Raw genomic sequence first — 57,671 nt, forward strand, 5'->3', positions numbered from 1 at the left:
TCAATCCTTATCTGGCAAGAGATTTAATTGATTAGTTCGCTCCAGATCGCAAACAATTGACAAAAATTGCGGCAATGTCTGTCTCTATAAAGGTTTCATTCCTTATAACCCCGTCCATTGCATAAGACAAACCGAAGAACCTTACTTTCTGGCTTATTTTTCTGATTTGGTCGGCAGAGAAAATCCAAAGATAAAAAGTCTGCAGCTAGTTTAAACATGAATTGAACCCTCCTTAGGAAATGGTTGTGAGAAAGGCTGAAATTAATTTACAGAAAAGAAACGGCCAACCTATGACTAACTTTTGTTACCGCTCAACTAAACTTACTCAAACTTACTTAAAAGCCTGAAAGCTTAGTCATTCGTAGTGGGTCAAGCACTACAGGATTAAACGGCAAACCCTTTATTCCCTGGTCAATGACATCAGGAATTACTTTTCTAATGATGTTAAATGCCCCATTGACATCGGCATTTAACAACTGATTTGTTTCCATTTTATAAAGTCCCCTAGCTAACCTTTTTCCCTTAAATAATGGTTTTTCTTCACCATATTTAGGTAACTCATCCCTATCTAAAGCAATGGATTGTGAGGTATAGGATTCTTCAGTTATTATAACTTTTATTCCTTTTAATTGAGCTTTGTAGGTTAACATTTCTATTAATCTATTATGGGGAATATTGACAAATTGTTGATTATTCCTTTTTCCTAGATTAAGAGATTGTTTCATCCACTCATTATGCCCAATTATTAACGTCCCTATTTGATGAATAGTACACCAATCTATTACTCTTTTACTGGCTGTGTGTAGATAATTTTCTACTCGACAGTTTCGTTTATGGGTCAGGAATAGCAATCTCTTAGATGAGGGTTGATTATTTTGGGTTTTCAGTTGAGATTGTAAGCGGGAACGTTGTTTGTTGTAGAAGGTGTTAATTGCTTTTAACGGTCTGCCATTTACCAAAAGAGGTGCTACACCTGTTTGATTTGTAGTTACAGCCATTAAGTTATTAACTCCTAAATCTATCCCAGCTATCTCTTGTTTATCTGTGGTTTCCGACCGTCTTTCATAGACTATTTCAATGACATAACAGCTACTTTTGGGGACAATTCTCACCTCAATTATTTCTCTTCGGGAAGTGGTAATTTTTAAGTCGCTCATAGACAAGTGACAAATTCCTTCTTTTAGAGGTTTTTTATAAATTGATTCCTGAGAATATATCAGCAGGTTTCTTCCTTTGGTTTTGTCCTTATACTTAATAATTTTGGGTTTTCCTAAAAATTTTTCAGGGTGTTTTTTCCAAGCTCTAAAAGCGGCAAAATAACTAACCCAAGCTTGCTCCAATCTTCTGATTATCTGCTTGCTCACTTTCGTGGGTAAAGCTAAATAATCTGAGGTTTTAGATACCAGATAATAGAGTTGATTGAAACTCAGTTTTTGGGAGTTTTCAAAGAAATATTGGCGATAATGGTAGTTAGCTAGATTGAACAAATTTTTTGACAAAAAGGCATAATGGTCGATTTCTGACCAGAAGGGATGGTTTTGACTGATAATATGACGTTCAACTAGCTTCATATCTTGATTATACCTGATAAGTAGTCGTGCAAAATAAATTTCCTAGTGAAAACAGGCAAGAGGCAATAGGCAAGAGGCAAAAGCTTTATCGAAATGTGTAATTAATTTTGCTTAGGTACTTAACGTTCTTAAAATCTATCGGTGGCAAAAGTTACTTATTTTAGTTATATAGCTACAGGAATGAGTAACTTTAAAAAGCTTTAGTTAGGTTTTTGGTTTCTGTGGTTAACCCCTAATAGGCCAGGGTGAGAGCATCTCAAACGCTATTGACAATTGACTTGTGATCCGCGTCGGCATTTCAAGTGATACCAGTCAATCATCATAGTTACGAACTCGACCCATTTGGTTGATTTTTGCTTAACAATTGAGATGGCAAATTCTACTTAAATATGCCTGAACCGGCCTCTGGGTAAGCAACTCACATAAAGTTTATTTGATCAAGGATTGTTAAGATTGGCTTACCCTCCTAATGGGCCGATTTAATTTACTAAAGCTTAATCTAATTAACAAGATATTGATTTAGTTAATACAGGTTTAATCTCGATTAAGGCAATGACATTATACCATACATTTAAAAAAATACAAGCGTAAATTGGTTTTTTTAAAATCTTTTTATAGACGAGCTTAACTTATCTTAAAATGTAGTGTACGGCTTACCTGCCATCCTTATTTGACTGACGGCTAACTGCTATATTTTCTGATGATGATATAAATAGCAACAACTATAGACGAATAGCTATGAGCTTTGGTGAAGAATTTCAATTACTGCTGCGGGCGCGCTATCCTCTCATCTATATTACCACCCTAGAAGAAGAACGTCTCGAAAAAGCGATCGCCGATATTGCCAAACAGAGCAATAACCGTGCTGTCTATGTCTGGGATTTCGTGGATGGTTATCAAGATAATCCCAATAATGAGAACTTTGCTCGGCGTAATCCCCTGCAAGCTCTTGAATTCGTCGAAAAGCTGCCGACTAACATCGCCGCCATCATGATTTTACGCGATTTCCAGCGCTTTCTCGAAGATATTTCCATCGCCAGAAAATTGCGTAATCTTGCCCGTTCCCTGAAATCTCAGCCTAAAAACCTAATTATCGTCGCTCCCGAACTGTCTATCCCCTCGGATCTCACCGAAGTAATCACCGTCGTCGATTTTCCCCTCCCCAGTGGCGAAGAAATTAAACAGGAAATTCAGCGATTAATCGCTGCCACCGGACAACCCGTCAAAGAACCACTCCTCGATGAATTAGTGCTTTCTGCCCAAGGATTATCCCTAGAGAGAATTCGTCGGGTTTTAGCTAAATGTTTAGCCAGTCACGGCAAAATTGAGCCAGAGGACGTGGAATTAATTTTGGCAGAAAAACGCCAATCGATTCGTCAAACCCAGATATTGGACTTTTATCCCGCCACAGAGCAGATTTCTGACATCGGCGGCCTAGATAATCTCAAAGATTGGCTGATTCGTCGCGGTGGTGCTTTTAGTGAACGCGCCCGCGCCTACGGTTTACCCAATCCCCGGGGTTTACTATTGGTGGGAATTCAAGGAACGGGTAAATCCCTGACAGCGAAAGCTATTTCCCATCATTGGCACTTACCCCTACTACGTCTAGACGTGGGGCGTTTATTTGGCGGATTGGTGGGAGAATCGGAATCGCGCACCCGTCAGATGATTAATCTCGCCGAAGCTTTAGCTCCCTGTGTGCTGTGGATAGACGAAATCGATAAAGCTTTTGCCGGAGCGGAGGGAAAAGGCGACGGAGGAACCACCGGACGGGTTTTCGGGACTTTTATCACTTGGTTAGCGGAGAAACAATCGCCAGTTTTTGTCGTCGCTACGGCTAATAACATCCAATCTTTGCCCCCGGAAATGTTGCGAAAAGGACGCTTCGATGAGATATTTTTTGTCGGACTACCTAGCCAAAAGTCCCGCGAGGAGATTTTTAGCGTTCATCTGGGGAAAGTCCGGCCCCATAATCTAAAAAGTTATGATATAAAGCGACTAGCCTACGAAACTCCCGATTTTTCGGGGGCAGAAATCGAACAAACCATCGTGGAAGCGATGCACATCGGGTTTAGTCAAAATCGCGACTTTAGCACCGATGATGTGCTTGAGGCCGCTAGTCAGATTATACCCCTAGCCCGCACTGCTCAAGAACAGATCCAGTTTCTACAGGATTGGGCCAAGTCCGGTAAAGCTCGTTTAGCCTCTCGCGATGATCGTTTTAATGTTAATCCTAACAGTTAATTTAGCACCAATATGAAGCGTTTATCTGGTTTATTACAATTTATGGTTGGTTTTGTCCTGGGAGTGGTCATTTTAGTCGGTGGGGCCACTGCTGTCGCCTATATACTTCTCTCTGGTATGAATTCTAATCCTCCTAAACCCGTCTTTACCGAGGAGAAAAAAGAGGAAACTAAGGAGGAAAAAGCCGCTAAACCCATCCCCACTACTCCCGTCCAAGAACAACCCCAAGCTGAGGTGAAAGAGTCTCCCACAGCTGCCCCAGCACCAAAAGCTGCCCCGAAACCCAGTCCCGAAGAAACAAAAAAAGAAACCACATCCGAGGGTTATCAAGCGCGGGTGACATGGCAAAGCGGTTTAAGTCTGCGCTCGGAACCTACCAGTGAATCCACTCGTCTCGGCGGTCTGGATTATAATACTAAAGTCAGTGTGGTGGGAACCAGCAGCGATGGGCAATGGCATCGCGTGCGTCTGTCCGATGGTCGCGAAGGTTGGATTAAAGCGGGTAATATTTCTAGAGTCCAGTAAATAGGGTTTGCGGCAAAAAGTTTTTCCTGGGGGTGGGGTGTAGGGTGTAGGGTGTGGGGTGTAGGGTTTTACCCATTTTCAGGGGGTCAATTACCTAATTTTCAGGGAAAAAGTCCCTGAATTTTCCCCCCGATTACTCCAATGGCCGGCACTTTTTAAGGGGAAAAAAGTCTAAAAGTATTATCGAACAATGTTTTTAGATTTATTCAGCAAACCCTAAATATTTAGGGTTTGCTGAATAATGGTAAAACCCTTTTAAAATAAGGCTTTTGACCTGTTAAAATCCGATGTTCATGCTGCGAAAATCGGATTGGGACTCTCAAAAACCTTGCATTATCCTTCTTTTAGTACATAAATTGGTACAAAAAGAGAGGGCAACAAGGCCTGAAACTCCCGACTCCTGACTCCTGACTCCTTAACCCCACCAACAAACTTTTTCAGCACACCCTATTTAGAAGGGATAGATTTAGAAAATCTATCCCTTTCCCTTAATTCAAGAGCGATTATCGCGATTAACTTTTCTGATTAACCAATAACTTGCCGCTAAAGCTAAGGTTCCCACGGTGAGCGCAATTAAATCATCTTTACTGTATTTGTTGGGATCGAAAATAATAATTTTTCGAGAGATGGCAATTAAAGCCGTAACTACGACTAATTCAACCTGTACGATGTGTTTTCTTAGGTAAGCAGTGATGTTTTCTAATAACTCTAATGCAATTAAAATATTGAGAAATAAACCGAAAATTTCAATTAAAGTTTTGCCAAAAAAACCGATGGGTTCCGTAGTAAATAAATCTCGGATTAGGATAACTACTAGATCATAAAGAGAAACAATAATAACAATAATTAAGGCTACGGATAAAACCTTAGAAACTAAGTTTTCAATGAGATGAATCGACCTCATGAAATCTTCATTGCGCCATTGTTGACCGAAATTGATAAGTAGTTTCCGTATCTGTTTGAGCATGATCGATTAAGTAAAAAGTAAAAATTATTATTGTATTTTATTGCTAATTGTTCTATTTAGCTAACAAGTAAGCTGATCCCCCCTTAATCCCCCCTTTATAAGGGGGGTGCTGATCCCCCCTTAATCCCCCCTTAATAAGGGGGGCGTTGATCCCCCCTTGATCCCCCCTTAATAAGGGGGCGTTGATCCCCCCTGCCCCCTTATTAAGGGGGGTATCTGACAATTTTTAAAATCTACCTACTTAGAAATAATTTTACTTGAAGAAGGCTTCCTTAGAAAAAAAATCTAGGTGCGATCGCTATTAAGTCAACCGCACCCCAAACTAATACAAATGCTCGCATCTAGCTGACATCATCGTGAGCGAAACGATTATAGAGGAAGTCGAGGGCATAGTTACGCAGACGATAATATTCCGGATCCTCCATAATTCTCTCCCGATCGCGGGGACGGGGGAAATGAATATTCATCACTTCGCCGATTTTCGCTTCCGGTCCATTGGTCATCATTACCAGCTTATCAGCGAGGAAAAGAGCCTCATCGATATCGTGGGTAATCATCAAGACCGTACAGCGTTTATCTTGCCAGATTTTCAGCAATTCTTCCTGTAATTCCTCTTTGGTAATCGCATCCAAAGCGCCGAAAGGTTCATCAAGAATCAACACTTCCGGACGGATAGAAAGGGCCCGGGCGATCGAAACCCGTTGTTTCATCCCCCCGGAGATTTGGGGAGGGGTTTTGTCCATAGCTTCGGTTAAACCCACCATAGCTAAATGGTCGCGCACGATCGAGCGTTTTTGTGCCTCTGGAGCATTGGGAGACACCGCATCTACCGCGAGATAGACATTTTCAAAAACGCTTAACCAAGGCAATAAAGCATAGTTTTGAAACACTACCATGCGATCGGGCCCGGGTTTAGTAATTGTCTTACCGTTAACTTTAACGATGCCATCGGTGGGAGAAGAAAAACCCGACACCATATTTAATAGGGTCGATTTACCGCAACCAGAGTGACCGATCACGCAGATAAATTCACCTTCATTGATGCTGAGATTAACATCCTTGAGGACGGTGTAGGGGCCTCTGGGAGTGGGATAAACCTTAGAAACTCCTTCAATGGTAACAAAAGCTTCTTTAGTGGGGGTCTGGGTTACTCGGTTAACGGTGTCGGTGGTGGTGTACATGATTAGTCTTTGGGGGAAATTAGATAATAGGAGCAATGGCTAGGGATAATTGGTTAGGAATTATCCCCTTAGTCGATTTTTAGGCAATTTTGCGGGATTCACTGGCACTAGGACGAGCATCAATAGCCACTTCGGCCATAGTGACGTTTTGTTTGATCTCTAAACTATTGAGATAACCGATCGGATCCTCGGCATCAAACTCGATACCATCGAATAAAAGGATCGGTGTGCGACGATATTTAATATCCCCTAGACCCAATTCCCGGGCCGCGGTACTGAAGACACCCACCCGACAGACGCGTTCGAGAATTTCTACCCAGTTACGCGGGAAAGGAATGTGGCCCCAGCGTGCCATTTGGGTCATCATCCAGAGGTGTTCGGTACGACTGGGACGATTTACCCCATCTCCATAGAACAGATGGTGTGCATATTCTTTCATCGGTCGATCGAGACTGCACGCATAGGAGTTGGGATCACCCAGTTGGATATAATCGATATTGGTACTAAGGTACTGACGACTGGCGAGGATTCGACGAATTTCTTCCTGATTCCCTTCCTCGGCACAGTAGCGACAACCTTCCAGCAGTGCTTTAACTAAAGCGACGTGGGTATTAGGGTATTTATTGGCCCAATCTTCCCGGACTCCCAGGGCCTTACCCGGGTGGCCCTGCCAGATTTCTAAGTCGGTAGCGACAGTGTAACCGATATCTTCCATAGCGGCCCGTAGGTTCCAGGGTTCACCGACACAGTAACCGTCAATACTACCGGTTTTCAGGTCGGCTACCATTTGGGCCGGGGGAATAGTTTCGAGGTGAACGTCTTGATCGGGGTCAATACCAGAGGCCGCTAACCAGTAACGCAGGAGCAAATTGTGCATCGAGGAGGGGTGAACCATGCCAAAAATATGGCGCTGATCCCTCGATTCCAATAGCATCTGTCTTAAGGCGTTACCGTCAATCACCCCCTCGTCATAGAAGCGTTTAGCGAGGGTGACACCGTTACCGTTACGAGTCATAGTCAGGGCGCTGACAATCGGCAAAGGTTGCTCCTGATAACCACCGACGGTTAACCAGGTGGGCATTCCTGAAGGCATTTGCGCCCCGTCGAGGAATCCCCCCGCGATCCCGTCCACAACGCCTCGCCAACTGGTTTCCCGGACCAAATTTACCTCATCTAGACCATGTTTAGTAAAGAATCCCTTTTCTTTGGCCACTGCTAGGGGCGCGCAAGCGGTGAGGGGAACAAAACCGATCTCTAGATTGACTTTTTCTAAACCGTGACGGGCAATCACTTCGACTTTGCGAGCGCGTAGTTTTTTGATCCGTTTTTGTTGGTTGAGGAAATAGATAATTTCGCTCCGGAGACTGTAGTAACTGGGGTGTTCCACCACTTCCATGCGTTTGCGGGGACGGGGGATATCTACTTCCAAAATACCGCCAATTTTTGAGCCAGGACCGTTGGTGAGCATGACGATGCGATCGGATAATAGCACCGCTTCATCCACATCGTGCGTCACCATTACCGAGGTCATTTGGTATTCTTCGCACAGCTGCATTAACTGTTCCTGTAGATTACCTCTAGTCAGGGCATCTAACGCCCCAAAGGGTTCATCTAAAAGGAGGACTTTCGGACGGATGGCTAGGGCGCGAGCGATCGCTACCCGTTGTTTCATCCCCCCCGATAATTCGTTGGGACGTTTATCCACTGCATGACGAAGATTGACCAGATCGATATATTTTTCGACTTCAGCTTTTCTTTCGTCTTCTGATAGTTGGGCGAGAACTTGATCGACGGCTAGAGTGATATTTTCTTTGACGGTTAACCAGGGCAAAAGGGAATAGTTTTGGAAGACTACCATGCGATCAGGCCCCGGTTTTTTAATGCTTTGACCTTGCAAAGTCACCACTCCTTCCGTGGGCAAATCTAAACCAGCAATCATGTTTAAGAGGGTGGATTTTCCGCAACCGGAGTGACCGATGAGGGAGATAAATTCCCCTTTTTTGATCTGTAAATTGATCCCTTTTAAGGCCACATATTCACCGCCACCACTGAGGGGGAATACTTTATCGATGTTATCGACAGCGACAAACAAACTCATAGTTTTTTTCTCCTTAAATTTGCTCAATTTTCAGTTATTTAGAAATGGGGAAATTTTCCCCATCGATTCCCTATTGACGAACGATTTGAGTTTGCAACCAAGCCATAAAGCGATCGAGTAATAAACCCACACCACCGATATAAAACAGCGCGAGAATAATATCGCTGATGTAGTTATTTTGGTAGGCATCCCAGATAAAGAAACCGATACCGACGATACCCGACATAACAATTTCCGCCGCAATAATCGCTAACCAAGCTAAACCGATCGCAATTCTCAAACCAGTGAATATGTAGGGAAGTGCCGAGGGAATTAATATCTTGAAAAAGAATTTTTTGCTGGACAATTGCAAGACTTGTTTAACGTTGATATAGTCTTGGGGAATTTGTTGGACACCGACGGTGGTATTAATCAAAATCGGCCAAACTGCGGTAATAAAGATAACGAATAAAGCAGCAGGTTGGTTTTGTTGTAAAGCGGCCAAAGATAGGGGAACCCAAGCAAGAGGAGGAACTGTTCTCAGGAATTGGAAAAGGGGATCGAGTGCCTTATTTAAGAAAGAATTTAAACCGACCATAATCCCAACGCCAATACCCACCACTGCGGCTAAAGAATAACCGATTAATACCCGTTGCAGACTGGCTAAAGTTTGCCAGAATAGTCCTTTATCAATGCCCCCACGATCAAAGAAAGGATACATTAAATAAGTACGAGTCCGTTCATTGGTGATTAGGTCGGATGGGGGGGGTAATTTGATTAATCCCAGCATCGAGACTAATTGCCAAACAATCAGAAAAGCCAAGGTACCGATAATAGGGGGAAGAATGTCTTGGGAATGCTTTTTCCAGAATTTACTGAAGTTGAAACCACCTTTACCTGTTCTGCTGACGCTACTTGCCATTTTGCCGTTTTCCTTTGTTGAAGATAAAGTTACTTGATTGGGGAGAGAAGAAAACATTTTTGGGATTAATAGACTAGATATTTTATGCCCCTAGGCTATCGAGAAAAGCTCGCTATTTTTTGATCTCCAAACTATCGAGATAAGCTTGGGGATTGGCAGGATCAAAAGTTTTGCCATCAAAGAATTTTTCGACACCCCGGGAGGTACTGGTGGGAATATCGGCCGCAGGAACTCCTAATTCTGTGGCTGCCGCTTTCCAAAGATCCTCGCGGTTAACTTTGTCGATTAATGCTGAGGCAGTGGTTAAAGTTTCTTTCGGCAAGAAACCCCAACGAACACTTTCGGTTAAAAACCAGAGATCATGACTCTTGTAGGGATAGGAAACGCTACCGGCGGGATCTTTCCAGTAGAAAACCCCTTTATTTTTGTCGGTGATTTCCGGTTTACCGTCACCCATTTTCTGCATTCCTTTGAGGGGACCGGCGATAATTTCTTCTTTGAGGTTGAAATAAGCCGGTTTAGCGAGAATTGCCGCCGCTTCTGCCCGATTTGCCTCTTGATCGAGCCATTGCTGCGCTTCCATAATTCCTTTTAACACCGCTTTGGTGGCTTTCGGGTTTTTATCCACCCAATCGGCGCGGATAGCGAGGTATTCTTCTGGGTGATAGGGCCAGATTTCTGCGGTTAAAGCTGACATAAAACCGATCTGATCAGCCACAATTCTCGCCGGCCAAGGATCACCGGTACTAAACGCATCCATGGTTCCCGTTTTCATGTTGGCCACGGTTTGGGCTGCGGGTACGGCAATTAGGTTAATATCCGTATCGGGGTTAATACCACCGGCGGCTAACCAGTAACGAATCCAGAAGTCCTGATTAGCTTTCGGGAAGGTATAGGCAGCTTTGAAGGGAGTTCCCGTCGTTTTCATGCCGAGGATGTAATCTTTGGCGGGTTTTAGGTCTAAACCGATATTTTTGCCCTCGTGTTTACCCGCAATCGCAATTCCGTTACCCTGGGTGTTTAACTGCGCTAACACATACATGGGGACTTTAACGTTATTTTTAGTGATTAGTCCCTCAGAAATTAGGTAAGGCATGGGCATTTGCCACTGTCCCCCGTCAATTCCGCCCGCATCTGCCCCAATTTCGACGTTATCTCTAGCGGATCCCCAGTTTGCTTGTTTGGAGACTTCCACATCGGGCATCCCGTATTTAGCAAAAAAGCCTTTTTCCTTGGCAATAATTAAAGGTGCTGATTCAACAATCGGGATATAACCTAATTTAATTTTGGTGGTTTCGGGGGCCTCTCCGGGGGCCACCGCTACGGGAGAGGCTGCCGGGGAAGCGGGCGCGGTGGTGGTGGTTCCACCCGTACTGTCGGGGGGATTACCCACACAACCTTTGAGGACAACAGCCCCTGCGGCTGAAACTGCCGCCGTGGTTAAAAATTTCCGTCTCGAAAAATTTGACATAGAATCCTCCTACCTGCTGCTAAAGCAAATATGTGTGCTGAATTATGGGTAAAGGAATCCCTCGCTAAACTTCCCTTCTAGCCCGTGCTATAGAAATTTAGCTATGGAATATTGAATCTCGATTGAACTTACTAAATAAGTCTAGCGGAATTTGGAAAAAATAATTAATCCGAGCGAGAATTTTATTTACAAAAATTTAATTCGATTGATAAGAATTAATTAAGACCATTGATATATCTAGCTTCTAGCCACTTAAAAAGGTTTCCGTAGGGCGCTGGAGCAGGGGTGATGGGGTGATGGAAGTGGGGAGAAACAACAAAATGAGCCAAGGGTGAGTTTTAGGAATGCGGTTCCTTGCGGCTTGGTAGAATGGACAATATGCTTTCACCCCAAAGTAATGACCAGATCCAAACAGCCGAAATCACCGAACTCCTCTGATTCGCCCACCTCTCCTTCCTTGGCTCTGTCTTCCCTACATTTTCGTCTCCAAGCTTTAGAGGAGGAGCATCAGTGGCTCCTCAAGCAGATTGGCAGAAAACGCAACGAACTGAAGAAATTCCTCGACCAGATGCGTTCCTTAGCGACGGAGATTTTCCAGAGAGGGCAACCCCTCTATCAAAAACTTACCGACCTCGACCGCGAAATACACGCCCTTTTTGACGAAATCCTCACTGCTAGAAAAATGGGGCAGCAGACAAAAAAAAGGATTCTCGGAATTTACGAGACACTTCAGTTAACGGGGGTGATTAGCCCAAAATTTGACGATGGAGATGAAGAACTAGACGAACTTTTCGGAGACGAAGAGTCGGAAGGATCATCGGAGCAATCCGCGCAGGATTTCTTCTCTGGGGGAGACTCCTACGGCCGTCACGATGATGGAACAGAGATATCACCTGAAAGCTCGCCTAAATCTCCTGAATCTAGACAAATACGCCGCACTTTCCTGAGAATGGCTGAGATTTTTCACCCCGACAAGGTTACAGACCCCGAAACTCGGATGCGTCACAACGAGATTATGAAGGAAGTCAACCGTGCCTATAAAGAGGGAGATATTGCCAGACTGCTGGAAATCGAACGACAGCATCAAATGGGGGACTCTTTCGCGGTTGAAGGCTCATCGGAAAGCGACCTCCAACGACAGTGCGAGAGGGTTGAAACCAATAACGAACTACTTAAAAAGCAATACGAGAACCTGAAAAGAGAACTGCGCTCGGTGCGAAATACCCCGGAAGGCGAGATGGTGAGGGCCAGTCGCGCTTGTGAGAAGGATGGCATCGACCCGATTGAGCAAATGCTAGAGGAGATGAAATTACAAGTTCAATCCACCGAAAAAGTCTATAATTTTGTCCGTGACTTCCGCGATAAAAAAATAACGGTTAAAGAGTTTCTGCGCGGACCGGTCAGGATGGGCAGAAGCCCGGAAGAGATGGAAGACATTCTTGATCAACTTCTGGAGCAACTTCGCGGAATCAGCCGTTGAAGAGAGAAAGCCAATATTTAGGGTATGCGGCAAAAAGTTTTTCCTGGGGGCCGAGTGTGGGGTTTTACCTAATTTTCAGGGAAAAAGTCCCTGAATTTTCCCCCCAATCACTCCAATGGTCGGCACTTTTTGAGGGAAAAAAAGTCTAAAAACCTTATCCAACAAGGTTTTTAGATTTATTCAGCAAACCCTATATATTCTCGAATTAGTTAGGCGATTAGCTTTAACGCCAATTCTCCCACGATAATCCTTGAATACGAGCAAATTCTTGGGGATTGGCCGTAATTAATTTAAGATTATGAGTAATCGCCGTTGCACCGATTAACAGATCGTAAGCACCAATGGGAGTGCCGGATTGTTTGAGAGCTGCTCTAATTTGAGCGGCGCAAATCGCTTCTTGATTGCCAAAGGCAAGAATTGAGATAGAAGCAAGAAATTTGTCAAGAATGGGTCTTATTTTCTTTGCCTTCGCTGGATTAAGAAGTAGTCCATATTCGATTTCCATTAAAGTTATCGCAGAAACGGCAATTTCCCTAGGAGAGTGATTTTTGATCTGCACTAGAGTGTTGCTATCACCTTTGACAAAATCACTAATCGTACAAGTATCGAGCAAAACCAGCACTAAATCACCTCATCTTCTCTAGGTGGGGAAAGTTCCTCTCTATAAGCTTCAAAAACAATAGCATCACTTATACCTTGAAAATTAAGGATAGTTGACGACCATTGCGACTGTTCTTTTGTGGTAATTAAAAGCTGTATTGCTTCTCGAATCAAAGCATTCTGGGATTTGCCTGTAGAGTGAGATAAAGCCTGTAGTTGCTGACTTAATTCATCTTCCAGATAAAGATTGAGGTTCATAACTTAAATTAAGCAAATAAGTAGCTGGTTATAATTAAATGAAAAATGGACTTTAGGTTCGATCCCCCCTGCCCCCCTTGATAAGGGGGGTGCCGGTAGGCGGGGGGATCCCCCTTGATAAGGGGGCATCTGATAATTTTTAACGCCTACCTACTTATCAATTAACTTTATTATAACAGGATAACTTCTTTCTTTTCTGGGCTGAGATATTGATCAGCGTTTACTATTCTAATAGCAACCTGACCAGCTTTTTGAGCAACTTTACTAACCATAATATAACACCACCTTCCCAACTGATAACCGATAACTCTTGAGTAACGCACAGAAAACGGGTTTCTCGGAGAAACCCGTTTCTGCTCATGCAAACGACAAAAAGGCGAATAAATAATCAGGATTAAGCTTTTGTTACTCCCGATCAACCTTTTTTAAACCACGCCTTAAGTCTCACTAATTTCCTGTCGTGGGTCATCCTTGGGTGGATGGAGTTGGCCGGCTATCCATTGCCGTCGGGCATTCTGGATAAAGGGTTGAATATGGTCAATCGAAAGAGGGGCGGAACTGAGGAGTTCGGGATAGTGACAGTATTCACACCGGAACCTAGCGCGTTGTCGAACAATATGGTAGAGCGATTTAGGAATGACCATTTACTCTGGCGGCAATGACAGCGTTGATGTAGCTGAAAATTTGGTCGAGTTCGCCAATCGCTTCTAGCTCAAGGACTTCCTCCGGGGTGAGATCATCAGCTTTTTTTTTGTCAAGAAGCGTCTGCATCCGATCGCCCAGTTCATCTGTAAATTTGAATAGGGTGAGATTATTAATCTGTTGCACCCGCAATCCTTTGGGAATCAGGCTAGAGGGTTTGACAAGAGCGCTCATGGTTGTAGCTGGCTTTTTGAGCAACTTTACTGCCCATAATATAACACCACCTTCCCAACTGATAACCGATAATTCTTTCATTGCCTTAATAAAATTTAACATTAACGCCATTTTCTCAAAAAAATCGACCCGCCTAAGGGCGGGAAAGAAAAGAAAAAAGAAAAAATAGGGAATGAGGGTAAAAAGGGAAAAAAGAGAAAAAGGGTTAGAGAGTTCTCCCGAATACGCACACCACCCGAAAACCGCAGAGGTCGAAGTCGCCGCGGCGGTAGCTGAATCTTGGTTAATTGTCCAACGGTCTTTTTTAATGGCATTTCCCACAAGATTATGGCAGTAATCCGCCAGCTGCCATGGCTACAATTCCCCCCTAAATGCCTTTTGTAAAAGGGAATTAAAGAGATTGTCATGATATTGCAGATTTAGATCCATTTTTTGTCGTTGAGACTGTAAGTTCAGTACAATATTTTGGAAGTATATTTGTTTTTCCAGAGGTGGCATGGGGATCAAAAAATTTTTGACCATGCTAAGATTAAGATTCGGCTGATTTCCTCCACGTCCAAGTTCTCTAAGTCTTTCGTATGAAAGCCTTAACAATGTCCATAAATAAAATGGCGCATATTTTTCGCTTGGCATAATTGCTGCACAAGCTTGATTAGTCGCACAAGGTAATCCCAAGAGTGCTGTTCTTCCTCTAGTTGCGCCCTGCCCATACATAGCTATCAAAATAGTATTTTTGGGGAAAATGGATACTTGTGATGCTCCTTTTTTGGTTAAAAACTCCTCAGTTTCTTTAATTATCAATTCTCTTACTTCAGTCGTTTTTACCCATCTAATATCTCCGCCATAGTTTTCTTCATCTTCACGACTTGGAGTCTTGCCAGTTTTTACATCTGTTATCTTTCCAATTTCACATATCTCCCACCCTTTCGGATTAGTAACAGGATCACCGAACATCTCTAGGAAAGTTGATCGCAATAACTCCTCAGTCAACCGAATCGCTTCTTTGCGCTTGCGTCGCACCCCATCCGCTTTATCTAAAATTGCCGCAATTCTTCGCTGTTCTTCGAGGGGTGGGAGGGGGAAAAAAGTTCTTTTCAGAAAGCGGAAATGTCTGCTATAGCCGACATCAGGGAGATTCAGCGTATTCAGAAAATAATACGCAAATTTAGGGTCAATATTATTAGCCTCGCTCAATACCTTGACACCATCAGCCCCTAAAGCGAATGGTTTGGTGATAAATTTGAATATTTTTGTATGGTCGCCAAACAGCACACATGGAAGTCTTATATCGCATACAGCTTGGTATTCGTTAGTATAACCACCAATCAAGTCTTGCCCCTGATCTATTATGGGAATATCTCCCCTTTCTAAATAATCTCCTTTTGGAATTTTGGTTTGTCCCCCTGTCATATCTTTAAAAGCTTTAGTAAATGGAATTACATCCCAGTGTTTTGGAAAGCGCTTGTACTCTCCAGATAATAAATCTCTATTCATCCCAACATCTCCTTATAACGCGCGTAAAACCAGATCAATCTTATTTTCAAACATAAATCAAATATCCTTTCGGTTGACTAAAACGGTGGGTTACGACGGATTGTTAGATTGACTTTAACGCCTAGATTGTTGCCGTCTAACCCACCCTACTATGAACTCTTCTTCCCCCTTTTTAAGGGGGGTTGGGGGGGATCGAACCTAAAATCTATTTTTAATTTAATTATAACCAGCTACTTAGGGTCGCAGATACTAGAAAAAAATCAAGCCACTACAGTGGCACCCCTGAGATAATCTTCTAGTTGGCGACCATTATCGTGACTGAGATTGCCTAGAGGTAAAGTTTCGACGCTAAAAGCTCTCACCTCGCTAACTTCTAATGTATCTTTGATCTGAAAATTCCCCGCAGCTGTAACTTCAATTAACACTGAAATGGAGTGAATGCGCGGATCACGCTCAAAAGAGGAATAAACCCCGACTAAACGCCCTAAACTGACTAAATTTAATCCTGTTTCCTCTTTTAATTCCCTTTGAGCAGTATTAAAAATATCTTCCCCCCAATCGATCATTCCCCCCGGTAGGGCCCATTTACCGGTGTCTCTGCGTCGGATTAAAACAATTGTACCATCAGCAAGCAGCGGAATTATTGTCACCCCAGTTACAGGATGACGAAAGATAATTCCCATCACACTTTTAATAAAATGCCAAACACGACCCATATATAAGCTGTTCGTAATTTAAATTGCTTGTTGAGACGAGGCAAAAGGCAAAAGGCAAAAGGCAACAGTAAAAGGATTGGGGGAGGTTCGGCTAATTGTCAGAAGAAAGAGGTTTCCTTCCCTACACCCCACACCCCACACCCTACACCCTCTTTCAAGTCAGGACTTTTGCCTAACACCTATCCCCCAACCCCTAACAATATCAATCATGATCGAGAATGGCTTTAGCTTGAATTAAAGCCGATCGCACTTGTTCAAAACCTGTGCCACCATAGCTATTACGGGCCGCTACCACCTGACGAGGAGCGATCGCGTCGTAGATATCGGCCTCAAAAGCCGGATGTAATTCTTGCCATTCCGTCAGGGTTAAATCTTTTAATAACTTACCCGCTGCCAAACTGCTTTTAACCACTTTCCCGACTAAATTATAAGCTTCTCGGAAGGGAATCCCCTTACTGGCTAAATAATCCGCCACATCCGTCGCATTAGAAAAATCTTCCGCCACCGCGTTAGCTAATCGGTCAGTTTTAAATTGAATTCCGGTGGCTAAAAGTACCGTCATCGCTTGCAAACAAATCCGCACGGTTTTAACGCCATCAAATAACGCCTCCTTGTCCTCCTGCAAGTCTTTGTTATAGGCTAGGGGTAAACCCTTCATTAAGGTCAATAACGCCTGTAAATGCCCAAAAACCCGCCCTGTTTTGCCGCGCACCAATTCGGGAACGTCGGGATTTTTTTTCTGGGGCATAATGCTAGATCCCGTGGCACAACTATCGGTGAGAGTGATAAAACTAAATTCTTGGGAAGACCAGAGAATCATTTCTTCGCTCAAACGGCTCAGGTGGACCATAATCAGACTAGCGGCTGTCATAAATTCAATGGCAAAATCTCGATCGCTGACTCCATCGAGACTATTGTTATACACCTGCTCAAAATCGAGTAAATTGGCGCTGTAATGACGATCAATCGGAAAAGTCGTCCCTGCTAAAGCGCCACATCCTAGGGGCGAAATATTAGTCCTGGCGCGAATTTGCCCTAATCTTTGGTGATCCCGTTCGGCCATTTGAAAATAAGCGAGGAGATGATGGGCTAAACTAATCGGTTGAGCGCGCTGTAGGTGGGTGTAACCGGGGATCAGGGTTTCGAGATGGTTTTCAGCGTGATTGACTAAAGCTTGCTGAAAATTGCGAATTTCTTGCCTAATATCATCGATTTGTTGTCTAAGATACAGACGTATATCCGTTCCTACCTGATCATTCCGCGAACGGGCCGTGTGCAGTTTTTTGCCCACATCTCCCACGATCTCGGTTAAACGACGTTCTACGGCAAAATGCACGTCCTCTTGATCGATGCCGGGGTTAAAGTTGCCGGTGCGGTATTCTTGACGAATTTGTTCCAATCCAGAGACGAGACTATCAGCTTCTTCGGGGCTGATAATACCCGTATAGGCGAGCATTTTAGCGTGAGCGATTGATCCGGTGAGATCATACTCGATTAATTCGATATCAAAGCCAATACTGGCGTTAAATTCCACGATCGTAGGATGGAGACTACCTTCAAAGCGATCGCTCCAAGTTTTCTTTGCTGTCACTGTTTTCGTTCGATGATTGTGGATAAAGTTAACCAAAATATGCTGGACAATTTTGGGGAATAATCCGGCGCTGATAGCATTACCGCTTCAGGTTAGAAAAATCTCCAACCCTACAAACATAAGAATAGCAAGAATTGCTCGCTCTGGCTGAATGCCCATAGGCGAAAAGCTAATAAGAAGTAAAACCTCGAAACATATAACCGGCAATGAAACCGATTAATAGGGCCCATGCTTGCCCAGTTTTGACGAAATTTGAGAAGGCTTTCTGGACATTGCCGATGATATCCACGTCTTGATCGGAAATAGTCATCAAGACATTGGTAAGAGGCGAAAAGTCGATCGAGACAGATAGATGATGGAAGATGTTGATCACGATGGCATTCCTTAAAAACGAAAATCTACAGAATAAGTTAACATGAAAACGACTAAATCAAAACCACTTTTGTCTCCCCGGCGGTGAGTTGGAAAGGAGGTCACTTTCAAGATGATTGAGATTGCTGGTAGTAGGATAATAATAAGTTGCCCGCTTTTGCTAAATCTTGCCCAAAGGCGATAATTCCTTCTTCATGACCACTCATCACTAAAATTTGTTGCTCTTCTAGACGCTCTTCTTGACATAAACGGATAATTTCTGCGGCCATTTCTGGGGTTCCATAGGCGATATTTTCTTGAGTGGTCGGCACTCGATACATTAAATTTTGCCACAGGGGGCGATGATGAATATGAATCACCCCATTGATCTGGGGATTCGCTTCATAAATTGCTCCATGGGTGAGAGTTTCCGAAGAAGCGGCAATTGTTCCCCGACAAGTGACCCGATTTTCTCGCCAATCGTAGTCTATAACTGTGGTGTAATGGGATTCATTTAATACTGGAATCCCCCCGGTGTTAGTACCAGAAATAATGATTTCTTTGTCTATTTTTCCTCGTTGACTCACATTCCCAAAACCTATTCCGTTATCGTATTGACCGATTAATCCCAGTCGATAGAGGCGATTGCGCCAATAATTTAATTCTGCAATCTCTGAGCTTATTAAGGGACGGTCAGGAATCCAAGTACAATTGTATTTAACGTAACCTTCATCAATCATAGATTTTTCTGAAAATATTCGGGATAATTTTGACAAACTTTCTGCACAAAGTCCTGGAGAGGATAGGAAATATTGGCGATATAATTATCTTTAATTGCTTGAGAAAATAGGGGTAAAACTTCCGTATCTAAGGCGGGGTTAAATAAGTTGATAGGTAGAATTAAATCGGAGCATTCCCGCACATCAATGGCCTCAAAATTATCGGCTATAATTAACCAAAGAGGACGCACCCAAAGAGCCGAACGACTTTCGATAACCTGAATTACTTCTCCGTATAAAGTTCGATTTTTGCAGAATAAACTAACAATTTGATGGGGAGTAAATGTGTTCATAGACAGTTCTAGTTGTCCTTGATAAGCTAAGACGCATTTTAACCGCTTATTCTTAGATTAGCCGAATCTCCCCCCAATCTCTTTACTCTTGCAAGAGCCAACAGTAAAGAGTATCTCATCTCCACAAGCAATTTAAATGCGCGGGCAGCTTATCTTTCACTGGTCACTGATTACTGTTTACTGGACGGCTACGCCGTGCCTTTGGCAACACTGAAAAAAGCTTGTCACTTGCCGCTCCCTTGCCAGATCGGGAAAAAACTCCGTTAGAATACGGGAAGCCGTTTACAAAACGATACAAAATCATGACCGTTGCTTACCCTCGTAAATTCAAGAAGACGATGAGCGCTCGCGACATCATGAAGCGTGTCATTAGCGATCGCGAAATTCATCTTGTCACCCTCAACCGTTACCGCTACAACGAACAACGTAGCTGTAAAGACCTGACCGAACTGATCGAAACCCTAGACGGACAACCAAAAGAACTGATCCAGGAGCTTTCCCACCACGTCGCCGATGAAGCCCGCCATGCTTACTGGTTAACCGATTTATTAATCGAATTGGGGGCCGATGTGGGGAAACCGCCGGGGTTGTCCTATATCGATGAATTTGAACGTCTTCTCGATCAAGATCAATTCCAAGGCGAAGAACAAAGGGAAGATGGACTGATTGCGGCCCTAGCGGCAATTAACGTCACGGAAAAACGGGGATGCGAATACTTTGCCGCCCATATTTATGCCCTCAAAGCAGGGGAACAAACCCCGGAAAATCTGAAAATTCAGGAAACGATCGCCAAAATCTTTCCCGAAGAAGCGGGCCATGTGCGTTGGGGCAATCGTTGGTTAGCCAAAATTGCCCAAAAAAGCCCCGAACATCGGCAAAAAGTCGAAAAAGCTAAGGCCAAATACTCAGCGATCGAACAGGCCGCCTATGAATCGGGTATGGATATCACCCTGGGGGCAGAATTGCGCCGCTTCGGTCATTTAATGGACATCGCCGCCACTATGCCACTCTGGGAACGTCCTCAATATCTGATGGAACGTTTACCCCAAACCCTTCTCGACCCGAAATTGCAATTATTCCGGGTAGAAGCGGCTCAAAAAGCCTGGAATCGTGATCCACAAATGTTTATGGAACGCTTTTTACCGATGTTTTTTAATGCGGACGGCAATATCGGCAAAAAAGAGAAAGTCAACTAATTTAACCTTGATTTTCAGGGGTAATCATTCAGCGATCGCTGAAGAAATGTTCAGCGAGGATCGAGAAAATCAGCTATTGTTTTAAATAGGGGTGAGTTCTCGGCTTTGGAGCCAGAGAAACACCACTTTTTTACTGTTTATTTTGACTTTTCTTTTTTAGATTATGCGTCTTTTAGCTGCCTTCGATCGCTATCCCGATAGTGTATCGTTAACCCTAGAACCAGTAGCCACCGACTCGCAAAAATTTGATTTATATTTAACTTTACACCTACAAGCTCAAATTCAATCTCTCCTCGGCGGGGAAATCAAATGGGGGCTAAAAGGAGGAAAATTAGATTTTGTTTTAGTTAATTGTCACCTAACACCAAATCCTCTTTCTAGTCAAGAGTTATACATAAATCGTATTAATAATCATCAATGGCGGTTATCTTTCAAAAGTCCTCAGTCAATATTTACAGGAGCGATCGAAAGGATTAACCTAGGAACCGTCAGTGTGGAGGAAGAACCTTATCATCTGACGGTGCAATTTTCGCTGACAGCTGCCGATATTTGTATCACGGAAACATCGGGATTATGGAAACACGATCTAAGTCCCAATAAACATAGTATTTTAGAGCGAAAGTTAGCATTTTTCCTAATGGAAAATCAATTTGATGCTTTTTTAAGTCGTATTTCTTTGGGTTCATCGCAGGTGGAATTAGATAATGTTCTAGTTGAACCGCAACCGGCAGCATCAGAAAATTTAGAGAAATTGCAGACACAAATCGAGGGAATTTATGCTGCTGTTAGTGATGATTTTCTGAAATTAGCCCAATTAGCTGAACTGGATCCCCTAACGGATTTTACCGGGGCAAATCTCCTGGCAGCGGAATTAAGTGGCATATCTTTAGGCATGGCTAATCTCTATCAAGCGAATCTGCGGGGGGCCAATTTAACCGATGCTGATTTAAGTGAAATTAACGGCAGTCATGCTAGTTTTAAGGGAGCGGATTTAAGCGGAGCCTTATTAGCTAATGCCGATTTAAGTTATGCTGATTTTTACCGTTCTAGTTTGGCTTTAGCTAATTTAATTGGCTCCAATTTAGAAGGAGCTAATTTGGTTGAAGTCAACATCACTCAAGCGAATTTTAGCGGGGCAAAAGTGAAGGGGGCAAAGTTTGCCGATAACGTGGGTATGACCGAGGAATTGCGGGAAAATTTACGCTTGCGCGGAGCTTTCTGCGATTAGTCAACTATGATACTAAATCCGTTGAGTATAGGCTACATATCAAGACAGGCAAAAGGCAAGAGGCAAAAGGCAAAGGGGAGAATAAATAATCAGTTTTTAATAACCGGATTTAGTATGGGGCCTCTAGATGACACCAAATCCCCTCACCGCTGACGGAAAACAGTGTCATCTAATCAAAAAAGAAGATTAGAGATTTTCCTCGGCATCTATGCCCAATTCCCGCAGTTTAGCCGCTAATTTCGCCGCTTTTTGCTTTTCTTGCTCGACTTGGTTTTCTGCCTCTAAAACCCGGTTTTCTGCCTCCACAGCCCGATTTTCCGCCTGTTGTGCCGCTTCTGCGGGAGTGGGTACTAATTCCCCTTCGGGGGTAAAATAGCGCAATTTATTGGCAGATAAACCCAAATATAAGCTTAATTGTTGACTCCAGAGCCGTCCCTGAGCATTGGGGGTAATCGGTTGATATTGACCGCTAATTAGGGTAAATCCCTGAAATTCTAAGCTTTCTGGGTCAAACCAAAAATAATCGGGAGTGCGAAATATATCCTGATAAATTTGTTTTTTCTCCTCTCGGTCAACTTTGGCGGTACTATCGGAGAGAATTTCGATAATTAAATTGGGATATTTGCCCTCTTCTCGCCAAATTACCCAACTTCTGCGGTTGGGGTTGGGATTTGTCCCCAAAACGACGAAAAAATCTGGACCACGGAAGAATTCTGACTTTTTCTGGTTGGGACTGTAATAAATGGTTAAATTGCCGGCGGCAAAATAATCTTCTCGCTCGCGCCACCACCATTCTAAACACTGAATTAATAAAATAATTTGTTGTAGATGTAGGTTACTTTCCAAGGGTGGTTCATCACTCCAAAATTCGCCTTCTGGGAAGATTATCTCAGGGTTTACATGGGACTCCACTAGGGGTAAGCTTTCAGCGATAGTCATGGTTAGTCCAACAGAGATAGGTCAACAACTTATTATAAATCATTGAAGGGATTTTTTGAGCAATTGTAGCAGTAGCAATTGAGGTAGAATATTCCTGTGGGTAAATCGTCATTTTTCCCTTAAACAATACCAGATCGCAGGGCAATTACGGCCGCTTGTACTCGGTCGTCCACGGCCAATTTATTCATAATTCCCCGCACATGGGTTTTAATCGTATTGGTGCTTAAATAAAGTTGTTCGGCGATTTCAGCGTTACTTTTGCCCTCAACAATTAACTTTAAAACCTCCATTTCTCGCTCCGATAAAAGTGCTAGATTGGGATTAGGTTGCACTGCCGGCGGTTTGAGATTATCCATGACTAAACGGGCAATTTGAGGGTCTAAATAGGTGGCCCCGTCCTTAGCTGCTTCAATGGCGGCCAAAAGGCGATCGAGACTCGCTCCCTTGATACAATAGGCATCAGCGCCACTGGCCAGAGCTGCGATCACTTCCTGTTGGAGAGTGTGGGAAGTGAGCATGACCACATGAACATTAGCTAAACCTTCCTTAATCTGTTTAGTTGCCGCAATGCCATCGAGACGGGGTAAACCGATGTCCATGACCACTAAATCTGGCCGTAGGGATAGGGCTAATTGTACCCCTGCTAGACCATCACTAGCTTGACCGACGATCTCAAAATCTGGCTGTTCACCGAGCGCTTGTTCTAAACCTAACTGCATTAAAGGATCGTCTTCAACAATTAAAATCCGCATGATCTTTGATTCCTAACGGGAAAATGTACGGTTTTCACCCATCTGCATGAAGCAGAACTACTCCTAGTTTAGGCAATCTGGAGAGAGATTAACAGTGATTCAGTGATTCAGTGATTCAGTGACCAGTGACCAGTAACCAGTGACCAGTGACCAGTGACCGGTGAAAGATACTAAATTTATTGAAAATTGAAAACTTAAACCTAATAACTGAAAACTTAAACCTAATAACTTAAAACTTAAACCTGATAACTGATAACTGATAACTGATAACTGATAACTGATAACTGATAACTGAAAATGCTGCGGATTTCATCAGATCGGTCTAAAATTGTGCTTGTTGCCCTAGCTTATCTGGGTGTTGGTTGGCTAGGCTATCTCTGCTTAAATTTAGGGTCGCGACCTGCCCCAATTTGGATGAGTGCTGGTATTGGCTTAACTGCTGTTTTTTTAGGGGGAAAAAGGCTAGTTTTAGGCGTTTTTATCGGAGATTTGCTTCTAACCTTCTTTTTAGGGGGCAGTTGGCCCATAGCTCTATTTTCGGCGCTCGGTAGCAGTGTATCGGCTCTGTTAGGGGCGCAATTCCTACATTATCTGAGATTTTCCGCCACTTTACAGCGTATTCGCGATATTCTCTTACTGGTATTTTTAGCGGCCTTATTGGCCTCGGCAGTTAATGCCACTATCGATACTTTTGCCCGTAGTTGGCTAAATACTTGGGATTGGCGGCAATTTGGACAGTCTTGGGGCATGATCTGGCTCGGAGATAGTACAGGGATCTTAATGACCACGCCGCTGCTGTTGCGTTTTTGCTTCAATCGTCACTCCCTGCGGGAACCCCGGCAACCCCAACGCCTTGGCGAGGCATTACTTTGTATGAGTTTGCTAACGGTGGTGACTTTCGTGGTTTTTGGTGGTCAACAGGATTTTCTTAACCCCGATTGGAGTATGGTGCAGTACCTCGAATATCTGCCTTTTCCTTTTGTGGTTTGGGCTGCTATGCGTTTTCAGACTTGGGGAGCGGTAATAGCCAATTTTTTAGTATCTATTTTAGCTTTGATGGGATTAGCTGGGGGAATCAGCCCTTTTATCCTACAGGCTCCCGATTATACCAGAGGTGTCCTGATCTTACAAATCTTTTTGGTCATTGTCATGTCAACTTCTCTGTTTTTATCGGCGGCGATTACCGAAAGACAACAGATCGATCGAGCTTTAAATGAAACTTTAGAACGGGAACATTTAGTCACACAAGTTGCTTTAAAAGTCCATCAATCTTTAGATATAGATCAAGTTTTAAATACCATTGTTGGGGAAATCAGAAATTTTCTCGATGCCGATCAAGTCTATATCGGTCACTGTCAAGAGCGGGGTTGGTCTAAGGTAATCGCTGAGTCCCGTCGTCCCGAGATTCCCTCGCTGATGGGTTGGTTTCCCGAACCAGAATTACTGGAAGAATTGGGACAATTATTTTCTTTAGATAAGTTAATTATTGCTGATAATACCGCTAAGGTGCAAACGCTGCCCACTCTCAAGGGTTATTACGAATACCTGCAAGTTAAATCCTCTTTAGTTTTACCTCTAACGGTTAATAATCAACATTTAGGTGCTTTAGTTGTCCATCAATATTCCCATCCCCGTCATTGGCAAAAAAGCGAGGTCAAATTATTAGAACAGTTAGCCACCCAAGTTTGTATCGCTATCGGCCAAGCGCAACTATATCAGAGGGTGCAAAGCTTGAATAATAATTTAGAACAGGAAGTGGCAGCTAGAACCCTAGAACTGCGAGAAAAAGTCCGGGAAATTCAGCGTTTATACGAAATGAAAACGGTTTTTTTACAGGCAGTATCCCACGATCTACGCACTTCGATTATGGGATTAGTGATGTTATTAAAAAATTTCCAGTGTCGGCAAACAGAAAAAGTAACTATCTCGCGAGCAATGCTCGATCAGGTGGTGCGTAGTTGCGATCGACAATTAACTTTAATTAATGCTTTATCAGAAAATCATTTTGCTGAAGAACGGCCTTTAATCTTGCATCGTCAACCTCTATTTTTAAAAGAACAGGTGGAAATTTGGCTGAAAGATTGGCAAAAAGATTTTGATTTATACCAAGCTACTTTTATTAATCTTCTCCCCGATAACTTACCCGCTATTGATGCCGATCCTTATCAGCTAAGAAGTGTTTTTGAACAATTATTAAATAATGCCTTGAAACATAATCCTTCACCAATTCAATTAGCTTTAGATGCTCGTATTGACCAAGATATGCTCTACTGCACTTTAAGCGATAATGGCATTGGCATGGATGAGGAACAATGTCAACATCTTTTCCATTTATATGTAAGAAATCTTCATAATCAACACCTAACGGGGATTGGTTTAGGTTCCTACCAATGTCGGCAAATTATCGAGGCTCACTCTGGGAGAATTGGAGTAAAAAGTACCCCGCGGGTTGGTTCACAGTTTTGGTTTACTTTACCCCTTGCTCATCAAAATTCTAGAGTAATTAAGCAGGAGTTAGTCAACAGTAATCAGTGATTTGTAACGGGATCGAGATGATTCTGCTTATCGCTCTTCTGGGACTCTGGGGTATATAGAATCGCCAATTCAGACTTGAATTAGCCATTTTATGTGGGTTGCCTACCGACAATTAAGGCATATTTGAGGAGAATTTGCCATCTCAATTGTTAAGCAACAATCGACCAAATAGGTCGAGTTTGTAACTATTCTGATTGCTAGTATCCCTTGAAATTCTCACAAGGATCACAAAATTGGCCAATTGTCAATAGCGTTTGAGATGCGCTCACCCCCGGTGGTGAGGATGTCAAACAATCATCAAAAATAGCAGCGGTTGCCCCCTAGTTCTATAATCAGATCACGGCTAATTTGATTGGCTATCGACCCTATTCATGTCTATCTCCCCACCCCGTCCGGGTTACACTTTACCAGTTTTTGCCTGTGCCAGTGCGATCGCATCTCTCCAGCATCTCCACGGCGAAAATGAGCTAAATTCCGTTACTTTTAATCTTTTAGAACCGCCAGAAGCCGTTACAATTGCCATCGAACAAGTTGCCCGACTTAACCCCGATGCTGCCCTAGCCATCACCCGCAGCGATCCGGGGGACAATTTAGATTTAACTAGAAATACCCCTATATGGGCGTTAGTAGAAAGAAAAACAGGTAATCAAGAGATAGAGATTCAAGGCGGTCAAGGAATTGGCCTACAGGTTGATAATGGCGGAAAATCAGCTATCTATAGTTATGCCCAGCGTCTGCTGCAAGAAAACCTCAGACCCCTGTTACTGCCCCAAGAAAGCATCAAAGTGACGATTATCCTGCCGGAAGGCAAAAAACTGGCCACAAGGACTTCTAACGCCGCTTTTGGGGTGGTAGAGGGATTATCTTTGTTGGGTACCACTGGCATTTCCCAGCCCCTCAGCGCCCCCGGACAGTTAGAAATCTTTCGCGAGCAATTAAAAATTTTATCCCGTCGTTTCGATCGCTTGGTGTTTTGTATCGGGGAAAATGGCTTAGATTTAGCCCCTCAAATAGGTATTAATCCTGATATTTTGGTAAAAACAGCCAATTGGATCGGGCCGATGTTATTAGAGGCACAATTACAGGGAATCTCTGAAATTCTTTTGTTTGGTTATCACGGTAAATTAATTAAACTTGCCGGGGGAATCTTTCAGACTCACCATCATCTCGCCGATGGTCGTCGGGAAATTCTTACCGCCTACGCCGCTAAAATGGGTTTAGCTACCCCCCATCTCCAGCAAATTTTTGACAGTAGCACCAGCGAAAACGGTCTGGAATATCTGCGTCAATTAGACCGGCAAACGGGAGATAATTGGGTGGAACGCATCTATGGAGAAATGGCTAATACTATTGATCGCCGTTGCCAAGAATACGTTTATAACCACAGTAACGGTCATCTTGGGGTCGGTTGTATTTTATTCGATCGCTCTCGTTCTTTGATCAGCAAAAGCGAAAATGGCATTAAATTTTTGCAAAATCTACAAGTTACCCCCCAGTGACCGTGCTATGATCGTGGGAATATTTAGTCTTAAAAAATGAAACTAATAAGGCCACACCATTATAGCTTATTTTCAGAACAATAGCCGATTTAGTTTACAAATCTTTAACCTTTTCCTGCCAGTTTCTTTTCTTGATCGTAGTGACAACTCAAACCCCCCTTCCCACCCCCCAAGAGACTTTGCCCTCAGAGTCCTTCACTAATAGCCTTAATCGTCAAATAATCATCATTCTTGACTTTGGCTCCCAGTATTCTGAATTAATCGCCCGCAGAATCCGGGAAACGAACGTTTACTCCGAAGTTCTCTCCTATCGTACCAGCGCCGAACAATTGGCCCAAATCAACCCGAAAGGAATAATTCTTTCGGGCGGTCCCAATTCCGTCTATGATCCTGGAGCGCCCCACTGTGATCCCGAAATTTGGAATTTAGGTGTACCCATCCTCGGAGTTTGCTACGGGATGCAATTGATGGTACAGCAGTTAGGGGGCAGGGTAGAACGGGCAAAACGGGCCGAATACGGCAAAGCATCCCTATTTATCAACGATCCTACCGATTTATTAACCAATGTCGAGGACGGTTCCACCGCTTGGATGAGTCACGGGGATTCCTGCGTGGAATTGCCTGCGGGTTTTGAAATTCTCGCTCATACCGATAATACCGATTGTGCGGCCATTGCCGATCACGAGAAAAAACTCTTTGGAGTGCAGTTTCACCCGGAAGTTGTCCATTCTGTGGGAGGAATCGCCTTAATTCGCAATTTCGTCTATCATATCTGCAAATGCGAACCCACTTGGACCACGGAAGCTTTTGTCGAGGAATCGATCCGAGAAATTAGGGCAAAAGTGGGCGATAAGCGAGTTTTATTGGCTTTATCCGGCGGTGTGGACTCCTCTACCTTAGCATTCCTGTTACATCGAGCGATCGGTGATCAACTAACCTGTATGTTTATCGATCAGGGATTCATGCGTAAGGGTGAACCAGAACGATTAATGCAGATATTTAACGAGCAATTCCATATCGGAGTCCAGTATGTCAACGCTAGAAAGCGATTTTTAGCGCAAGTGGCCGGTGTCACCGATCCCGAAGAAAAGCGCCGTCGTATCGGCCATGAATTTATTCAGGTGTTTGAAGAAGAATCGAATCGTTTGGGACCCTTTGATTATCTGGCCCAAGGAACTTTATATCCCGATGTGATTGAATCGGCCGATAGTAATGTGGATCCCAAAACCGGGGAAAGAGTAGCGGTTAAAATTAAAAGTCATCATAACGTTGGTGGACTGCCGAAAAATCTCCGGTTTAAATTAGTCGAACCCCTGCGAAAATTATTTAAGGATGAGGTGAGAAAATTAGGTCGATCAATCGGTCTTCCAGAAGAAATTGTTCGTCGTCAACCTTTCCCCGGCCCTGGTTTAGCGATTCGCATTTTAGGGGAAGTCACCGCAGATAAATTAAATATTTTGCGCGATGCAGATTGGGTGGTGCGCGACGAGATTAATAAGCAGGGAATGTATCACGATTTCTGGCAAGCTTTCGCAGTTTTATTGCCTGTCCGCAGTGTGGGAGTGATGGGAGATCAACGTACCTACGCTTATCCTATTGTCCTACGTTTAGTCAGCAGTGAAGACGGAATGACTGCCGATTGGTCCCGGGTTCCCTATGATTTATTGGAGACAATTTCTAATCGTATTGTCAATGAAGTTAAGGGAGTTAACCGCGTGGTTTATGATATTACTTCTAAGCCTCCCGGAACTATAGAATGGGAGTAGTATTGAATTATTGATTGATTATTAGTCCCGTCCAAATATTGGGGCGGGATTTTTGCAGAATAGACAATTGAGGAGATTAATTACTACCATGGCACAGTTAGAGATGTGGGAAGAAATAGAAGCGGTGGATTTTGCCGAAGAAGAAGAAGATATTGCAGGAGAATCAGCAAACCAAAAAAAGCTACAACTCAAAGAAATCTCCGAGACTGTTGTTGCTGGAAGTGATTGGACTACCGCAACGATCCGCGATCAATTAATTCGAGAAAATATTCAACTCAATCCGCGCTTTCAAAGACGAGATGCTTGGAATATTACTCGTAAAAGTCGATTTATTGAATCCCTAATTCTAGGGTTTCCAGTCCCACTGATTGTCTTAGCTGCTAATAATAAGGAAAAAGGTAAATTTATCGTTCTTGATGGCAAACAACGCCTACTAACAATTTTACAGTTTTATGGTGACAGTGCCACACCTAATAATAGTTTTACTTTAAAAGATTTAGAATTTCTAGATAATCTCAATGGCTGCCAATATCAAGATCTAAAAAATGACTTCAATTTAAATGATTTCTTAGACCAACTGGATAATCAAACTATCCGCACGATTGTTATCCGTAATTGGAAAACGGAGAGTTTCCTCCATAAAATTTTTCTGCGTCTCAATGTGGAAAATACCCCTTTGTCTTCTCAAGAATTAAGACAAGCATTACACCCAGGAGGTTTTATTAATTTTTTAGATGATCGAGCGATCGAAAGTCAAGCATTAAAGAAAATATTTAAATCTTCCTATCCCGATTTCCGGATGCGCGACACTGATATATTATTGCGTTATGTAGCTTTTCATTATTATTTATCCGATTATCGCGGTGATGTTAAGATACTTCTAGATAAAACCTGTCAAAATTTCAATCAAGAATGGGAAAAACGCTCAGATGAAATTATCAATGTTGTTGATCAATTTGAAAAAGCTGTCCAAACAACAATTAATATTTTTGGAGAGAAAAACTTTTCTCGTCTCTGGTTATATAAAGAAGGAAAGTATCGAAGTCAGTTCAATCGAGCAATTTTAGATGTGATGGTTTTTTACTTTTGCGATGATCTAATTAGAGCAGCTGCCGAGAAAAACAAAGAACAGATAGAAAATGCTTTTAAAGAATTATTATCTAACCCTGACAATGAATTTAGGAACTCAGTAGAAAAAACTACTAAAAGTATTAGAGCAACTTACAATCGTTTTAATTTATGGGGTCAAGCTTTATCAAAAGTATTAGATATTAACTTCAATATTCCTCAGATGGAAGACAATCGTATTATTTTTAAGGGGTTAAGATAGTTGTTTTTTTACTATGCCGAAATCTCTAAGATTTAGACAACTAACCAAAGAATTAAATCGACTCAGAAAACAATTCCTACCTCGTAAATTTAGCGAGATAAATGAATATTCTGAAAGACAATTAGCTTTAACTTTTGCCTATCGAGTTTTTGCTCATGCTGAGATTGAATCTTATCTTGAAGATCGAGTTTGGGATACCGTACTGACAGCAAAAAATATCTGGGATAATCAAGGTAAAGCTAGTGGAGTTTTGTTATGTGTAATCGCTTTTTCTGGTCAAGAAATGGAAAATCCTCCCGATACCATTACTCCTCTTAAAGGTAACAAAAATGTCTCCCTAGACAAACTGAAAATAACTAAAAAAATTGACATAGTGATTAGATGTTTTAAATCAGTTATCGATCAAAATCATGGGATTAAGGAAACTAACCTATTAAAATTACTCTTACCAATCGGCATCGATAGTGATGACTTAGATAAAGTTTGGTTAGCCAATATGGATACTTTTGGAGAAGAACGCGGTGAAATTGCTCATTCTTCGGCAATAAAAACGAAAAAAACGCCTAACCCTGCCGACGAATTAGAGAGAGTTAAACAAATTATTCAAGAATTAGAGAAAGTCGATCAATTGATTACTAACTTGCTCAAGTAATTCCACTCTTAATAAAACTTAAATTGTTAATTATATCAGAAATACAGTATAATAAAAGGCAGACAATAGAGAGCTAATCATCAAAGTGAAACATAGACCAATTGCGATCGATTTATTTGCCGGCTGCGGTGGGATGTCCGTTGGTCTAGAAGCGGCGGGATTTGATATTGCTGTAGCGGTGGAGTTTGATGCAGTCCATTCCTTGGTTCATCATTTTAACTTTCCCTATTGTCAAACTATCTGCCGGGATATAGCCAAAGTAACAAGTAGAGAAATATGGGAATTATTAAAACTAAAAGGCTATGCCACCGATGTTAGTTTAATTGCCGGCGGTCCCCCCTGCCAAGGTTTTTCACTGATTGGTAAACGACAAATAGATGATCCTAGAAATTCTCTTGTATTTGAATATCTGCGGATTGTAGCAGAAATTAAACCCAAGTATTTTATCTTTGAAAATGTCCCCGGCATGGCTACGGGTAAACACAAACAATTTTTAGAGGAGTTAATTTCTGAATTTGAAGCTATTGGCTATACAATTAATCAGCCAATTAAAATCCTTGATGCCAGTGAATATGGCGCACCACAAAAGCGCAGAAGATTAATCTTAATTGGTAGTCGAAAAGACGTGCCGATGGCTAAATATCCTTTGACAAAGACCGTCGATTTAAACTCAGCCAAAAAATCAGCTTTTACCAGCGTCTATGATGCGATTTCAGATTTAGAATTAATACCTGCCTTTATCGATACTGATTTAGGCATACCTGCATCAAAATTAGATTATAGTGGTAAGAGGAAAAAATATTCAGTGCAGCCAGGGGATATTTTTAAACTTTGCCATCAAAGAATAGTAGATACAAAAATCTATGGACATATAGGCTCAGTTCATACCCAAAGATCAATTGATAGATTTATCGTAACCGAACCGGGTACAGTGGAACCAAAAAGTCGCTTTTTCAAGCTTTCTCCTACTGGTTTATGTAACACTCTCCGGGCCGGAACTAATAGTGACAAAGGGGCCTATACTGCTCCTAGACCCATTCACTATTCTATTCCTCGTTGTATTACTGTACGAGAAGCCGCCAGATTACATACATTCCCCGATTGGTTTCAGTTTCACCGCACAATATGGCATGGTTTTCGCGAGATTGGTAATGCAGTTATTCCGCTATTATCGAAAGAACTTGGCTCTTCTGTGATGGGAGCAATGAATATTAATCCAGCCAATTTCGACCAGCTTATTTTGGAAAAAATGCCCGAAGACTTATTGCTATATAATATGTCTCAGGCATCAAACTATTGGGGAATCTCTGACGATGTTATCGCGAAAAGAAAACGAGGTGTATCTTAGAGATAGTACTATTAACTGCCAATCGAACTTGACAAACTCGCTCCCATCTTCTCACTCTCCTATACTTTTTAAACAGAATTTACTATCATTTTTATTATTCGGGAACCGTCCACCAAGCGAGAGCAAAAGCTTGTTCTTTCTCGTTAACTTGTTGACGATATTGAACCCGAATTTTATAGTTTCCAGAGATGGGGACAGGACAAAAAATATGCTCTAAACTATCACTATCACTCAGGGAAGCACAGGTGTATTTAGCATTATTATCCTCCTGAGCAGGTAAAAGATAAACATCTAAATTATTCAGGCCGCGATCCTGGAAACTTTCATCGATATCATAGAGATTATTACGATTAGTATCGATTAGTTCTACCAAACGATCCCAAGCTAAAGTTATCGAAACAAAACTATTAGCTTTTAAGGGATTCTCTAGGGCATAATCTTGATAACCATTAGCGGTAACTGTAGTGTAATCCCAACCAATAGCAGGAATAGATTCTGCGGCCGACCATTGACCATTACTAAACTGTTGGTAGGCGCGAAAAGTGTTAAGATGTCCCGTCCCCATCTGCATATCTAAAGGAATTTTCGGGTCTTTATAAGCATCGGACTCTAACCAAGTTTTTTGGTCTTTAGTTAAGACCGTCCGTCTCATACCTAATCGTAACCCATCGCCCTTATCTTTAATTTTATCGGCAGCATTAAGCATTACTGCTTTCATCACTTGATGATGACGAGAATCGAGACTCCAATGGGGATTTTTTTGATTAATTTGTTGATCGCCGTATTCTTGTAAAAGTGCCACCGATGCCGTAATATGAGGAGCGGCGAAACTGGTGCCACTAACAGTATTTAATTTACCTTTGAGATCATAAAGCTCTATTTTATTGCCGGGGGCAACTAAATTAATTGACCGCCGCGAACCATCATTAATTTCCCGTTTAATTAAACTGCGACCAATACCCACTGGCAAAGCACTAATATTAGCAAAATCAACTTTAGTAAATTTTCCCTCTCTTTTCGCTGTATAAGCGGTAGTAATGCCGTTAAAATGATCGGTGGGAATGGGAATTCCTCCCTTACCTTGATTACCAGCAATTACATAAAGAACATCCTCAACTCGCGATGACCAATCAACACATTGAGTTAATAAAGCTTGACCATCTAATTTTGGTTCCTGTCGCTGATCTCTTTGCAAAGATTCCCCAAAACTAAAGTTAATTGCTCGCACATCACCGCTATTTTGTCGGGCAATATTTTGACTGGTAAGACATTCTTCCGGTTGTCCGCCGCGTCGCAAAGAACCCACCGCCCCCGAATATAATCTCGCTTTTGGGGCCACTCCGGGGATTTTTTTATCATCACTGACCATCACCGTTGCCACCATAGCGGCGTGATTATCTAGATAGGTGTTGGGTTTGGCAATTTGATCGCGAAAAAAAACACCAGCTAATTTATAGGGAGGCTGCCAAGCTGCCACTTTATCATAACCGAACTGAGCCGGTCGGCCGATTTCCACTTGACCGATGGCAATTTTTCGCCCTAATAAATTATAGGGTTCCGCCCGCAGGCGATCAGCATAAATTCCCTGTTCACCGATGGAATTAGAAAGAACTAGGGAAGGAAGGAGAATTATCGTTACTACTAACCCGACGACAAACCAAAATCCTCTTTTCATCATCAGCAATCCTGCGGCAGTAAGGTGATACCGATCCATTCTAAGACAGAAATCTCAGAAAATACCCAAATCTCTTTTTTGGCTAGGTGGGATGGTAATAAAAAGCCACGGCCAAGATTAAATAGGTGGCTAGTAATAGGGTTCCATCTAACCAATTGGAACGACCGGTAAAGCTGATTAAATTAGTGACAACCACCGCTACAATTAAAGCCACCACGTTAAAGGGATTAAAATTTAAATCCATCGGCTGCTGCCAAAATTGACCGATAAAAACTAATAAAGGTGCCACGAATAAAGCCACCAATAAACTATCACCCATAGCCACAGAAACCGTTAAATCCATCTGATTTTTTAGGGCTAATTGAGTGACGGTAACTATTCCAGAAACATCGCTAATTAAAGGAATAAAAATCACCCCGATAAAGAGAGGAGTGAGATTAAATCCTTCCATCACCGATTCCACTACATCAACAAATAAATCCGACTCATAGGCTACAGCTACGGTGGAAGTAAGCAGCACAAGTAACCAAATCCAGACTTGAGCTTTTTCTTCCTCACTAACCTGATTGTCGGGGGTATTTTCGTTACTTAATCCCACTTCGTAGAGATAGCTATGGGTTTTCAGGGAAAATAATAAAGTTAACCCGTAAACTATTAATAAAACCGTGGCGGTGACTAGGGAAAGACTGAGAATATCGGCAACTTCCACCACGTTAGAAGTATATATTACCAAAGTTGGTAAAGCGATCGCTATTACTGCTAAAGTCATGGAAGAACCATTTACCCGCGCTAAAATCGGTTTAAATTCCTGCTCTTTGTAGCGAATTCCTCCCGTGAGCATTCCCATGCCCATAAATAATAATAAATCGCTGAGAATACTGCCAGTAATACTGGCTTGTACGATGTCCACCAAGCCTTTTTTTAGGGCAATTAAGGCAATAACTAAAGTGGTAGTATTGCCAAAGATAGCATTAACTAATCCTCCCAAAGTTGGCCCGGTTACTACGGCAACTCTTTCCACAGACGTACTTAACCAAATTGACAGGGGAATGATCGATAAAGCGGCAGTAATAAAAATAGCTTGATCTCCCCAATTAAGACGACTAGCGACCACCGATAGGGGAATAAATAATAGGAAAGCAAAGGAGACAATTTTTCTTAAATTCATGGGTTATTAATGGCAATTTCTCCCACCATTCCCGCTTCGGCATGACCCGGAATAGTACAGATTAATTTATACTTACCAGTTTTGAGAGGAACTATCACCCATTCCGCCTGTGCATTAGGTTTTAATTCTAGTTCGTGAATTGCCCCTTTAATCTCCACTTTTCCCGCTTCAACTTTCTGAGTCCAACTAGCATCAGCGAAGTCTTTAGCGGTAAAATAATGTTTAGTAGGACTGGGATTATCGAGGATTAATTTGTATTTTTGTCCGGCAATAAAGTCTAATTGACTAGGAAAGAATTTTAATTCTCCTTGCCCGGAGCCTAGACTAATTTTAACTTCTAGAGGGGCGGATGCAGCGAAGGCGGGAAAAGTCACTAACCAACAACTAATTAAAACTATTACTACTGCCACAAATTTTTGATAGATATCCTGGACAGGGAAGTAGGGATTAGAATTCATTTTGCTCCTGCAGCTTATAGAGAAAATCTGGCGGCTTTGACGATAATTTTAGAACAAGTGGCGATTCTTAGCGGCTCTCTTCCCTTCCATTCCCTCAAAGTCCCTTGGCCACTGTTCAAACCTCGGGACTTCTAGCCACTGTCAGTTAAATCGACAAAATTAATCTAAGCTATCGGGAGAATGGGGATAAAGTTGTTCTGCTTCTGGACAATCTTCCGAGACATTAATATCAGGATTCGTCCGCGACACGGAGGCCAGTTTTCTGCTCACCGCACCGATACTTTCTAAACGCACCATTTCTTCCCAAGAACTAATCTCGTCTTCTTCTTCTGTTTCGTAGCGAATGGTGACGAGATCGCTTTCTAGATCGATAATACGAGCATTATCGATCCATCTTTGCTGATCGCGCAAGAAAATGCAGACTTCCTGACCATCCATACAGAATTGATAAATCTTGCGGTGTAACATAAATTGCTCCTAAACAGCTTCTTTTGTTGGATTTAACTAACGGGAAGTGACAAAATGCCAATCTCAGCAATAGCTCAAGAATTCCCGTGGGTAACACAAAAAGGAGAAAAATTCCGCTAGTAGTGGCAAGAATGGGAAAGGAAAGTCAGGTTTCCAGTTTGGGACTACGTTCTTCAAAGACATCGATTCGATTAATAGACGGCCTCGGCGATCGGTAAAAAATCGCCCTTATAGAGTCATTGTTACATAAATTTTCACTTCATAACAGTATCTGTGGATGGAATCGGGAAATGGGGAGATAGGGAAATTTCCACTAAAACCTCAACACTTAAACCCCCTAACCCCGATGCTGATTTAAAATAGCCATCATCTTTTCGGCCACCGCTGCTGTTTGTTCGAGCATGGCAAAGTGACCACAATCGGATAACTCAATCACGTTGCCGCCAGTTTCAAACAAGGGATGAAAACTGGCCAGATGGTTAACGTACTTAACTTCCATAATCGTATCCTCTTTCCCCGCCAGAAAATAGACCGGCTGCGGGAGACGGGAGACAATCTGGGGTAAAAGATGAACTTCGCTGATAGTGGTGGTTTCCAAAAGTGACCCCAGGGCCGCTTGGTAATCGGCCCGGACAAAATCAATCACTCGCTGTTTGCCCCATTTTTTACTTAGGGTTTGCTTGACCATCATCCGCGAGAATAAAACATCAATCAAGGGAACACGGGGCAACCAAGGCGGTCTTCTCTCTAAAATCTGTCTTCCGGCTTCCCGAAATCGCTCAAATTCCTCCTTTAGATAGATGCCGCCGCCGGCATTCATACAGATTACCCCTTTAATGCGTTCAGGACAGCTATCCGCGGCCCACAAAGCAACACTACCACCGAGGGAATGACCGACTAACCAAGCAGCATCGAGATTTAAGCGGTTAAGAAGGGTAATAACGTCTTGGGAGTAGGATTCAAGGTTATAACTGCTAGGAGGACTGTTAGAGGTGATTTTTTGGGAGTCGCCAAAGCCCCGGAGATCATAAACTAGACAGGGATAGTCTGGGGAGAGAATATCTACCAAAGGCTGCCAGTAGTGACGACTCAGCAGCCAACCGTGTATAAAGACTAAAACCGGTTTATCCGCTTGGGGCGAAAATAACTCGTAACTGTGGGATACTCCCGATATGTCGATGGTAGGCATATAATCAATCTCAACCTAAGTTAAACCGTTGATAGGGGTTACTAGGGAAACTTCTAGAGAAAAATCGGTGTATTTAGCCTTGTTTATAGAGCAAAATCAGGGAAGCTTAGGATTTTCCCTGATAGCTGATCAATCAATGCTATAGACAATTTCAAAAGCTTCTACTTTAAGTATAAAACACTGGGGATACCTCCCTAAAATAGGATGACAACCCTAGACCAGGATTTATCTATGAAATGCGATCGCTTTTTAACTCTTTCCCTCGTCTTCAGTCTGGGATTAGTTTTTCCCCCCTCTTTACCCGCTCAAAATCCCCCCGCTACCACCTTTCAACCGGGTCCTTGGCAGCCTGTCGCTAGGGTGAATATGAGTCGTCCTGTGGAGATTAAAATTATCAATCAAACCGATATTGACCTCAATTATGACCTATCGGCCAATATTGATTCCTCTCCCCAATTATTATCTCCTGGTACGGAGACAACCCTAAAAGGTTTCGTAATTCCAGCATATATTCTGATTAATCGGGCTAATGCCGCCTCGGATCCCGATTCTTCTAGTTTAATCTATGCCGTAGAAGTCAATAAAGATAATTTAGTCACGATTACTGTCACCAAAGTTCCGGGGAGTACCCCCGGTTATACCACCTTTAACCTCAATCAACAGGGTGCTATTTATATTTACTAGCTCTAGCTGAGGGCGATCAGACCACAATTATATTATCGCGATCGAGATTTATTTGAGATCGATCGACAATTGTAACGTTTTAGTCAATTAACGGTAATTTCCGCCCCAGGAAAGTTAAATTAATAGGGATATAACTCCCAAATTAAGTAGCTGGTTATAATTAAATTAAAAATGGATTTTAGGTTCGATCCCCCCTTAGTCCCCCCTTAATAAGGGGGGCATCTGATAATTTTTCAAGCCTACCTACTTAGCCTACAAAAGGTTAAAAAATCTCCTACAAACAAACCTAGCGAGGACAAACATGAATACAATCACTAATTTTTTAGCTAGTGCTATTGTCGGTGGTTGGATTATGACCATGGCAGTTTTTGCTATCCAAAATATCCAACCAGTTTCTTTAAAGTTTCTACAATTTGAGTCAATTAAAGTACCCATCGGCATTTTATTGGCTTTTTCTTTGGGAATGGGATTTTTTATGGCCGCAGTTATTCCCGCTTTTTTGAGAAAGTCGAAAAAATCTCCTCGCAGTCGCTTTTCTCCCCCAGAATCGGGGTTAGACGAGTTTGATTTTTAAATAGGGTCTGCTGAAAAAGTTTTTCCTGGGGGTAGGGTGTGGGGTGTGGGGTGTAGGGTTTTACCGATTTTCAGGGGGTCAATTACCTAATTTTCAGGGAAAAAGTGCCTAAATTTCCCCCCCGATCACCCCAAGGTCTGGCACTTTTTGATGGGAAAAAAGTCTAAAATTCTTATCCAACAAGGTTTTTAGATTTATTCAGCACACCCTAAATAGTCTTTTGACTGGCTAATTTATCGGTTCTCTTAGGGTTTGGTGGGTAAAATGTGTTCTAAGATACAGTCTTGCCAGCGAGCGACTGGAACGAACCACAAAGACACAAAGGACACAAAGATCGATCGGTCTTATATAAGTTAAACTGGTCGCAACGCGCTCGCTACGCGAGATCACACCAAGAACAAGAGAGCCATTTATCGGCAGCATCCCGGGTGTATATTGTAGGAGCTAATTGCATTTTGTACTTTAAACAACATTATAATTTTTGATAGCTGTTCTGACTCTCTCATGAATAGAAGCAAATAAACTTCCTTGCCATAAATAATTAAATTTATTTTCTGTGATTAGATTGAGACAATTTAAAATTCGCTTTTCCCAGTCTTTTTGATTGTAAGTATCTTTTCCCCAAGCTTGATATAATTCCTTCTCACTAATACCTCCTAATTTGTGAGATAATCGATTTCTATGATTACGCAATTCTGCAGAACCCCAATCCTTTAGATCGACATTAATAGACAACTCAATTACTCGTTGTTGATTGCGACTGTCTAATAATATGTCAGTTTTATTTGTCCCATTAACAAACAATATGCTCAAATCAGGATACTTAGTTAAGACCGAAGATTTTAAAGATGAATAAGTATATTCAGAATTAACCATATAGTCTTTAAATTCATGTTTTAAACACTCATAAATTAAGCCTTCTACCGCTCGGAAACTATGAAGCATAGCCTCGGTTGTATTTTTTTGTTTTAGTCTAACTACTGCGGTATAAGCTTGTTCATAGGCCATCCACCAATATTGTTGATGCTGCTCTTTTTGTTGATTATTGAAACTAAAAGAAGCGGACTGAAAAAAATCTTCAAATTGTCCTTGATTCCAGCTTACTCCAGATTTAATTAGAGCATAAGTTTCTTTCCATTTTTGTTTATTTTGTTCATAGTAAGGTTTAACTAAGTTCTGAAGACCAGCATAATCATAGCGTTCTAATAATTGTAGGGCTTGTTGTCGAGTGCGATCCCAAAGATAGTTAGTCCCTAAAAAAGGCCCTGTGTAATCTGAAGAAATGCCCTTTTGATTGTCATGAGGAGTGGGAATAAATTCATAGAATTTAATATCGTTTCCATAAAAACTCAATCCCGAAATTCTCGACGCTTCTGAAGCTTGCCCCACCCCACCTTTTAAGCACAATAAAATGGGTTGATCGGGTTGAGGTTCTATATTTTCTTTCCATACTTGTTGCCACCAACGGAACATTTTCTCGAAGTTAGAAGGGTTTTCATCATTTCTACCTATATAGAGAATATTTACTACCAAATCAGAATTTAATTTATTTAGCCAATACTTAATTAATTCTCCTGAGTAAAGAGTATCTTTTTCTCTTTCTTTTACTGTTTCATTTTGATCAGTTACTACTAAATAAACTTTTTCGAGATCATTGATTTTATCTTCCAAAAGTTTACCCAAAATGACTGGTTTTACTTGATCGCCATAATATTCAATGTTTTCCCAAAGGTATTGGGATATTTCTCGAAAAGATGATTTTTCGGTCAGAGCTAAATCAGACACTACTTCTATCTGTTCTCCGAGAATATCACCTTTCATGCGATCATCGCCAATATTATACCAGTCACCAGTGGTGACTTGAAACATTAAATCTCTGGTTCCGATCGTTGCAACTAAAATTGATTTCATGAAATTATAAAGGGAATATTTGAGCAAAATTTTGAGGACTTGTATTACTTCTTAATTGTTTGATAAACTCTTGACGGGGATTCAGATTAGCACCGAATACAGTAACTATCTGGTAATCTCCTAAATCAGCAATCCACACGGGAGATGGTTTAGCTCCACCACTGACTTTACCACAGAGATTACCATCATATTCTCTTTGACCATTTTTACCGGTAATTTTCAAAGTATCACTGTGAAGAATTGCTAAAGCATGGGGTTTACCTCTTTGTTCATTTCCTGCACAGACAAAAATTTGACAATTACTATCGGCCGCATCAATCCAATTACTTTGAGAAACTTGACCAGCTATCCTTAAATTATTAGAGTTTATATTAGTGCCAGTAACTTGATTTAAAGATTTATAAAAATCTCGCAATCTTTGCTGAAATTGTTGTTTAAACCCCTGCACATTATTGGGCATTGCCCAAAAATCTTCTTCACTGTCAATATAAAATGTAGAACCACGAAACCATGGGGCGCTTTCACGACTTTTGCGAGAATAATTAGGTCTTCTCGCACCTTGACCAATACCACCCATATTAGCTAAAAACCAAGTCAAATATTTAGCTAATTTTTTGACAGCTTCTTGTTTATCTTTTGGAGTTTCGGAAGACAAAGATAAGACTAAAGTTCCCCGTTGTTCACCACAGGGGTCATTTTTACCCTGAACATTGGGTCGGGGTTCTTTTTGGGTAACTTTACCCTCAAGAATATTCACTTGTAGATAACCGTATTTTTTAGGATTAATACCGCCAAATAATTCAGATTCAATCTCTTGAACACCGTATTTTTTAGGATTAATACCTCCAATTAATTTAGCTTCAATCTCTTGAACTTTGTTAATAGGTAAAACTCCGGATGCAAAAACACGAAACCAGTATCGCATCATCGATTTAAAGGCTGTCGGACGAACTTCTGCAACGGGTGCGCTCCGCATTTGCCATTCATTGCGTCGCTCATTCCATTGCCATTGGGTGAATCGTTGATAACCATGAATTAATTGACCTTCTAGCTCAAAATCCAATCGATAAAATTCCGATTCTAATCTTGGGTTTTTTCCAGATAAGATCAATTGTCCATAACCTGTATTGACTTGTGAACCTATGCCAAGCTGTAAACCTTTTTTCAGCCATTGTTTTACCTTTTCAAGTATCTTTTCATCTTGACAGTTACTAGCTAGACGTAAACGTAAACCAATTAAAAAAGTTGGTTCTTTGAGAGAGAAAAAAGGATTAGGGTTAGGAGAATATTCTAGAGAATCATCTTTCCATGACCAAATATTATTAGCCATGTCCATTTCTAACCCCCCGTTCTTAGAAGGTAAAGGATAGGCATCAAAAAAGACAACTTTACCCGTTTTATTTTTTTCCTCTTTGGCGTTTATATCACCAAAATAGGGGGCGATTTCTTTTTCCGCGTCTTTCCATTCCAGATTATTTTCCGCCATGATTTCTCGGATGGCTTGGTTTCTGGCAACACCGCGCAATGTACTAGATGGAATATAGGGCATTCCGAGGGCATCAAAGGCAGGTAAAAGAATACTTTCCGGTCCGCGATGACCACCGACACGAATACGCCAAGTGGATTTGACTTGAAAAGCGATTCCGTCTTTCGCTAACAGTTGGGTACGTTGATTGAGTTGCTCAAGACGCTGAGTATAGTTAGCATTTTCTTGGGCTGTTTGCAGAATTTGGGTTTTAGTCGCATCTTTGTGTGGATAGTCGGCAGCACGCATCCAACGGAGATATTCGACAAAACTGGCTGATTGGTCGGGTTGAGGTTCGTTTTCGGGGTCTAACCACGGTGAGGGTGGAGGAGGATTGTTATTGCCGCCACCGCCGTTATTATTGCCGCCGCCACCCCTAGGAGGCTGTCTGGAGGGTTGGTTGTTATTTGTGGGTTTTATAGCTTGATTTTTTAGGGTGGGTTTTTGAGGGGGATTAGGACGTTGTAAGGGGCTATGGGACATAATAATTATAATTTCCTTTCTAGTTCAATGAATTATAAAAACTGTGGTGATAATTTATCTGAGCTAGTCGCCACTTTCCACATCGGAATAGATGGCATTGGCCCAGAAGCTAAATTCTTGGGCGATTTCCAAGCCTAAACCCGTTAATCCTAGATAATCATCGGTAGATAAATCCTTGAGAGTAGTTAATCCTTGAGAATTAGAAAGATTATCTCTTTTAGATAACTTTTCTAGGCATTGAAAATACTTTTTAACTACCTGTTTTTTTCCTTCTTGATTGAGGGCAGTTTCTTCGGCTTTTAGGCGCATCATTCCCCAAGTAGAAAGATAGGTATAAAGTTCAAGAGCTTGATTTTTTTGTTCTTTGCGGCGACTCTTATCAGCAGTGGCTGAGGACAATTCTTGCAAGGCAGTGAATACGGGATTGCTAATCGTTCTAGGGTCGAATGTCATGGTTATTTTGGCTCCAAAAGTTAAAAAATATTACCTGACCAAAGGGTATCAAGAGAGATAACAATATCGGGAAATGCGGCAGCGGATAAAGTTCCTGTAGTAAATTTTTCTTGATATTGATAATCAGAATTTATCGGTTGACGGAAAACATAAATCTCTCGATTTTTGATGGCAACTACCCAATATTCTGCAATACCAGCTTGGGCATAGATATGTTTTTTTTCGGTTAAGTCTTTACTGAGAGTTGAGTCAGAAATTTCGATTAACCAAAAAATTTCATCAGCATAGGGATGATGATCTCGATAGCGAGAACGAGGGGGAAAAACTACAGCGATATCGGGTTCAGGTTCTGAGTTTTCTAAGGTAATGGGTCCAACTTCTCTTACCCATGCTTTATCCTTGAGACGTTGACGGAGAAAGTTGGCTAATCCTTCTCCACTGTCTTTATGTAAAGGGCCTTCTGGACTCATTTCGAGAATATCTCCATTCAGTAATTCTACACGCCGATCGATTAAAATTCCCGCCGCAATCATGCGATGATAATCGACCACTGACCATTTAGCTAAGGCAAGATTAGCTGTCATAAATTACCTCTACCATTGTTGCACAAAACCACGTCCTAAACTTTCCTGTCCGCCGATTTGTAGAATGTCATTATCTGCTAATAACTGTTTAAAATCAGCTTGGGATTGTTGTCTGGTTCCATTAGCTTGAGAGGTAATACCCCAAGGAAAATACATTAAGGTGTCGGGGGGAATAGCTTCTTCATAACGAAATCCTCCATCGACGGATTTATGCTCATCTAATTTAATTTTAACTTGTCTCCATAAACTCATTTGAATTAGAGTCGTGCAATGCTGATCGGGCAATACTAAGACTTTATTAATGCCACTACTGACAGAGTTTTTGGGAATAAAACTTTGCCAATTTGACCAGTCTTTTAGATCATCGACCTTGAGAATGGCATCCTTGAGATAAACGTTGGTGTTGGCCTTTTTAAAACTACAGCTATATTCGGGGGGAATTGTCAGACTAGGATTAGTTAATCTTGTCCAACGACGAAGAAGTAAAGGAGAAGTGATCCAGACGACACCGTGACTAAGGGAAGGGACGGGCAACCAGAGAATCGAACCATCTCCTATCCAGATGTCTCCCTGTTCCAAGTTTTCTGCACCTTTATCGATTTCATTACCGAATAACTTAAATTTTAGGTTTTCTTCGGTAGCTAAAGAACGGATTTTCCCGCGAATTGTACTGGAGGGAATATAGGGTAAAGTGGTATGGGATTCACGAGCAATACCCACTAGATTCCCCTCTTGAGTGGTTCCTCCGGTGTGTAGGGGAGAAAGTAGATAAAAGTGGATTAAGTTCATGATTAATTATTCTCCTTTATAGTTGATCCAAAGTAATTCCGAGTAGCCTAATTTGCGCCAGCGTTGGTGATATTCGGGACTATCGGGCTGCTCTTGAAATAGGCGATCAGGTTGATTTAAATAGTATTGACTACCGGCGGGGGCCGCGAAGACTTGGGGGGCGGGAATGCTAGTATTTTCTTTTGATTGAATGCGGCAACTGATCGGGATAGCTCGATCGGTTGCGACACTGACTAGATTGCCCGGTTTCTGATTACTATTAACAGTATGGGCGAGTTTCCATTCCCAGGGCCAAGAGCGACAAATGGCTTGATTATTATCGTGACGGCGTTCAAAAATACCGGGGGTAACGAGATAGGCGATCGCTTTATTTATTTGTTTAAAGTTCTCCTCGGATTGTTGTTTTAATTCTTGCCATTGTTGACCTAAATTATCGCATTTTTCCAGTATAACTCGGTGTCCTTCTCCTCCTAACCGCAAAGTTGTGGGAGTGGGAATATTAACATCAATTCCGATCGCTATACTCCAACCGGGTAGCATTCGGATCGCTTTTTCCACAAAGTATCCATCGGCATCTTCTACCTGTTTACTTCCCGGTTTCATGGCATTATGGGAACGAATTTCTTCTTGCCAGGGTTTATCTTCTCCTTTGTGTTTTACTAACCATTGGCAAGGGTCGATCGCTCCTGTTTTTAAATAATCGAGAATAACTTTAAAAGGTAGATACTGACGATATTTACCTTCTTTCTCTTCTTCCGCTTCATTTTCTCGATTTTGGCAATTTTTGTTAGGTTTAGCCTTAGCTAAGGGGGCAGGTTTCGATCGATCCCAAAATATATGCTTTTCTGAAATCGTTAAATTATCACTCCAAGAAATAGGAATTAATGGGTCAGAATTGGCGAATCCTAAAGGACGGGGTAGATATAAAGTATCTCCAGTAAAAGATAGGAATGAACCGGTGATTTTAAAATAACTATTTTTAGAGCGATCTAGTAAAGCACTTAAAGCACCGGCGATCGTGTGACCGTTGGGGGGAAATGTACTTCCGGCCCAGGCTCTTTCTCCGGGGCTAAAGGGTTTGGCATCGCGTAGGAGAAGAACATCTAGGGGAGTGATTGTGTACCAATACATTAAATGGAACCTCCGATCTTAATCTCTCTTTTTCGAGTCATAAAAGCCGCTAGTTTAAGCCAATTGTTGATAGTTTTATTGAGAACTTCTGGTGTGTTTTCTGTAGTTTGCCAAAGGCTATCTAGAAAGTTGGCAAGTTCTTTTTGAATCTGCTCTGTTTGTTTTTCTGATAAGTTCTCCCGACGGCTACAGAAGGCTTTTGTCCAGGGGAAAATCGCTTCTTGTACTGGTGCGGGATGTTGTTCCCAAATTGTCGCAGCTTGTTCAAAGATACTGGCATCTAAATTCAATTCTAAGAGTTTTTGCCATTGATAAAAAACATCAAACTTAGCCGTAGATTTTAGGACGTTACCGTTACCGTAGAGAACGCGCACTTGTACAGCATCTTTTTTGACTTTTTTGCCGTCAAAGCCTTTATAGGCGTGTTCCTTGGCTTTTTTCTCGGCTTCCCAGAGATTTTCTAGGGCGATAGCAAGGGGTACGGAATGATGAGCGATGACAATACCGAAACTGATAGTCGCCCGCTTTCCCATGGTAAATAGGGGACGTTTGGAGAGATTTTCGGGAGGTTTTTCGCCTTCCCATTGCCAATAGTCACCGGCGTTCTTAAATTCCCCATGGGGGTCTTTTTCTCCCTTAAAACATTGCTGGATATCCCATAACCATTTATCCCATTCCCAGAGATTAGTATAGGCGAGAACATCATCACCGCCACCATAGATTAAGCGTCCTGCATAGCGTTGTTCGGTGAGGTAGGGAACGAGTTGATTAGAGAAGTCTAAAAGGGCGCGACTGAGGGCGCTATGGGTAGATGGTCCCATGCGTTTTTTGAGGGTGACAAAATCGCCAAAAGCTTTTTGTACTTCTTTTTCTAGGGTATCGGTTTCGGTCGGGGGATGATCGGCGTATTGATGAAGTGACTTAGGGATATATTCTCGATAGGGTTTCATTTCTTGGCCTTTTAACCATTCCCCCATTCCGTCACCGTCTCCTGCGGCGATAACATACCAATCAGCCGGGTTATTGTGGGGATAGTTTTGGTCAATTAATTGGCTTAATTGATGGCGATAATTAGCCATTTCTTCATCGGTAATCTCTAGTTCTTCTACTAACCATCCCGCATTGAGAAATCGAGGGTGATAACGTTTATATTCTGGTTCGATGTGATCGTCAATGTAGGGGATTCCCCAGGGTTGGGTAAGTGCCGGGGGAATCTTTTTCCCGTCTTCTCTTAACCTACGCGAGATGGTGCGACAAACTCGATGAAAATAGTCGAGATCACCGCCTGTTTTGAGATAACCGGCGACTCCCACGGTTAAATCGGGATAAGCGGCATCTAGACGCTCTTGGTCGCTATTTTTTAAGAGTTTTGGCAGGATTAGGTGTAATCCGCGTTTAACGGTTTCCGTGGCGTTGAGTTGTTCGATCCCATCGAATAATCCGGCATTTCGTTGCCAATATTCTTTGCTTGCTTTTTCGCTAATCCAATCGTTGTTACTATCGGGATGGACGACGGGGCCAAGTCCAGAAATGGTGGAACGGGGGCCGAAAGCGGTGGGAATCTGCCAATCGCGGGCGTTTTTGACGGCAGCAAGGGCGGAACGGTTTTGATCGAAAGCACTACTCCACCAAGAACCAACATTAGAACTAAAGGGATGTTTTTTCCATTTCTCAAGGCGTAGTTTTCCAGCTTTTTGCAGAAATTCCTGCTCCTTTTCTAAGAATAGAGCTTTTTTATCGTAGAGATTATAAAGTTCGTTTTGTTTATCTCGCCAGCTTTGCGCTTTTTCTGGGTCTTCGGCTTGATTTTCGTCGATATTTTCGTTTTCTTGGTAAATTTCGCTACTGGTGAGGAGTTGGTCTTCTCTACCGATGGGGATCCCCACATAATAGGTTTGCCATTGGGCATTTAACCAACTGTCCCAGGTATGACTATTTTCTTTTAATTTGGGCATCCAGTGACGTTCTCCCAATTCCTCGAAAACTTGCCGACTAATTTCTTTCCATTCTTTTAATAAACTAGATTTAGCGGTTTGCATGGCCGCTGCCACCTTATCTTTGGGCAAGACGAGGATAATAATGTTGGGAAATCCGGCGGTTAGTAATTGTCGATCGCTCGGTGGGTCGATCCAGGGTTTAAAATCGGGATATTTCTCTAGTAACCATCGATCGATTAAGGGTTGTGCGTAGAGAGAGGGATAGATCAAACTATCGGGGCCGTATTGTTGGGCCAGTTGCCAGCAGACTTGAGCAGATAGATAGTGCAGAATCCAAGAACCTGCCCAAAAATCGCGCATTTTGCGGCTGGCTTTGATTAGTTCTTGCACAGGGGAAAAGGTAAAACTAACGAGATAAGCGTGGGATAATTGTTTTCCTGTCGGCCATTTATTGACCACATCCTCGGAGGTGAGATCATATCCCGCTAGGGCCCCGGCGATGGCTGCCGTTAAACTGGCATGACTCCAGATCGATCCGTCCGGTATTCTGGTTTCGGCGGGCATTAAAAGCAGATTTTCGTCATCGAGTAATTTCGTCGCCGCTTGGGGAAGACAGCGCCATAACCACCAAAATAGTTCTTTAGCTTCGTTTTCTGAGATTCCTGTGCGTAATCTGGCGGGAATTTGGTTAAATAGTTGGTTTTCCTGTTCTTTTAAGTAATCTGTGCGGTTAGAAGCGATTTTCTTATGGGTTGTGTCGGCTAATTTGAGATCTAAGGGTTCTCCGGAGAGGAGGTGACGCAATTCTAGACCTGTTTCTCGATCGTAGTTAACGAATTGGGTTAAACTACCGATCGCCGATCGATCGCTGGCTGAGGTGATATAGTCAGCTAGTTTGATTTGTTTGAGAATTTTTTTAGTCGATTCTTCGGGGTTATGTTTTCCCCACAACTTCATTACTTCTAAATCTCTCCAGAAACTGTTATCACCGCGTCCTGAGTTGCTATGTAGGGCCTTGAAGACGGGATCGTGTAGTAGTCCCCAGATTTTCGCTTGCCAGTATCCTAGGGCCATAAACGCCTCAACTCCTTGCTGACTGATGTTCTCAGTATATCAATATGCCTTAGGAACCTCTAGAGATAACACGATATTTTGAAGATTTTTCTAAAAAGCTTCAAAAGCTTATCCTGTCTAAGTTTCTGGTGGTATGAATTTTTTACTATGATTATCGTCTGTTGGGGGAGAATATCGATCGACCAACATTTGCGCCGATCGCCGGTGTTTTTCCGCCATTTCTGGGGGAGAGAGAATCTGGGCCTGTTCGAGATAGCGCTGTACCCACCAGAGAAATTCTTCCAGGGAACGGGACGGGAGAGCGATGTGGTAATCGATCGAGTTAAGGATTTTCGTCTGCGGGTCGATCTGGGGATTTGTCAACTGCTGCCGGGGGTGACGTGCTTCTCCCTCCCGGATAAAGTAACTCACAGGATGAAAAAAGCGAACTTTAACGGTAATTAGGGTTAATTGTGCCGCTAATTCCAATTTTTGCGCTGCTAAATCCCCCAAATTCAAGCCCCAGCCATTTTTAATCAGTTTGTGGGCATTATTGAGGCTGTGGCGCTGTTCTTCGAGGGAGCGAGAGGGTTCTGGGAGGATTCGACAATGACCGGCGAAACGATTGAGGCGGCCGATCGCCAGACAGCCATCGGGATAGGTTTCATAGAGGAGATACCAGCCAATGTCACGGTAAATTAGCTGGAGGGGATAGATCGGGAAAAGCCCGGTAAATTTCTTTTGATAGGGATCGATCGGTCGGGCGATCTCGATTACCTCTCCCCGGACAATGGCCTGTTCTAGGGTGTCGATTTTCTCGTATAAAGTTTGGCGATATTTTCCCCGTTCCATCATCTCTTCCGGATCGGTATAGTTGATCGGTCGATCGAGTTGTTCCCAGACGGGATAGAGAAAGTCAGCTCGGGAGCCGAGTGTAAACCCTTGAAGACGGCGATCGAGTTGGTGATAGACCTGACGGATTCTCGGATCACCCTGATAGAGGGCCCGGGAGCGGAGTGCATCAAAGGCGATTTTAAGTTCGTCGGGACTCATAACGCCGGTGCCGAGATAATACCCCCAGCGATAGATGTGGCGATCGAGAATTTTGTAATCCCGTAGGGTCGTTATGTCTTTTCTCAGGGTGGCAATGGAGGGATATTCCGCGGGCCAACCGAGGGCGAGGGTGGCGGCGAGTTCTCTCACCCGTTCCTGTACTTCCGTTAATGCGTTGTGATCTTTCCCCGAATGGTAATTTTCCGAGGGATCGAGGGTTTGATAACCGACTCCGGGGTGTCGGACGAGGGTGGCGATCAGGAGCATAAGTCGCTGGAACTCGCGACTATCTCGTTCACGCAGTGTTCTTTCCCTAGGGGATTTGGGGTGCTGAGTCATACAGATGCAATCGGTTCAGTCAAGGGGAAAGCCGATATAAATTTACCTCACTCCGAGGGCTAGAAAATCCGATCAGGACTGGAAAAATCAGCCGATCGATCGAGGGGTTAAATTATTGGCTTTTTAGGGTATCATCGACTAGCGACGGATAGGGGTGGGAGCAGATAACCTCGGTTTCCGGTAAAATCCCTCGATCTACCACAGGATAAGGGTTTTGTGGTTTATGGGGTTGACTGTGCGACCGTATCTAGCTATAATTAACTTATCCGTCGCAACTGGCTTCTGAACCTCAATCCTGTTCGGACGTTTGCCTACCGGCTCTCTCTACTCGCTAGAGAAATTAATTGAATGGAAACAGCATTAACATTATTATTTATCAAATTAAGTGTATTTGAACTCTCTACTCGCTAGAGAAATTAATTGAATGGAAACTTGTCATATAGTGCGTCGCCACCTCCTTGCTGTACTACTCTCTACTCGCTAGAGAAATTAATTGAATGGAAACTTAAAAGGATAGAACTGACGTACTCGCATACAGAATGCTCTCTACTCGCTAGAGAAATTAATTGAATGGAAACCAGTAAAGCACCGTCTTCAATGTCAAAAGGGATGTATCTCTCTACTCGCTAGAGAAATTAATTGAATGGAAACTCTTGGTATTCAGGTAATCCCTCAATTTCCCCATAAACGACCTCTCTACTCGCTAGAGAAATTAATTGAATGGAAACCCGGGGGCAAGGCAGTCCACGCGACCCATCTTAGCCTCTCTACTCGCTAGAGAAATTAATTGAATGGAAACTCAGCCACTTCTTTGTCGAGGCTTCCAAACAGATAGCGACTCTCTACTCGCTAGAGAAATTAATTGAATGGAAACTAAATTTTTATCACTCCACTGCTCCATCCAACAAGCTCTCTACTCGCTAGAGAAATTAATTGAATGGAAACTCGATAGATTGATTTTCAGGCGCTTGGGTGTGGCGTTCTCTACTCGCTAGAGAAATTAATTGAATGGAAACTCATTATCACCTCCCCAACTGGTAAAAAAGCTTAATTCTCTCTACTCGCTAGAGAAATTAATTGAATGGAAACACCCTTGATAAATATTCGGCAATTGTCCGACCAATTTGTCGTCTCTCTACTCGCTAGAGAAATTAATTGAATGGAAACTTAATTAAAGCCGCCATTAGATTAGCACTTAAAGCAGGCTTTCTCTCTACTCGCTAGAGAAATTAATTGAATGGAAACGAGCCATGGTTAAGTCGGTTGCTGTTGATGCTCTATTTGTCTCTCTACTCGCTAGAGAAATTAATTGAATGGAAACCTCTAATTTTTTGGTTTCCCCACTGGGAAGTCGGTAACTCTCTACTCGCTAGAGAAATTAATTGAATGGAAACAAAAGAGAATTTCAGCGTTATCAAAAGCCTTATCCTCTCTACTCGCTAGAGAAATTAATTGAATGGAAACTTGGATTGTCCATAGTTGGATCATTTCCTCTAATAGGCTCTCTACTCGCTAGAGAAATTAATTGAATGGAAACTAATCAGCTGCGTCCGATGCCGGCACTCGCTCCTCTCTCTACTCGCGCTTAGAAATTAATTGAATGGAAACGAATATTCGCACCGGATAGCTATCCGATCAAATTCTATTTGCTCTCTACTCGCGCTTAGAAATTAATTGAATGGAAACAATAACTTTTGTTTAGATTCCTGCGTCAATTTGTTCTCTCTACTCGCTAGAGAAATTAATTGAATGGAAACTTCCTAGTTTGGTAGGGTTGATTCATGAATCAACCCTACTTTCTCTCTACTCGCACTTAGAAATTAATTGAATCTCCCCCAATCCCTTTCCTGTTGACCCTTGCAAAAGTGCCTCATTTCAATAGGCAATTTAAATGCGCGGGCAGCTTATTCTATATGGTAATGTTTAATTTTATTCGCGTAAAAGTTGCTTATGTCCTTACCTGAACTCCCTCTTCATCTTCAATTAACCCAAATGGTTTCGGGTTACTGGCTATCTCAGGCCATCTATGCTGCGGCTAAATTAAGTCTAGCCGAGCATTTAAGCAAAGGAACGAAATCTTGTCAAGAATTGGCCTCCCTAACTGAGACTAATCCTGCTGCTTTATACCGACTGATGAGAGCATTAGCTAGTGTGGGAATTTTTCAAGAAACTGAATCTCAACAGTTTATACTAACTCCCTTAGCCGAACATTTATCTAGTGACCATCCCCGGTCAGTAAAAGCGACAGCGATTATGTTAGGAGAAGCCCCCCATTATCAAGCCTGGGGAAATGTGTTACATAGTATTAAAACGGGACAACCATCCTTTGATGATGTCTTTGGGATGGGAGTCTTTGAATATTTTCAAACTCATCCGCTAGATGCAGAGATTTTTGAACAGTCGATGAATAGTTTTTCTTTTTCGGAGGAGAAGGCTATTTTAGCTGTGTATGATTTCTCGGAATTTCAAACCCTAGTAGATGTAGGTGGGGGATACGGTGAGATGTTGGGGACAATCCTAGAGCAATATCCCCACCTCAAAGGAATTCTTTTTGATGAAGAATATGTAATTTCCCATTGTCAACCGACTTTAGAAAAACACGGGATTCTCCATCGTTGTCAAACCGTTGGGGGTAGTTTTTTTGAATCCGTACCATCGGGAGGAGATGGCTATTTATTAAAACATATTATTCATGATTGGGATGATCGACGAGCGATTGCTATTTTGAAAAACTGTTGTCAAGCTTTAGATAGCGATGGGAAAGTTTTAGTCTTGGAAATGGTTGTTCCTTCGGGTAATAATCCTTCGGCCGCTAAAATGTTAGACCTAAATATGTTAGTTATGTGTCCGGGAGGTAAGGAAAGAACCGCAGAGGAATTTGAGGAATTGTTGAGTCAAGCGGGATTAAAATTAAATCGAATTATTCCAACTCAAGAGGATATTTGCATTATTGAATGCGTTAAAAAATAATAGAATAGAAAAAGGGTTTCTTGAAGAAACCCTTTTTCTATTGTTTAGATATAAGTAGCCCAAGATTTTGCCCAGGCAAGAATTTCATGAACTCGATCGATGGTTGAAGATTCACAGTAGAGACGCAAAACCGGTTCTGTACCACTAAAGCGAATTAACAACCAACTGCCATCTTCTAAACGGAATTTATAACCGTCCATAGGATTACAATCAGTCACTTGTTTACCGGCAATTTCCCTTAAGGGTTCCTGATCCAAAGCAGTAATTAACTGATCGCGAGCTTCCATATTAGCTAGGGGTAAATCAATGCGATCATACTGAGAATGAAAGCCAGTTTTATCCTGTAATTGCGCGTAAAGATCGCTTAAATCTTGGCCCGATTCTACCACTGCTTCCAAAACGTATAAAGCTGATAATAAAGCATCCCGTTCGGGAATGTGAGTACCATAACCGACACCTCCCGACTCTTCCCCACCAATTAACACAGGAGTGGTCAACATTCGATCGGCGATATACTTATAACCGATCGGGGTTTCAAAGACCGATAAACCGTATAAACTGGCTAATTTGGGGATTAAATCGGAACCGCTCACCGTTTTGACAATTTCCCCTCTCATTCCCTTTTTGCCGGCTAAATGCTCGATTAAAATCGGGATGAGATTTTGGGTGCTTAAAAAATTCCCCTGACCATCGATCGCCGCCACTCGATCGCTATCCCCATCGAAGACCAAACCTACTCGCAAAGGGGCTAAATTTGCGCTGTGAGACAGCTTATCGATGATTTCCGTCAAATTTCTCGGTAAAGGTTCCGGAGAGCCGCCACCGAACAAAGGATCGCGATTGCCGCGTAATTCCGTGATCCCCACCCCCAAAAGACGCTCTAAACCGGTAGCCGCCGCACCGTGCATGACATCGGAATAAACTTTTAGTTGTCCCGATTCGATCGCGTTGGCAATAGCGGCAATATTAACTTTTTGGCGTAAACCCTGACAATAACCTGACCAGGGTTCAAAAGTGCTTAATTTACCGGCAGCTGCCTTAAATTGTGGCGGATTAGACAATAAAGCTTCAATTTGTTGGGTAATTTCCGGCGAGACAGAACCACCAAAATAACCTTTAACCTTCAAACCGAGATATTTAGCCGGGTTATGACTGGCGGTTAACACGATCGCACCGAGAGCATTTTCTGATCGAGCTGCCCAACTAAAAGCGGGAGTGGGAGCATAGGATTGGGAGAGAAGCACATCAAAACCGGCTTTTTGCAGCGATTCCGCCGCAGTTTGAGCAAAATCCTCCGCCATAAACCGCCGATCATAGCCGACGATTATCGTCCGCGAACCCGTGATCTGACCATAATTATCGGCTAAAACCTGAGCCGCCAAGGGAGCGAGCAGAGCAACTCGATCGAAAGTAAAATCGGCGGCGATAATCCCGCGCCAGCCATCGGTTCCAAATTTAATCGGGTTCACGGTGGTCATGATTTACCCCTAAATATCCATTTTTTCAATACTGTAACCCGCTCCGTACTCTCTGGACACTCATTTTTCTCGATCATCGGTTTTTGCCGCCGGATCGAGCGCACCGGCTTCACTGATTAATAATTTTTCCATTAACATTTGTAACTTCATCCGTTCTATATAGGGCCATCCCCCGGTTTCCTCGATATCCCGGAGTAATCCGTATAAATCCTTACGCGTATTGGGTAAAGATGGCTCGAACATCTGCTCGCGAATTTGCCGATGTAAATTTTCTAAAGTTCGCAGCAACCTTAACAAACCGTTACAATCTCCCTGCTGTTCTTCGGCGATCGCTGTCACTGTCGTTACAAGGGAATGTAGTTGGCTATCTAATTGGCTATTATCTCCAGGTAATCGGCTATTCATCGGAATTTCTGCATCTGAAAACAGTCACACCAATCATATCAGTCATCAGCTATCAGTTACTTAGAGCCTCCTGACTTGAAAGAGGGTGTGGGGAAGTGGGGTGTGGGGTGTGGGGTGTGGGGTGTAGGGTGTGGGGTGTAGGGTGTGGGGTGTGGGGTGTGGGGTGTAGGGTGTGGGGAAGTGGGGAGAACAAAGCTGCCTATTGCCTATTGCCTATTGCCTATTGCCTATTGCCTATTGCCTATTGCCTATTGCCTATTGCCTATTGCCTATTGCCTATTGCCTATTGCCTATTGCCTTCTGTCTCTCCTCTCCCTGTCTCCCATCTTCTCAATGGTCACTGATCTTTGATAAACTGAGTTTCGGTGAATTGGCGCAACCGATTCGATAATTCATCAGGCTATGGATCAAGGGTAGTAATTGTAAAGATTGACAAAGAGAGGTTGACATAGATGAGATTTCGTGCCTTGTTAGTTGCCTTTTTAGCCTTGTGCTTAGGGGTGTTGACAGCTTGTAGCGACGCGCCTAGTGCCGTCCTGAATAGAAACGAGCTAACCTATGATGAAATTTTAAACACTGGATTAGCTAACAAATGTCCGCAGATTTCCGAGTTTACCCGGGGGACTCTCCCCTTAGAAAGCGGCGAAAGTTATGTAGTGACAGATTTGTGCTTGGAACCCCAAGAATATTTTGTCAAGGGTGAACCCATTAATAAGCGGGAAGCGGCCACTTTTATCCAGGGTAAACTCTTAACCAGAGATACCACCAGTTTAGAACAGATGACAGCGACCTTAACCGTAGGCGAAGACGGTGTTTTAACCCTCAAGGAAGAAGACGGTATCGATTTCCAACCCATTACCGTACAATTACCCGGAGGTGAAAGAGTTCCCCTCTTCTTTACCATTAAAGGTTTCACTGGCAAAACCGAAGCTGGATTTAGCTCTATCAACAGTTCCACGGATTTTGAAGGCGACTTTAAAGTTCCCTCCTATCGTGGCGCTGGTTTCTTAGATCCCAAAGGTCGGGGTGTGGTGACGGGTTATGATAATGCTGTCGCTTTACCCGCTAGTGCTGATAGTCAAGATTTCCAGCGTGCTAACGTCAAAGCGACGGAACTGGGTAAAGGTACTATGTCTTTACAGGTGACTAAAGTTGACGCTTCTACTGGCGAGTTTGCTGGTGTTTTTGAAAGTGAACAGCCTTCCGACACCGATTTAGGCGCAAAAGATGCTGAAGAAGTGAAAATTCGCGGCATTTTCTACGGTCGTCTCGAAGCTCGTGCCTAATTAATTTTTGGCTAAGTTCAGAATTTCTGGAAATTAAGGCGAATTTCTCCCTGGAGAAGTTCGCTTTTTTCTAAGCTTTGACACAATTAATACTAAATCCGTTGAGTATAGGCTACTTATAGAGGAGAGGCACTTATGCAACAGGTAAAAGTTATATTGAGAGAATTAAGCATTAGTTGGTAACTCCCCAGGTTTGCCATGACATAGACATCATTAAGGTTAGTTCTGGTTAATTGCTCGTACAAACTATTTGGCAACACCTCTAATTTTCGCTTTTACTTTTTCAATATGTCAGAGGAACCTTGACAAATCAGAAATTTTCTAGAGCTATTCATATTTTTTATTGAGTATCTACTAAACTATAAACCCAGGCGACGGCGAGTTTTTTTGAAACTAAAGGGGGAGTGAGCCATAAATAGCTTCACAAATTCTAGGCGACTTTGAAGATCACGATATTTTTTTAGGTAGTAAAATAGTGCTTCTAAATCAATATAAACACCCTTGCGATACAGGTAATGCGCCAATTCTATGCCACTAATCTCATTTTTTAAAAGGTCAATTAACTCAAGGGTGCTAGGTAAGCTATTGGGGCAGAATGAGGAACTATAGGCAGAGTTTACCCATGATGCTTCTTTCCCTTTATAGGTTTTAGATTCTGGGTGTCCGAAACCAATATTATAGATCAAAGAAGTTTTAGGAATAAGATGAACCCGATCTTGATACAAAGATGCAAGAGTAAGAGTAATAACCCAGTCAGTTTGACCATTTCTCTCTAGCCAGAACTGGTTTATTATAGTCATTTTTGTTTGCACGGTGGCGGGTATATTATAGAATTTTCCAAAAGGATTATATTGTTTAGGCTGATTGATGAGAGCGATATCATTCCAGCGATCGGCCCAGATACCGAATCCCCAAGAAAAAACTCTACGAGAGAGAGCAAAATCCTCTTCGAGCAGAGGATATGCTTGCTCTGGAAAGGTTGCATATCCGCTAATCGAAAAGATTTTTTTATGTTCACGGTATGCCTCTAGCAGACGGCACATACTATCATAAAAATATGGATTGGGAAAGTCATCATCTTCCAAGTAAACAATAGATTCATAAGTGGACAGTATTTCTGTAAAGGCCAAAATGACATTTTGATCACAGCCCAAATTTTGTGATCTTAACCTTATATCTACTGGAATTTTACTAGAGAACTCTTGCAGTAAAGCAATTGTTTGATCGATCAGGGGTAGATCAAGTTCACTTCTTGCTCCATCCACATAGGCAATGATCTGAGGAGGAGATAGAGTCTGTTGGGTTAAACCCTTTAAAACTTCCTTGAGTAGATCGGGACGAGTAAAAACTGTTAAAATAACTGGCGGCAAAGAACTAGGTAAAGGCACCTCATCAAGAGACATTGGTAAATTTGTTA

General features: G+C 42.4%; 50 protein-coding genes and 1 CRISPR repeat array (1 of these 51 running past the window's edge). Of the genes, 16 read left to right on the top strand and 34 right to left on the bottom strand.

Annotation, left to right across the window (positions count from 1 at the left end; all coding sequences use genetic code 11):
* Window positions 1-335 precede the first annotated feature (335 nt).
* The gene (locus tag IM507_RS11960; RefSeq protein ID WP_002737665.1) at window positions 336-1,571 is read right to left on the bottom strand and encodes an RNA-guided endonuclease InsQ/TnpB family protein; all 1,236 of its coding nucleotides are present in this window, start codon (window positions 1,569-1,571) and stop codon (window positions 336-338) included.
* A gap of 738 nt (window positions 1,572-2,309) precedes the next feature.
* On the opposite strand from IM507_RS11960, the gene IM507_RS11965 reads away from it, so the two are divergent.
* Window positions 2,310-3,815 carry an AAA family ATPase gene (locus IM507_RS11965; RefSeq protein WP_002738147.1) on the top strand — a complete coding sequence of 502 codons (1,506 nt, stop codon included), beginning with the start codon at window positions 2,310-2,312 and terminating at the stop codon, window positions 3,813-3,815.
* A gap of 12 nt (window positions 3,816-3,827) precedes the next feature.
* On the top strand, window positions 3,828-4,340 hold the full coding sequence (locus tag IM507_RS11970; protein WP_002737354.1) for an SH3 domain-containing protein: 513 nt from the start codon (window positions 3,828-3,830) through the stop codon (window positions 4,338-4,340).
* 493 nt (window positions 4,341-4,833) lie between these two features.
* Here IM507_RS11970 and IM507_RS11975 read toward each other — a convergent pair whose 3' ends face one another.
* From IM507_RS11975 to IM507_RS11995, 5 genes are all read right to left on the bottom strand, one after another.
* A complete protein-coding gene (locus IM507_RS11975; RefSeq protein WP_123230779.1) occupies window positions 4,834-5,307 on the bottom strand; it encodes a phosphate-starvation-inducible PsiE family protein in 474 nt (157 codons plus the stop codon).
* 341 nt (window positions 5,308-5,648) lie between these two features.
* Window positions 5,649-6,488: a nitrate ABC transporter ATP-binding protein gene (locus IM507_RS11980; protein ID WP_002737031.1), complete on the bottom strand. Its 840-nt coding sequence runs from the start codon at window positions 6,486-6,488 to the stop codon at window positions 5,649-5,651.
* A gap of 79 nt (window positions 6,489-6,567) precedes the next feature.
* Window positions 6,568-8,586: an ABC transporter ATP-binding/substrate-binding protein gene (locus IM507_RS11985; RefSeq protein ID WP_287637078.1), complete on the bottom strand. Its 2,019-nt coding sequence runs from the start codon at window positions 8,584-8,586 to the stop codon at window positions 6,568-6,570.
* A gap of 70 nt (window positions 8,587-8,656) precedes the next feature.
* The gene (ntrB, locus tag IM507_RS11990; RefSeq protein ID WP_287637099.1) at window positions 8,657-9,487 is read right to left on the bottom strand and encodes a nitrate ABC transporter permease; all 831 of its coding nucleotides are present in this window, start codon (window positions 9,485-9,487) and stop codon (window positions 8,657-8,659) included.
* A 112-nt stretch (window positions 9,488-9,599) separates the two neighbouring features.
* Window positions 9,600-10,958 (bottom strand): CmpA/NrtA family ABC transporter substrate-binding protein, encoded by a 1,359-nt coding sequence (locus IM507_RS11995; protein WP_287637079.1) that lies wholly within the window; start codon window positions 10,956-10,958, stop codon window positions 9,600-9,602.
* Between the two features lie 397 nt (window positions 10,959-11,355).
* On the opposite strand from IM507_RS11995, the gene IM507_RS12000 reads away from it, so the two are divergent.
* Window positions 11,356-12,438: a molecular chaperone DnaJ gene (locus IM507_RS12000; RefSeq protein WP_123230776.1), complete on the top strand. Its 1,083-nt coding sequence runs from the start codon at window positions 11,356-11,358 to the stop codon at window positions 12,436-12,438.
* Window positions 12,439-12,661: 223 nt separating this feature from the next.
* Here IM507_RS12000 and IM507_RS12005 read toward each other — a convergent pair whose 3' ends face one another.
* The 4 genes from IM507_RS12005 to IM507_RS12020 form a co-directional block, all read right to left on the bottom strand.
* Entirely contained in the window at window positions 12,662-13,060 is a 399-nt protein-coding gene (locus tag IM507_RS12005) for a type II toxin-antitoxin system VapC family toxin (protein ID WP_002737815.1), read from the bottom strand.
* A complete protein-coding gene (locus IM507_RS12010; RefSeq protein ID WP_002736406.1) occupies window positions 13,060-13,296 on the bottom strand; it encodes a ribbon-helix-helix domain-containing protein in 237 nt (78 codons plus the stop codon). Before IM507_RS12010 ends, IM507_RS12005 begins: the two co-directional genes overlap by 1 nt.
* A gap of 437 nt (window positions 13,297-13,733) precedes the next feature.
* A complete protein-coding gene (locus IM507_RS12015) occupies window positions 13,734-13,940 on the bottom strand; it encodes an HNH endonuclease (protein ID WP_081330836.1) in 207 nt (68 codons plus the stop codon).
* Entirely contained in the window at window positions 13,927-14,274 is a 348-nt protein-coding gene (locus IM507_RS12020; RefSeq protein ID WP_253852335.1) for a hypothetical protein, read from the bottom strand. The genes IM507_RS12015 and IM507_RS12020 overlap by 14 nt, the downstream gene beginning before the upstream one ends.
* A 70-nt stretch (window positions 14,275-14,344) precedes the next feature.
* On the opposite strand from IM507_RS12020, the gene IM507_RS12025 reads away from it, so the two are divergent.
* Window positions 14,345-14,509: a hypothetical protein gene (locus tag IM507_RS12025; RefSeq protein ID WP_176721642.1), complete on the top strand. Its 165-nt coding sequence runs from the start codon at window positions 14,345-14,347 to the stop codon at window positions 14,507-14,509.
* Window positions 14,510-14,526: 17 nt separating this feature from the next.
* Here IM507_RS12025 and IM507_RS12030 read toward each other — a convergent pair whose 3' ends face one another.
* From IM507_RS12030 to IM507_RS12055, 6 genes are all read right to left on the bottom strand, one after another.
* Complete coding sequence (locus IM507_RS12030; protein ID WP_069474350.1) at window positions 14,527-15,666, bottom strand: restriction endonuclease subunit S; 1,140 nt, start codon at window positions 15,664-15,666, stop codon at window positions 14,527-14,529.
* 260 nt (window positions 15,667-15,926) lie between these two features.
* Window positions 15,927-16,382: an NUDIX hydrolase gene (locus IM507_RS12035; RefSeq protein WP_069474351.1), complete on the bottom strand. Its 456-nt coding sequence runs from the start codon at window positions 16,380-16,382 to the stop codon at window positions 15,927-15,929.
* 202 nt (window positions 16,383-16,584) lie between these two features.
* The gene (argH, locus tag IM507_RS12040; RefSeq protein WP_002735516.1) at window positions 16,585-17,973 is read right to left on the bottom strand and encodes an argininosuccinate lyase; all 1,389 of its coding nucleotides are present in this window, start codon (window positions 17,971-17,973) and stop codon (window positions 16,585-16,587) included.
* A 169-nt stretch (window positions 17,974-18,142) separates the two neighbouring features.
* A complete protein-coding gene (locus tag IM507_RS12045) occupies window positions 18,143-18,346 on the bottom strand; it encodes a hypothetical protein (RefSeq protein WP_287637081.1) in 204 nt (67 codons plus the stop codon).
* Window positions 18,347-18,452: 106 nt separating this feature from the next.
* Window positions 18,453-19,064, bottom strand: a complete 612-nt coding sequence (locus IM507_RS12050) for a class II aldolase/adducin family protein (protein ID WP_287637082.1) — start codon at window positions 19,062-19,064, stop codon at window positions 18,453-18,455.
* Window positions 19,061-19,396: a hypothetical protein gene (locus IM507_RS12055; RefSeq protein ID WP_287637083.1), complete on the bottom strand. Its 336-nt coding sequence runs from the start codon at window positions 19,394-19,396 to the stop codon at window positions 19,061-19,063. Before IM507_RS12055 ends, IM507_RS12050 begins: the two co-directional genes overlap by 4 nt.
* Before the next feature lie 302 nt (window positions 19,397-19,698).
* On the opposite strand from IM507_RS12055, the gene IM507_RS12060 reads away from it, so the two are divergent.
* Both IM507_RS12060 and IM507_RS12065 read left to right on the top strand, forming a co-directional pair.
* Entirely contained in the window at window positions 19,699-20,592 is an 894-nt protein-coding gene (locus tag IM507_RS12060) for a ferritin-like domain-containing protein (RefSeq protein ID WP_287637084.1), read from the top strand.
* A gap of 163 nt (window positions 20,593-20,755) precedes the next feature.
* On the top strand, window positions 20,756-21,820 hold the full coding sequence (locus tag IM507_RS12065) for a pentapeptide repeat-containing protein (RefSeq protein WP_287637085.1): 1,065 nt from the start codon (window positions 20,756-20,758) through the stop codon (window positions 21,818-21,820).
* A gap of 186 nt (window positions 21,821-22,006) precedes the next feature.
* Here IM507_RS12065 and IM507_RS12070 read toward each other — a convergent pair whose 3' ends face one another.
* On the bottom strand, window positions 22,007-22,759 hold the full coding sequence (locus tag IM507_RS12070; RefSeq protein WP_287637086.1) for a Uma2 family endonuclease: 753 nt from the start codon (window positions 22,757-22,759) through the stop codon (window positions 22,007-22,009).
* Window positions 22,760-22,878: 119 nt separating this feature from the next.
* The gene (locus tag IM507_RS12075; RefSeq protein ID WP_002737320.1) at window positions 22,879-23,511 is read right to left on the bottom strand and encodes a response regulator; all 633 of its coding nucleotides are present in this window, start codon (window positions 23,509-23,511) and stop codon (window positions 22,879-22,881) included.
* A gap of 297 nt (window positions 23,512-23,808) precedes the next feature.
* On the opposite strand from IM507_RS12075, the gene IM507_RS12080 reads away from it, so the two are divergent.
* From IM507_RS12080 to IM507_RS12105, 6 genes are all read left to right on the top strand, one after another.
* A complete protein-coding gene (locus IM507_RS12080) occupies window positions 23,809-26,046 on the top strand; it encodes a sensor histidine kinase (RefSeq protein WP_130756269.1) in 2,238 nt (745 codons plus the stop codon).
* Window positions 26,047-26,417: 371 nt separating this feature from the next.
* Window positions 26,418-27,545, top strand: coding sequence for a cobalt-precorrin-5B (C(1))-methyltransferase CbiD (gene cbiD, locus IM507_RS12085; protein WP_123230769.1), 1,128 nt, complete (start codon window positions 26,418-26,420; stop codon window positions 27,543-27,545).
* Between the two features lie 140 nt (window positions 27,546-27,685).
* A complete protein-coding gene (gene guaA, locus IM507_RS12090) occupies window positions 27,686-29,311 on the top strand; it encodes a glutamine-hydrolyzing GMP synthase (RefSeq protein ID WP_002737357.1) in 1,626 nt (541 codons plus the stop codon).
* A gap of 88 nt (window positions 29,312-29,399) precedes the next feature.
* Window positions 29,400-30,641, top strand: coding sequence for a DUF262 domain-containing protein (locus IM507_RS12095; RefSeq protein ID WP_287637087.1), 1,242 nt, complete (start codon window positions 29,400-29,402; stop codon window positions 30,639-30,641).
* A 13-nt stretch (window positions 30,642-30,654) separates the two neighbouring features.
* Window positions 30,655-31,293, top strand: coding sequence for a HEPN domain-containing protein (locus IM507_RS12100; protein ID WP_287637088.1), 639 nt, complete (start codon window positions 30,655-30,657; stop codon window positions 31,291-31,293).
* Between the two features lie 85 nt (window positions 31,294-31,378).
* Window positions 31,379-32,641, top strand: a complete 1,263-nt coding sequence (locus IM507_RS12105; RefSeq protein WP_123230766.1) for a DNA cytosine methyltransferase — start codon at window positions 31,379-31,381, stop codon at window positions 32,639-32,641.
* Between the two features lie 94 nt (window positions 32,642-32,735).
* On the opposite strand, the gene IM507_RS12110 is transcribed toward IM507_RS12105, so the two are convergent.
* The 5 genes from IM507_RS12110 to IM507_RS12130 form a co-directional block, all read right to left on the bottom strand.
* Window positions 32,736-34,355, bottom strand: coding sequence for a S8 family serine peptidase (locus IM507_RS12110; RefSeq protein ID WP_069474353.1), 1,620 nt, complete (start codon window positions 34,353-34,355; stop codon window positions 32,736-32,738).
* 43 nt (window positions 34,356-34,398) lie between these two features.
* Window positions 34,399-35,484, bottom strand: coding sequence for a calcium/proton exchanger (cax, locus tag IM507_RS12115; RefSeq protein WP_002735957.1), 1,086 nt, complete (start codon window positions 35,482-35,484; stop codon window positions 34,399-34,401).
* On the bottom strand, window positions 35,481-35,942 hold the full coding sequence (locus IM507_RS12120) for a cupredoxin domain-containing protein (RefSeq protein ID WP_002735338.1): 462 nt from the start codon (window positions 35,940-35,942) through the stop codon (window positions 35,481-35,483). The genes cax and IM507_RS12120 overlap by 4 nt, the downstream gene beginning before the upstream one ends.
* Window positions 35,943-36,101: 159 nt before the next feature.
* Window positions 36,102-36,410: a DUF6679 family protein gene (locus tag IM507_RS12125; RefSeq protein ID WP_002735547.1), complete on the bottom strand. Its 309-nt coding sequence runs from the start codon at window positions 36,408-36,410 to the stop codon at window positions 36,102-36,104.
* Between the two features lie 337 nt (window positions 36,411-36,747).
* Window positions 36,748-37,599 carry an alpha/beta fold hydrolase gene (locus tag IM507_RS12130; protein WP_002736085.1) on the bottom strand — a complete coding sequence of 284 codons (852 nt, stop codon included), beginning with the start codon at window positions 37,597-37,599 and terminating at the stop codon, window positions 36,748-36,750.
* Window positions 37,600-37,830: 231 nt separating this feature from the next.
* Here IM507_RS12130 and IM507_RS12135 point away from each other — a divergent pair, with 231 nt between their 5' ends.
* Window positions 37,831-38,283, top strand: a complete 453-nt coding sequence (locus IM507_RS12135; protein WP_002737059.1) for a hypothetical protein — start codon at window positions 37,831-37,833, stop codon at window positions 38,281-38,283.
* 301 nt (window positions 38,284-38,584) lie between these two features.
* Entirely contained in the window at window positions 38,585-38,857 is a 273-nt protein-coding gene (locus IM507_RS12140) for a lipopolysaccharide assembly protein LapA domain-containing protein (protein ID WP_002736670.1), read from the top strand.
* Between the two features lie 462 nt (window positions 38,858-39,319).
* Here IM507_RS12140 and IM507_RS12145 read toward each other — a convergent pair whose 3' ends face one another.
* From IM507_RS12145 to IM507_RS12180, 8 genes are all read right to left on the bottom strand, one after another.
* Window positions 39,320-40,768, bottom strand: coding sequence for a hypothetical protein (locus tag IM507_RS12145; protein WP_069474354.1), 1,449 nt, complete (start codon window positions 40,766-40,768; stop codon window positions 39,320-39,322).
* A 4-nt stretch (window positions 40,769-40,772) separates the two neighbouring features.
* On the bottom strand, window positions 40,773-42,776 hold the full coding sequence (cmr6, locus tag IM507_RS12150) for a type III-B CRISPR module RAMP protein Cmr6 (RefSeq protein ID WP_287637090.1): 2,004 nt from the start codon (window positions 42,774-42,776) through the stop codon (window positions 40,773-40,775).
* Window positions 42,777-42,839: 63 nt separating this feature from the next.
* Window positions 42,840-43,229, bottom strand: a complete 390-nt coding sequence (locus tag IM507_RS12155) for a hypothetical protein (RefSeq protein WP_002735800.1) — start codon at window positions 43,227-43,229, stop codon at window positions 42,840-42,842.
* 20 nt (window positions 43,230-43,249) lie between these two features.
* A complete protein-coding gene (locus IM507_RS12160; RefSeq protein ID WP_002736502.1) occupies window positions 43,250-43,813 on the bottom strand; it encodes a Uma2 family endonuclease in 564 nt (187 codons plus the stop codon).
* Window positions 43,814-43,822: 9 nt separating this feature from the next.
* On the bottom strand, window positions 43,823-44,602 hold the full coding sequence (gene cmr4, locus IM507_RS12165) for a type III-B CRISPR module RAMP protein Cmr4 (RefSeq protein WP_002737749.1): 780 nt from the start codon (window positions 44,600-44,602) through the stop codon (window positions 43,823-43,825).
* A gap of 6 nt (window positions 44,603-44,608) precedes the next feature.
* The gene (locus tag IM507_RS12170) at window positions 44,609-45,733 is read right to left on the bottom strand and encodes a type III-B CRISPR module-associated Cmr3 family protein (protein ID WP_287637091.1); all 1,125 of its coding nucleotides are present in this window, start codon (window positions 45,731-45,733) and stop codon (window positions 44,609-44,611) included.
* Window positions 45,733-48,744: a type III-B CRISPR-associated protein Cas10/Cmr2 gene (gene cas10 / locus IM507_RS12175; protein ID WP_287637092.1), complete on the bottom strand. Its 3,012-nt coding sequence runs from the start codon at window positions 48,742-48,744 to the stop codon at window positions 45,733-45,735. Before cas10 ends, IM507_RS12170 begins: the two co-directional genes overlap by 1 nt.
* A 117-nt stretch (window positions 48,745-48,861) precedes the next feature.
* Entirely contained in the window at window positions 48,862-50,115 is a 1,254-nt protein-coding gene (locus IM507_RS12180; protein WP_287231138.1) for a helix-turn-helix transcriptional regulator, read from the bottom strand.
* A gap of 320 nt (window positions 50,116-50,435) precedes the next feature.
* Window positions 50,436-51,652: a CRISPR direct-repeat array (repeat unit 36 nt; unit sequence CTCTCTACTCGCTAGAGAAATTAATTGAATGGAAAC).
* 413 nt (window positions 51,653-52,065) lie between these two features.
* On the opposite strand from IM507_RS12180, the gene IM507_RS12185 reads away from it, so the two are divergent.
* Entirely contained in the window at window positions 52,066-53,085 is a 1,020-nt protein-coding gene (locus IM507_RS12185; RefSeq protein WP_287637093.1) for a methyltransferase, read from the top strand.
* Window positions 53,086-53,129: 44 nt separating this feature from the next.
* Here IM507_RS12185 and IM507_RS12190 read toward each other — a convergent pair whose 3' ends face one another.
* Both IM507_RS12190 and IM507_RS12195 read right to left on the bottom strand, forming a co-directional pair.
* Entirely contained in the window at window positions 53,130-54,563 is a 1,434-nt protein-coding gene (locus tag IM507_RS12190) for a phosphoglucomutase/phosphomannomutase family protein (RefSeq protein ID WP_287637095.1), read from the bottom strand.
* A gap of 60 nt (window positions 54,564-54,623) precedes the next feature.
* Window positions 54,624-54,968 carry a hypothetical protein gene (locus IM507_RS12195; RefSeq protein ID WP_002773423.1) on the bottom strand — a complete coding sequence of 115 codons (345 nt, stop codon included), beginning with the start codon at window positions 54,966-54,968 and terminating at the stop codon, window positions 54,624-54,626.
* Window positions 54,969-55,420: 452 nt separating this feature from the next.
* On the opposite strand from IM507_RS12195, the gene psbO reads away from it, so the two are divergent.
* On the top strand, window positions 55,421-56,254 hold the full coding sequence (psbO, locus tag IM507_RS12200) for a photosystem II manganese-stabilizing polypeptide (RefSeq protein WP_002773425.1): 834 nt from the start codon (window positions 55,421-55,423) through the stop codon (window positions 56,252-56,254).
* 359 nt (window positions 56,255-56,613) lie between these two features.
* Here the strand turns inward: psbO and IM507_RS12205 are convergent, their stop codons facing one another.
* On the bottom strand, window positions 56,614-57,671 hold the 3' portion of the coding sequence (locus IM507_RS12205; RefSeq protein WP_287637096.1) for a glycosyltransferase family protein. The gene runs 7 nt beyond the window's last position; 1,058 of the gene's 1,065 nt are visible here — the last part of the coding sequence; its start codon lies off the right edge, out of view; it ends in the stop codon at window positions 56,614-56,616.

Origin of the sequence: Microcystis sp. M20BS1 (assembly GCF_020245305.1) — a bacterium.
Classification (GTDB): domain Bacteria; phylum Cyanobacteriota; class Cyanobacteriia; order Cyanobacteriales; family Microcystaceae; genus Microcystis; species Microcystis ichthyoblabe_A.

Bases quoted from the DNA above. Each gene is read 5' to 3' on its own strand.
- IM507_RS11960 (WP_002737665.1), bottom strand. From the start codon at position 1,571: ATGAAGCTAGTTGAACGTCATATTATCAGTCAAAACCATCCCTTCTGG.
- IM507_RS11965 (WP_002738147.1), top strand. From the start codon at position 2,310: ATGAGCTTTGGTGAAGAATTTCAATTACTGCTGCGGGCGCGCTATCCT.
- IM507_RS11970 (WP_002737354.1), top strand. From the start codon at position 3,828: ATGAAGCGTTTATCTGGTTTATTACAATTTATGGTTGGTTTTGTCCTG.
- IM507_RS11975 (WP_123230779.1), bottom strand. From the start codon at position 5,307: ATGCTCAAACAGATACGGAAACTACTTATCAATTTCGGTCAACAATGG.
- IM507_RS11980 (WP_002737031.1), bottom strand. From the start codon at position 6,488: ATGTACACCACCACCGACACCGTTAACCGAGTAACCCAGACCCCCACT.
- IM507_RS11985 (WP_287637078.1), bottom strand. From the start codon at position 8,586: ATGAGTTTGTTTGTCGCTGTCGATAACATCGATAAAGTATTCCCCCTC.
- ntrB (WP_287637099.1), bottom strand. From the start codon at position 9,487: ATGGCAAGTAGCGTCAGCAGAACAGGTAAAGGTGGTTTCAACTTCAGT.
- IM507_RS11995 (WP_287637079.1), bottom strand. From the start codon at position 10,958: ATGTCAAATTTTTCGAGACGGAAATTTTTAACCACGGCGGCAGTTTCA.
- IM507_RS12000 (WP_123230776.1), top strand. From the start codon at position 11,356: ATGACCAGATCCAAACAGCCGAAATCACCGAACTCCTCTGATTCGCCC.
- IM507_RS12010 (WP_002736406.1), bottom strand. From the start codon at position 13,296: ATGAACCTCAATCTTTATCTGGAAGATGAATTAAGTCAGCAACTACAG.
- IM507_RS12015 (WP_081330836.1), bottom strand. From the start codon at position 13,940: ATGGTCATTCCTAAATCGCTCTACCATATTGTTCGACAACGCGCTAGG.
- IM507_RS12020 (WP_253852335.1), bottom strand. From the start codon at position 14,274: ATGTTAAATTTTATTAAGGCAATGAAAGAATTATCGGTTATCAGTTGG.
- IM507_RS12025 (WP_176721642.1), top strand. From the start codon at position 14,345: ATGAGGGTAAAAAGGGAAAAAAGAGAAAAAGGGTTAGAGAGTTCTCCC.
- IM507_RS12030 (WP_069474350.1), bottom strand. From the start codon at position 15,666: ATGAATAGAGATTTATTATCTGGAGAGTACAAGCGCTTTCCAAAACAC.
- IM507_RS12035 (WP_069474351.1), bottom strand. From the start codon at position 16,382: ATGGGTCGTGTTTGGCATTTTATTAAAAGTGTGATGGGAATTATCTTT.
- IM507_RS12050 (WP_287637082.1), bottom strand. From the start codon at position 19,064: ATGATTGATGAAGGTTACGTTAAATACAATTGTACTTGGATTCCTGAC.
- IM507_RS12055 (WP_287637083.1), bottom strand. From the start codon at position 19,396: ATGAACACATTTACTCCCCATCAAATTGTTAGTTTATTCTGCAAAAAT.
- IM507_RS12060 (WP_287637084.1), top strand. From the start codon at position 19,699: ATGACCGTTGCTTACCCTCGTAAATTCAAGAAGACGATGAGCGCTCGC.
- IM507_RS12065 (WP_287637085.1), top strand. From the start codon at position 20,756: ATGCGTCTTTTAGCTGCCTTCGATCGCTATCCCGATAGTGTATCGTTA.
- IM507_RS12070 (WP_287637086.1), bottom strand. From the start codon at position 22,759: ATGACTATCGCTGAAAGCTTACCCCTAGTGGAGTCCCATGTAAACCCT.
- IM507_RS12075 (WP_002737320.1), bottom strand. From the start codon at position 23,511: ATGCGGATTTTAATTGTTGAAGACGATCCTTTAATGCAGTTAGGTTTA.
- IM507_RS12080 (WP_130756269.1), top strand. From the start codon at position 23,809: ATGCTGCGGATTTCATCAGATCGGTCTAAAATTGTGCTTGTTGCCCTA.
- cbiD (WP_123230769.1), top strand. From the start codon at position 26,418: ATGTCTATCTCCCCACCCCGTCCGGGTTACACTTTACCAGTTTTTGCC.
- IM507_RS12095 (WP_287637087.1), top strand. From the start codon at position 29,400: ATGGCACAGTTAGAGATGTGGGAAGAAATAGAAGCGGTGGATTTTGCC.
- IM507_RS12100 (WP_287637088.1), top strand. From the start codon at position 30,655: ATGCCGAAATCTCTAAGATTTAGACAACTAACCAAAGAATTAAATCGA.
- IM507_RS12110 (WP_069474353.1), bottom strand. From the start codon at position 34,355: ATGGATCGGTATCACCTTACTGCCGCAGGATTGCTGATGATGAAAAGA.
- cax (WP_002735957.1), bottom strand. From the start codon at position 35,484: ATGAATTTAAGAAAAATTGTCTCCTTTGCTTTCCTATTATTTATTCCC.
- IM507_RS12120 (WP_002735338.1), bottom strand. From the start codon at position 35,942: ATGAATTCTAATCCCTACTTCCCTGTCCAGGATATCTATCAAAAATTT.
- IM507_RS12125 (WP_002735547.1), bottom strand. From the start codon at position 36,410: ATGTTACACCGCAAGATTTATCAATTCTGTATGGATGGTCAGGAAGTC.
- IM507_RS12130 (WP_002736085.1), bottom strand. From the start codon at position 37,599: ATGCCTACCATCGACATATCGGGAGTATCCCACAGTTACGAGTTATTT.
- IM507_RS12135 (WP_002737059.1), top strand. From the start codon at position 37,831: ATGAAATGCGATCGCTTTTTAACTCTTTCCCTCGTCTTCAGTCTGGGA.
- IM507_RS12140 (WP_002736670.1), top strand. From the start codon at position 38,585: ATGAATACAATCACTAATTTTTTAGCTAGTGCTATTGTCGGTGGTTGG.
- IM507_RS12145 (WP_069474354.1), bottom strand. From the start codon at position 40,768: ATGAAATCAATTTTAGTTGCAACGATCGGAACCAGAGATTTAATGTTT.
- cmr6 (WP_287637090.1), bottom strand. From the start codon at position 42,776: ATGTCCCATAGCCCCTTACAACGTCCTAATCCCCCTCAAAAACCCACC.
- IM507_RS12155 (WP_002735800.1), bottom strand. From the start codon at position 43,229: ATGACATTCGACCCTAGAACGATTAGCAATCCCGTATTCACTGCCTTG.
- IM507_RS12160 (WP_002736502.1), bottom strand. From the start codon at position 43,813: ATGACAGCTAATCTTGCCTTAGCTAAATGGTCAGTGGTCGATTATCAT.
- cmr4 (WP_002737749.1), bottom strand. From the start codon at position 44,602: ATGAACTTAATCCACTTTTATCTACTTTCTCCCCTACACACCGGAGGA.
- IM507_RS12170 (WP_287637091.1), bottom strand. From the start codon at position 45,733: ATGTATTGGTACACAATCACTCCCCTAGATGTTCTTCTCCTACGCGAT.
- cas10 (WP_287637092.1), bottom strand. From the start codon at position 48,744: ATGGCCCTAGGATACTGGCAAGCGAAAATCTGGGGACTACTACACGAT.
- IM507_RS12180 (WP_287231138.1), bottom strand. From the start codon at position 50,115: ATGACTCAGCACCCCAAATCCCCTAGGGAAAGAACACTGCGTGAACGA.
- IM507_RS12185 (WP_287637093.1), top strand. From the start codon at position 52,066: ATGTCCTTACCTGAACTCCCTCTTCATCTTCAATTAACCCAAATGGTT.
- IM507_RS12190 (WP_287637095.1), bottom strand. From the start codon at position 54,563: ATGACCACCGTGAACCCGATTAAATTTGGAACCGATGGCTGGCGCGGG.
- IM507_RS12195 (WP_002773423.1), bottom strand. From the start codon at position 54,968: ATGAATAGCCGATTACCTGGAGATAATAGCCAATTAGATAGCCAACTA.
- psbO (WP_002773425.1), top strand. From the start codon at position 55,421: ATGAGATTTCGTGCCTTGTTAGTTGCCTTTTTAGCCTTGTGCTTAGGG.